Source organism: Desulfocicer vacuolatum DSM 3385, assembly GCF_900176365.1.
In the GTDB taxonomy this organism is placed as follows: Bacteria; Desulfobacterota; Desulfobacteria; order Desulfobacterales; family Desulfobacteraceae; genus Desulfocicer; species Desulfocicer vacuolatum.
Genome location: NZ_FWXY01000013.1, coordinates 115,343 through 165,687 on the forward strand (window position 1 = coordinate 115,343; position 50,345 = coordinate 165,687).

At 46.6% G+C, this 50,345-nt stretch carries 43 protein-coding genes (1 of these 43 cut by a window edge); 32 read left to right on the top strand and 11 right to left on the bottom strand.

What is annotated here, in order from left to right:
- Positions 1-132, bottom strand: the beginning of a protein-coding gene (locus B9A32_RS12775) for an MBL fold metallo-hydrolase (protein ID WP_084069830.1). The gene continues 708 nt to the left of window position 1, outside the view; the window shows 132 of its 840 coding nt (coding positions 1-132); the start codon lies at positions 130-132; its stop codon lies beyond the left edge, outside the window.
- Positions 133-313: 181 nt separating this feature from the next.
- On the opposite strand from B9A32_RS12775, the gene B9A32_RS12780 reads away from it, so the two are divergent.
- The 4 genes from B9A32_RS12780 to B9A32_RS12795 all read left to right on the top strand — a co-directional run bounded on the left by B9A32_RS12780 (position 314) and on the right by B9A32_RS12795 (position 5,186).
- On the top strand, positions 314-2,161 hold the full coding sequence (locus tag B9A32_RS12780; protein WP_084069831.1) for an acyl-CoA dehydrogenase: 1,848 nt from the start codon (positions 314-316) through the stop codon (positions 2,159-2,161).
- Positions 2,162-2,986: 825 nt separating this feature from the next.
- The gene (locus B9A32_RS12785) at positions 2,987-3,607 is read left to right on the top strand and encodes a hypothetical protein (protein WP_084069832.1); all 621 of its coding nucleotides are present in this window, start codon (positions 2,987-2,989) and stop codon (positions 3,605-3,607) included.
- Between the two features lie 129 nt (positions 3,608-3,736).
- A complete protein-coding gene (locus tag B9A32_RS12790) occupies positions 3,737-4,099 on the top strand; it encodes an Hpt domain-containing protein (protein ID WP_084069833.1) in 363 nt (120 codons plus the stop codon).
- Between the two features lie 91 nt (positions 4,100-4,190).
- Positions 4,191-5,186 (top strand): DUF814 domain-containing protein, encoded by a 996-nt coding sequence (locus B9A32_RS12795; protein WP_084069834.1) that lies wholly within the window; start codon positions 4,191-4,193, stop codon positions 5,184-5,186.
- On the opposite strand, the gene rlmN is transcribed toward B9A32_RS12795, so the two are convergent.
- Positions 5,177-6,226, bottom strand: coding sequence for a dual-specificity RNA methyltransferase RlmN (rlmN, locus tag B9A32_RS12800; protein WP_084069878.1), 1,050 nt, complete (start codon positions 6,224-6,226; stop codon positions 5,177-5,179). The genes B9A32_RS12795 and rlmN overlap by 10 nt on opposite strands.
- Positions 6,227-6,340: 114 nt before the next feature.
- Between rlmN and ffh the strand changes: the two genes are divergently transcribed.
- The 15 genes from ffh (at position 6,341) to B9A32_RS12880 (ending at position 20,519) form a co-directional block, all read left to right on the top strand.
- Complete coding sequence (gene ffh / locus B9A32_RS12805) at positions 6,341-7,666, top strand: signal recognition particle protein (protein ID WP_084069835.1); 1,326 nt, start codon at positions 6,341-6,343, stop codon at positions 7,664-7,666.
- Between the two features lie 15 nt (positions 7,667-7,681).
- On the top strand, positions 7,682-7,936 hold the full coding sequence (rpsP, locus tag B9A32_RS12810) for a 30S ribosomal protein S16 (RefSeq protein WP_084069836.1): 255 nt from the start codon (positions 7,682-7,684) through the stop codon (positions 7,934-7,936).
- 53 nt (positions 7,937-7,989) lie between these two features.
- Positions 7,990-8,220: a KH domain-containing protein gene (locus tag B9A32_RS12815; RefSeq protein ID WP_084069837.1), complete on the top strand. Its 231-nt coding sequence runs from the start codon at positions 7,990-7,992 to the stop codon at positions 8,218-8,220.
- A 3-nt stretch (positions 8,221-8,223) separates the two neighbouring features.
- Entirely contained in the window at positions 8,224-8,730 is a 507-nt protein-coding gene (rimM, locus tag B9A32_RS12820) for a ribosome maturation factor RimM (protein ID WP_084069838.1), read from the top strand.
- On the top strand, positions 8,730-9,539 hold the full coding sequence (gene trmD / locus B9A32_RS12825) for a tRNA (guanosine(37)-N1)-methyltransferase TrmD (protein WP_232367149.1): 810 nt from the start codon (positions 8,730-8,732) through the stop codon (positions 9,537-9,539). Before rimM ends, trmD begins: the two co-directional genes overlap by 1 nt.
- Positions 9,526-10,104 (top strand): RNA methyltransferase, encoded by a 579-nt coding sequence (locus tag B9A32_RS12830; RefSeq protein ID WP_232367150.1) that lies wholly within the window; start codon positions 9,526-9,528, stop codon positions 10,102-10,104. The genes trmD and B9A32_RS12830 overlap by 14 nt, the downstream gene beginning before the upstream one ends.
- Before the next feature lie 219 nt (positions 10,105-10,323).
- Complete coding sequence (gene rplS, locus B9A32_RS12835; RefSeq protein WP_084069839.1) at positions 10,324-10,671, top strand: 50S ribosomal protein L19; 348 nt, start codon at positions 10,324-10,326, stop codon at positions 10,669-10,671.
- Between the two features lie 11 nt (positions 10,672-10,682).
- Positions 10,683-11,282 carry a ribonuclease HII gene (locus B9A32_RS12840; RefSeq protein WP_084069881.1) on the top strand — a complete coding sequence of 200 codons (600 nt, stop codon included), beginning with the start codon at positions 10,683-10,685 and terminating at the stop codon, positions 11,280-11,282.
- 22 nt (positions 11,283-11,304) lie between these two features.
- Positions 11,305-11,676, top strand: coding sequence for a YraN family protein (locus B9A32_RS12845; protein ID WP_084069840.1), 372 nt, complete (start codon positions 11,305-11,307; stop codon positions 11,674-11,676).
- A complete protein-coding gene (rsmI, locus tag B9A32_RS12850) occupies positions 11,673-12,536 on the top strand; it encodes a 16S rRNA (cytidine(1402)-2'-O)-methyltransferase (protein WP_084069841.1) in 864 nt (287 codons plus the stop codon). The genes B9A32_RS12845 and rsmI overlap by 4 nt, the downstream gene beginning before the upstream one ends.
- Before the next feature lie 577 nt (positions 12,537-13,113).
- Positions 13,114-13,998 carry a methylenetetrahydrofolate reductase gene (locus tag B9A32_RS12855; RefSeq protein ID WP_084069842.1) on the top strand — a complete coding sequence of 295 codons (885 nt, stop codon included), beginning with the start codon at positions 13,114-13,116 and terminating at the stop codon, positions 13,996-13,998.
- Between the two features lie 11 nt (positions 13,999-14,009).
- Complete coding sequence (locus B9A32_RS12865; RefSeq protein WP_170923814.1) at positions 14,010-18,452, top strand: FAD-dependent oxidoreductase; 4,443 nt, start codon at positions 14,010-14,012, stop codon at positions 18,450-18,452.
- Entirely contained in the window at positions 18,449-18,889 is a 441-nt protein-coding gene (locus B9A32_RS12870; protein WP_269749025.1) for a hydrogenase iron-sulfur subunit, read from the top strand. Before B9A32_RS12865 ends, B9A32_RS12870 begins: the two co-directional genes overlap by 4 nt.
- 35 nt (positions 18,890-18,924) lie before the next feature.
- On the top strand, positions 18,925-19,593 hold the full coding sequence (locus B9A32_RS12875; protein WP_084069846.1) for a methylenetetrahydrofolate reductase C-terminal domain-containing protein: 669 nt from the start codon (positions 18,925-18,927) through the stop codon (positions 19,591-19,593).
- Complete coding sequence (locus B9A32_RS12880; RefSeq protein WP_084069847.1) at positions 19,590-20,519, top strand: methylenetetrahydrofolate reductase; 930 nt, start codon at positions 19,590-19,592, stop codon at positions 20,517-20,519. The genes B9A32_RS12875 and B9A32_RS12880 overlap by 4 nt, the downstream gene beginning before the upstream one ends.
- A gap of 206 nt (positions 20,520-20,725) precedes the next feature.
- Here the strand turns inward: B9A32_RS12880 and B9A32_RS12885 are convergent, their stop codons facing one another.
- Positions 20,726-21,946 carry an isocitrate/isopropylmalate family dehydrogenase gene (locus B9A32_RS12885; protein ID WP_084069848.1) on the bottom strand — a complete coding sequence of 407 codons (1,221 nt, stop codon included), beginning with the start codon at positions 21,944-21,946 and terminating at the stop codon, positions 20,726-20,728.
- A gap of 514 nt (positions 21,947-22,460) precedes the next feature.
- Here B9A32_RS12885 and B9A32_RS12890 point away from each other — a divergent pair.
- From B9A32_RS12890 to B9A32_RS12910, 5 genes are all read left to right on the top strand, one after another.
- A complete protein-coding gene (locus tag B9A32_RS12890; protein WP_170923815.1) occupies positions 22,461-23,642 on the top strand; it encodes a hypothetical protein in 1,182 nt (393 codons plus the stop codon).
- A gap of 246 nt (positions 23,643-23,888) precedes the next feature.
- Positions 23,889-25,499, top strand: coding sequence for a sigma-54 interaction domain-containing protein (locus tag B9A32_RS12895; protein ID WP_084069850.1), 1,611 nt, complete (start codon positions 23,889-23,891; stop codon positions 25,497-25,499).
- 341 nt (positions 25,500-25,840) lie between these two features.
- Complete coding sequence (locus tag B9A32_RS12900; RefSeq protein WP_232367151.1) at positions 25,841-27,343, top strand: BCCT family transporter; 1,503 nt, start codon at positions 25,841-25,843, stop codon at positions 27,341-27,343.
- Between the two features lie 230 nt (positions 27,344-27,573).
- Entirely contained in the window at positions 27,574-28,995 is a 1,422-nt protein-coding gene (locus B9A32_RS12905; protein ID WP_084069851.1) for a trimethylamine methyltransferase family protein, read from the top strand.
- Positions 28,996-29,096: 101 nt separating this feature from the next.
- Positions 29,097-29,816 carry a hypothetical protein gene (locus tag B9A32_RS12910; protein WP_139795819.1) on the top strand — a complete coding sequence of 240 codons (720 nt, stop codon included), beginning with the start codon at positions 29,097-29,099 and terminating at the stop codon, positions 29,814-29,816.
- A 125-nt stretch (positions 29,817-29,941) separates the two neighbouring features.
- Here the strand turns inward: B9A32_RS12910 and B9A32_RS12915 are convergent, their stop codons facing one another.
- Positions 29,942-30,268, bottom strand: coding sequence for a phage holin family protein (locus B9A32_RS12915; protein ID WP_084069853.1), 327 nt, complete (start codon positions 30,266-30,268; stop codon positions 29,942-29,944).
- A 381-nt stretch (positions 30,269-30,649) separates the two neighbouring features.
- Between B9A32_RS12915 and acnA the strand changes: the two genes are divergently transcribed.
- Positions 30,650-33,388 carry an aconitate hydratase AcnA gene (gene acnA / locus B9A32_RS12920; RefSeq protein WP_084069883.1) on the top strand — a complete coding sequence of 913 codons (2,739 nt, stop codon included), beginning with the start codon at positions 30,650-30,652 and terminating at the stop codon, positions 33,386-33,388.
- Positions 33,389-33,697: 309 nt separating this feature from the next.
- Here the strand turns inward: acnA and carB are convergent, their stop codons facing one another.
- Positions 33,698-36,904, bottom strand: coding sequence for a carbamoyl-phosphate synthase large subunit (gene carB / locus B9A32_RS12925; RefSeq protein ID WP_084069854.1), 3,207 nt, complete (start codon positions 36,902-36,904; stop codon positions 33,698-33,700).
- A 763-nt stretch (positions 36,905-37,667) separates the two neighbouring features.
- Here carB and B9A32_RS12930 point away from each other — a divergent pair.
- A complete protein-coding gene (locus tag B9A32_RS12930) occupies positions 37,668-38,597 on the top strand; it encodes a DMT family transporter (RefSeq protein ID WP_170923816.1) in 930 nt (309 codons plus the stop codon).
- On the opposite strand, the gene B9A32_RS12935 is transcribed toward B9A32_RS12930, so the two are convergent.
- Both B9A32_RS12935 and B9A32_RS12940 read right to left on the bottom strand, forming a co-directional pair.
- Entirely contained in the window at positions 38,523-39,557 is a 1,035-nt protein-coding gene (locus tag B9A32_RS12935; RefSeq protein WP_084069856.1) for a YheT family hydrolase, read from the bottom strand. The genes B9A32_RS12930 and B9A32_RS12935 overlap by 75 nt on opposite strands.
- Positions 39,558-39,696: 139 nt before the next feature.
- Positions 39,697-41,064: an MATE family efflux transporter gene (locus tag B9A32_RS12940; protein ID WP_084069857.1), complete on the bottom strand. Its 1,368-nt coding sequence runs from the start codon at positions 41,062-41,064 to the stop codon at positions 39,697-39,699.
- 432 nt (positions 41,065-41,496) lie between these two features.
- On the opposite strand from B9A32_RS12940, the gene B9A32_RS12945 reads away from it, so the two are divergent.
- The gene (locus B9A32_RS12945) at positions 41,497-42,336 is read left to right on the top strand and encodes a MerR family transcriptional regulator (protein ID WP_084069858.1); all 840 of its coding nucleotides are present in this window, start codon (positions 41,497-41,499) and stop codon (positions 42,334-42,336) included.
- An 82-nt stretch (positions 42,337-42,418) separates the two neighbouring features.
- Here the strand turns inward: B9A32_RS12945 and B9A32_RS12950 are convergent, their stop codons facing one another.
- From B9A32_RS12950 to B9A32_RS12960, 3 genes are read right to left on the bottom strand one after another with little or no spacing between them, the layout of a single operon-like run.
- Positions 42,419-42,712: a hypothetical protein gene (locus B9A32_RS12950; protein ID WP_084069859.1), complete on the bottom strand. Its 294-nt coding sequence runs from the start codon at positions 42,710-42,712 to the stop codon at positions 42,419-42,421.
- Positions 42,713-42,752: 40 nt separating this feature from the next.
- Entirely contained in the window at positions 42,753-44,036 is a 1,284-nt protein-coding gene (gene bioA / locus B9A32_RS12955; protein WP_084069860.1) for an adenosylmethionine--8-amino-7-oxononanoate transaminase, read from the bottom strand.
- A complete protein-coding gene (locus tag B9A32_RS12960) occupies positions 44,033-45,025 on the bottom strand; it encodes a biotin--[acetyl-CoA-carboxylase] ligase (protein ID WP_084069861.1) in 993 nt (330 codons plus the stop codon). Before B9A32_RS12960 ends, bioA begins: the two co-directional genes overlap by 4 nt.
- 316 nt (positions 45,026-45,341) lie before the next feature.
- On the opposite strand from B9A32_RS12960, the gene bioB reads away from it, so the two are divergent.
- The 3 genes from bioB (at position 45,342) to B9A32_RS12975 (ending at position 47,356) form a co-directional block, all read left to right on the top strand.
- Positions 45,342-46,322, top strand: coding sequence for a biotin synthase BioB (bioB, locus tag B9A32_RS12965; protein WP_084069862.1), 981 nt, complete (start codon positions 45,342-45,344; stop codon positions 46,320-46,322).
- An 84-nt stretch (positions 46,323-46,406) separates the two neighbouring features.
- The gene (locus tag B9A32_RS22540) at positions 46,407-46,619 is read left to right on the top strand and encodes a hypothetical protein (RefSeq protein ID WP_408607037.1); all 213 of its coding nucleotides are present in this window, start codon (positions 46,407-46,409) and stop codon (positions 46,617-46,619) included.
- Positions 46,616-47,356, top strand: a complete 741-nt coding sequence (locus tag B9A32_RS12975) for an SDR family NAD(P)-dependent oxidoreductase (protein ID WP_084069864.1) — start codon at positions 46,616-46,618, stop codon at positions 47,354-47,356. The genes B9A32_RS22540 and B9A32_RS12975 overlap by 4 nt, the downstream gene beginning before the upstream one ends.
- Positions 47,357-47,472: 116 nt before the next feature.
- On the opposite strand, the gene B9A32_RS12980 is transcribed toward B9A32_RS12975, so the two are convergent.
- Entirely contained in the window at positions 47,473-47,892 is a 420-nt protein-coding gene (locus B9A32_RS12980; RefSeq protein ID WP_232367152.1) for a helix-turn-helix domain-containing protein, read from the bottom strand.
- Between the two features lie 516 nt (positions 47,893-48,408).
- On the opposite strand from B9A32_RS12980, the gene B9A32_RS12985 reads away from it, so the two are divergent.
- A complete protein-coding gene (locus B9A32_RS12985; protein ID WP_084069865.1) occupies positions 48,409-49,068 on the top strand; it encodes a TetR/AcrR family transcriptional regulator in 660 nt (219 codons plus the stop codon).
- Complete coding sequence (locus tag B9A32_RS12990; RefSeq protein WP_170923817.1) at positions 49,058-50,224, top strand: sulfotransferase family protein; 1,167 nt, start codon at positions 49,058-49,060, stop codon at positions 50,222-50,224. The genes B9A32_RS12985 and B9A32_RS12990 overlap by 11 nt, the downstream gene beginning before the upstream one ends.
- Positions 50,225-50,345: the final 121 nt, after the last annotated feature.

Genomic DNA, 50,345 nt, shown 5'->3' on the forward strand with positions numbered 1-50,345 from the left:
ACCCGCATCTATGATTAAATTTTCCCCAGATCCGGCAATGACCTGAATACAGGTGGTTTCCCCTCCAAATTTACAGTATTCATTGCCGGCAACGGCGATGGATCCTCTGGATCCCCAGCATTTAATCTTCATGCTAATTTCCTATTCAAAAATTGACATTGGACCTTAATATTTGGCTATCACATCATACTCTTATAGTCCATAAAAAAATGAATCAACCATATGTTGACATTCCGCTTTTCTTGGCTTAGGACATTACTATCAGTAGTGAAAAAAATAAACGAGAAAAATGTAAAAAAAGGGAGATGAACTTATGGCGCAGTTGATTTCAGACCGTAGAGACATTGATTTTGTACTCCATGAACAACTTGGTTTGGTTGAAGATGAATTGTTTGCGGAATTTAATAAGAAAACCGTGGATCTCATTGTGTCTGAGGCAAGAAATCTTGCGATAAAGGAAATTCTTCCCACACAGAAACCGGGAGATGAAGAAGGGTGTGTCCTGGAAGACGGCAAAGTAACCGTACCGGAATGCTTTAAACGGCCCTGGAAGCTTTATTGTGAAGGGGAATGGCTGGCCATGTGCGATGATCCGGAAGTGGGTGGACAGGGAATGCCCAAGCTGGTGGGATTGGCTGCCAATGAATATCTGGTGGGTGCAAATCCTTCGTTCATGCTTTACAGCGGCATGACCCACGGTGCAGCCAAGCTGGTGGAAGAGTTTGGAACAGATGAGCAAAAAGCCCTTTACATGGAAAAAATGTTTTCCGGTGAATGGGGCGGTACCATGCTGCTCACCGAACCTGAAGCTGGCTCCGATGTGGGGGCCTTGACATCCACAGCCACCCTTAATGAAGATGGGACATACAGCATCAAGGGCACCAAAATATTTATATCCGCAGGGGAGCATGACCTGGTTGATAATATTATTCATCCGGTATTGGCCAGAATTGAAGGCTCTCCAGAGGGTACAAAGGGTATCTCTCTGTTTCTGGTTCCCAAATATTTTGTCAACAAGGACGGCAGCCTTGGGGATTTCAACAATGTGGTGTGCACCGGTATTGAAGAAAAAATGGGTATCCACGGCAATGCCACCTGTACCCTTACACTGGGTGAAAAGGGCGAAAGCATCGGCACTCTTTTGGGAGAAGTTAACAAAGGAATGCCGGAAATGTTCCGCATGATGAACGAAGCCAGGGCCTTTGTGGGACTCCAGGCCTTTGGTGTGGCCACAGCCTCCTATATGTACGCACTTGATTATGCCCGCACCAGGGTTCAGGGAAGAAATATGGTCTCCGGTCGGGAACCCGGGGCAAAAAATGTACCCATCATCCAGCACCCGGATGTCCGTCGTCAATTGCTGAACATGAAATCCCTGGTGGAGGGCATGAGAAGCCTGCTGTACCTCAATGCCAAGTGCGCTGATCTTAAAGCCACTGCCACTTCGGATGAAGACCGTGAGAAATACAGCGACCTCATTGAAGTATTAACCCCCATTGTAAAGGGGTATGTCACTGACAAGGCCCTGGAAGTATGCAGTCATGGGGTCCAGGTGTTTGGTGGATATGGTTATATCAAAGAGCTGCCCGTGGAACAGCTCATGCGAGATTCCAGAATTTTTATGATCTATGAAGGGACCAACGGTATTCAGGCCATGGATCTTCTGGGGCGGAAACTGGCCATGAAAAAGGGTAAATCCTTTGGATATTTCCTTGAGATGATGGCAGACACCGTAAAGGAAGCAAAGGCAACTGAAGGTGTTGAAGCGTTGGCCCTCAAGGTGGAAGCTGCCATGGAAAAGTATACATCCACAGCGGAAATTATTGGCAAAAGAGCCCGCTCCAGTGAGGTTTTGAACGCCTATTCCTTTGCCCATCCCTTCCTGGAAATCACCGGTGATCTCACCATGGCATGGATGCTTTTATGGCGGGCCTGTGTGGCTGCTCCCAAACTTGCAAAAAAAGCAGGGGGGCTTGATCCTGAAGTGGTTGCTGCCAAAGCCGGAAAGAATAAAGATGCTGCTTATTATGCCGGACAAATTCAGACAGCGGCTTTTTTCATTAACACGTTGCTGCCTTCAGCCCTGGCAAAAATGGATGCCATTGCCGAGGCTGACACCAGCGTTGAAGACATGCATGAAGCCTCTTTTGGTTCCAAATAACTGCCATGGGCAGACCGTCTTCTGATTCGGTTTTGCCCATAATGAAACATGAAAGAGTGTTGAACTTTTCTACTCTTTTTTAGTAAAAAACAATAATATCATTTTTAAATAAATTGCCCGATGCCTTCCTTGTCTCAGGAAGGCGTCGGGTTTTTTATGGTCTCAACTTTCGGTGTTCGCATTTCGTGATGGGGTCAGACTTTCGTTATTGACATTATCGAGGCTTTTTTCGTTGGCAAAGGCCTTGGTCGATAACATCAATAACAAAAGTCTGACCCCGTTGGCACACTGAGCCCATCGGTACATTTAAAAATGCCGGCTTTGAAATGAAGCTCGAAAGTTGAGTTATGGTATAATGCACTGGACAAAGGGTCACAAAAAATGTAGACATATTTAATCCTTGATGATTCAGATTGGCTAAGGATGGCTACAATAAAACTATATTCTTAAGCTTTTTGTCAGTCATAAGTTCTCTGTCTGTTTTGTCTATATATCTGTTTTGTCTATACATATAAGTTCTCAATGACCTGGGGTCATAAAACCAGTTAAAACTTTAAACGCTGAATGCTATTTAAAATAATTTCTGAATGCCCTGCATTATATGGATTTTAAAATTTTAATTTTGTAGGGATTAGTGGTGTCAATGGGGTATGATAGATTAGGAATTTTGAGTAAGCTTGGCTCGTTTGGTTGAAAAATGAAACATGTGCCTGTGGTTGTATGTTTTTATAAAAAATGGATTGTTGAGTATTTTGCAGATAATGTGTAAGAATTTTTTTCGTGGGATAAACTTGGGTTAATGTTGTGGATTAAAAGAGGTACTGCATGAAAATTACGGATACAAAGGTGATACAGTCCGGAGAAAAAGCATTTTTTGATGCTGTCAAGGACCACCTTGACTGGAATGCCATCAGGGAGGTGGTGACAAAGAAAATGAAACATTGCTCCATCGAGTCAAAGGACGGAGAGATTGTTTTCCATGAGAACAGTGTGGCCTTTAAAATAAATTTACACTGTGCCATGGATGTGAGCATTCTGGTTGATCGAAACGGAAATATGGTGTCTGGTGAAAAGGAGCCGATTGATTCTTCCACTATCGCCGCTTCGACCAAAACTATAATTGAAACAGAAAAAAAATACATGGCACAGCCCTCTTCCAGAGAGTCTAAAATGAAACAAGACATGAAGAAACCAGATTCGACGGTTTCTTCCATTGAGGAAGAGTTTGATGCTAATAATACTGGTGTTTTGGAGCTTAACGATCTTTTAGATGAGTTGCCTCCAGAACAAGATACCTCTTCTTCTGTCATCAAAAAGGAAGGTTGGGCCGATGACGATGGGGACGATGTGGATCTTGAAACCTTGTTTTTTAAGGATAAGGTGGATGATGAAGAATTTGATGAGCAGACAGATGAACGCGGCGCTTTTTGGGAAGATAAAAAATAAGTTCTCCGGTGGCTTTGGATATTGGCGGTCTCAAAACACAATCTTTTGTAATATGGTATGCCTAAGCTTACCTTTATGTTTTGTTGGGTGTAATCCGGTCTCAGAATAGGGGTGGCCCGTGGGGGATATATGGAAAAATGGCAGTGTGGTGCATCTGATGTGATTGATATAAAAGAGCTCATGGAAATTATGGACAACGACATGGCGCTTTTGGACGACTGCTTTGCTGTTTTTGTTGAGACTTGGTCTGAGTTTTTTAAGGAGATAGAGTCAGCTGTGCTGGCACGGGATGCAACTGCCCTTGACCGAGCAGCCCACAGCTTTAAGGGAACCTTGCAATATCTGGCTGCAATGCCCGCTGTGGATGTGGTAAAGCGTCTTGAGCTTGCCGGTAAATCAGGTGATTTTACCACAGTTGATGAAGACCTTGACTCCCTGAATATGGCGTGCCAGGCCCTGGTGCGGTTTATGATGTCACGAAAAAAGTGTTAACATTCAGTTGGGGATAACCCTGAATTCGATTTTCTAAAATAAATTTATTAATGAGTAATGCGCCAAAAAATAAATGGATGAGTTGTAAGTTATGACAAATAAGTGTGTGCGTGCATTGGGGCTGTCCAGCGGTGGGCTTGACAGCATCCTTGCGGCCCTGATTTTAAAAGATCAGGGAATTGATGTGACCTGGATAACGTTTAAAACCCCTTTCTTTTCCCCAAAATCAGCCATACAGGCATCAAAACAGAACAATATTCCCATTCAGGTTGAAGACATCACGGATATTTACATGGAAATGTTGAAAAATCCACCGGCAGGCTATGGTAAAAACATGAATCCCTGTATGGATTGCCATGCATTGATGTTCGCCCAGGCTGGCGCTGTCATGGAAAAAGAGGGCTTTGATTTTCTGTTCAGCGGTGAGGTGGCAGGGCAACGGCCCATGTCACAGACCAAAAATTCCATGAATTATGTGGCAAAAAATTCCGGATTTAAGGGCCATATCCTTCGTCCGTTAAGTGCCCGGCTTTTTCCGGAAACCCCCATGGAAAAAGAAGGGCTGGTGGACCGGGAAAGATTACTGGACATCTCCGGCCGTTCCAGAAAAACACAAATTGCCCTGGCAGAAAAAATGGGAGTCACCAGATATCCGGCCCCGGCCGGGGGGTGTCTGTTGACAGATAAAGGATTCTCCAAACGGCTCAGGGATTTGATGGATGTGCAAAAAAAGTATGACACCCGGGATCTTTATCTGCTAAGCCATGGCCGCCATCTGCGCCTGGCTCCGGATACCCGTATTGTTGTGGGCAGAACAAAGGCTGAAAATCATGAAATTTCCAAACTGTATGATTCCCAAAAGGATATCCGACTGCGCCATGCCCGTTTGCCGGGGCCTTTGACCATCATGCCCGGCGGAGGGAATGAGGAGATGGTACGTCTGGCTGCCTCCATCTGTGCTGGATACACCAAGGCTGATCCGGGGCTGCCCACCCAGGTGGTGGTGCAGTTCCGGAAAAAAGAGGAGATAATCACGGTTCCCGTGTTAAAGGCCGTAGATTTGAAAGATCGGATTTCTTATCTTTGACAGCACTCACCCATTTTGGCTTTTAATTGGCCACAGGCCGCAGAGATGTCATCACCTTTGCTTTTTCGCACAATGGCAGTGACCTGGCGGTCCAGAAGAATCTGCATGAATCGGCTGACATCCCCGGGGGAAGGGCGCTGAAATTCACTCTTTTCATGGGGATTGAAGGGAATTAAATTCACCTTGGCCTTGATGGGTGCCAGCAGTCGCACCAAGCGATGGGCATCGGCATCTGAATCGTTGATTCCTTTGATGAGAATATATTCAAATGTGATTTTATTGCGGGGTTTCATGTGGTAGCGGCCACAGGCATCCAGCAATTTTGCCATGGGATATCGACGGTTTACAGGCATGAGGGCTGTTCGGGTGCTGTCTTGGGTGGCATTGAGTGATATGGCCAGATTGGCCTCGGTGTCAAGGCCCAGACGAAGGATTTCCGGCACCAGACCACAGGTGGATACGGTCACCCGGCGGGGGGAAAATTTCAAGCCGTAATCACTGTCTGTGATGATTGAAAGGGCTTTGATCACAGCTTCATAGTTATCCAGGGGTTCCCCCATGCCCATGAAAACAATATTGGACAGCGGGGCTGTGCCATTTTTCAATGCCAGGTGTTGTCTGGCATCCCGCACCTGGGAGACAATCTCGGCACAGGTGAGATTTCGGTGAAATCCGCCTTTGGCCGTGAGGCAGAATTTGCATGCCTGGCGGCAGCCTGCCTGGGAGGAAATGCACAGGGTGTAATGATCCTTCTGGGGAATAAGCACCGATTCAATGTAATTTCCGTCTGTCAGACGGAACAACAGTTTTTCTGTGCCGTCCTTTGACACTTCGGATCGTTCAAGTTCCAGGCGGGGGATGGAGAAATGAGAGGCAAGGGTTTGTCTCAATACCTTGCCAAGGTCGGTCATCTCCTCAAACGAGTCTGCCTGGCGAAGATAAATCCATTTAAAAATCTGACCTGCCCGAAAAGATCGCATGCCCTGGTTTTCAAACCATTTTTCCAGGGCTTTGCGACTGTAATTTTTTATATCTTCCATAATGTATTGTTTTATCCCTTTCATTTATTGTGTACTGATTTTCCCTTGACTTATCACGGGATTCATACTAAATTCAAGAATTTTTAATCAATGCTTGAGGTGTGACTTTAATTCATGTTTGACAACTTAAGTGACAAGTTGAATTCGGCGTTCAAGAAGCTCAAAGGTCGCGGGACCCTGACCGAGAAGAATATTGAGGAGGGGTTAAAGCAGGTCCGCATGGCGCTTCTTGAGGCAGATGTTAATTACAGGGTTGCAAAAAAAGTTATATCCGATATAAAAGAGAGAGCTCTGGGGCAGGAGGTGATGGACAGCCTCACTCCCGGGCAGCAGGTTATCAAGATTGTGTTTGATGAGTTCACCCGGATGATGGGGGATTCACACAAGGGGCTTAATCTTGAAGGTCGTAAGCCTGCTGCTGTCATGCTTGTGGGACTACAGGGGTCGGGTAAAACCACCACTGCCGGTAAGCTTGGGCTTTATCTTAGAAAAAAGGGTAAAAAACCTTTTCTTGTGCCTGTGGATGTATACAGACCCGCTGCCATCGATCAATTGAAAAAAATTGGTAAACAGCTGGATCTTCCCGTGTTTCCCTCAACCACGGATATGGAGCCCCTTGCCATTTGCGAACAGGCCGTTGCCATGGGCAGGGAAAAAGGGTATGATACCCTTATTCTGGATACTGCCGGACGGCTTCATGTGGATGAGGCCCTCATGGCGGAACTTCAAGGGATAAGAAAAGGGGTTCATCCGTCGGAAATTCTGTTGGTGGCAGATGCCATGACTGGTCAGGATGCCGTTAATATTGCCGGTTCCTTTGATGAAACCGTGGGATTGGACGGTATTGTTTTAACCAAAATGGATGGGGATGCCAGGGGCGGTGCGGCACTTTCCATCAAGGCGGTGACAGGAAAACCGCTGAAATTCATCGGTATGGGTGAAAAATCAACAGACCTGGAACCCTTTCATCCCGAGCGAATGGCGTCACGGATTCTGGGCATGGGAGATACACTTTCTTTCATTGAAAAGGCCCAGGAAGCTGTGGATATCAAGGGTGCCGAGGCCCTTGAAAAAAAGTTGAGAAAAAATCAGTTTACCCTGGAAGATTTCCGGGATCAGATGGCTTCTGTTAAAAAAATGGGTTCCATCAAAGATCTCATTGGTATGCTTCCCGGTGTGAATACCAAGCAGCTCAAAGATATGAACATTGATGAGCGGGAGTTTGTGAGAATTGAAGCTATTATCAATTCCATGACCCCGGATGAACGAAGAAATCATGGCATTATCAAGAGTAGCAGAAAAAAACGAATTGCAAAGGGAAGCGGGGTCACGGTGCAGGATGTGAACAAGCTTCTCAAAAGTTATACCCAAACAATGAAAATGGTGAAGAAGTTTAATAAAGGCGGCATGCGCTCATTAAAGAACATGCTGCCGTTTTAAGGAGAAAAGAAAGATATGTCGGTAAAGATTAGATTGGCAAGGCGTGGTGCAAAAAAGAAGCCTTTTTACAGAATTGTGGCAGCAGATTCCGAGTTTCCCAGAGACGGTAGATTCCTTGAAATGCTTGGAACCTATGATCCCATGGTGGAGCCTGCTGCGGTTACTTTGAAGGAAGATAGAATCAAATACTGGATGGGAGAAGGCGCACAGCCCACAACCACCGTAAAAAGCCTGTTGAAAAAACAGGGTTTTGGTTCCAATCCTGCCTGATAAGTTGTGTGAATCGCCCAAATTCTCAACACCCCAATAAAGGAGATGGATTTATGAAGGATCTGATTGAATACATTGCAAAGGCGCTGGTTGATAATCCTGAGGCTGTGGAAGTTTCTGAGGTAGAGGGGACCAAAACATCTGTTCTGGAGTTGAAGGTGGCAAAAGAGGATTTGGGAAAGGTGATTGGAAAACAGGGCAGATCTGCCCGGGCCATGAGGACAATTTTAAGTGCGGCCTCGGCAAAACTCAAAAAACGTACCGTGCTGGAAATTGTGGAGTAAGTAATGGATAAGGCGGATCTGCTGATCATGGGACATGTTACCGGTGTCCACGGGTTAAAGGGGTATATCAAGGTAAAATCCCATGCAGCGTCCAGCAATACATTTGACAGCGGTGTCCGTATTTTTGTGGGCCCGTCGGTGTCCCGGGGAAAATGGCATACTATTGTTAAAACAGCTTCCCACAAAAAGGGACTTCGCATGTTGCTGGCGGATGTGGATATCAATGCGGCGCAAACCCTTGTGGGCATGGATATTTTCATTCCAAGGGCAGATCTGCCGGATCTGGACGATGATACCTATTACTGGAATGATCTCATTGGCATGACAGTCAACGATATTAACCAGGGTGTTCTTGGAACCATTGAACATGTCATGGCAACAGGAAGTAATGATGTGTTTGTGGTCACCGGAGGCACCCGGGAAGTGCTGGTGCCTTCCCTTGCCCATGTGGTGCTTTCTGTGGACCTTGAAAGCCGTACCATGACCGTTGATCTTCCCGAAGGTCTGTGATGGTTCTGGATAATAGTGCTGTGAAACAAGAAAAAAAAACCGGAATTCCCAATGGCATGGGGTTCACTGTATTGACCCTGTTTCCGGAGCTTATTACCTCTTTTTTCAATCACGGTATCATTGGCCGGGCCATGGAAAAAAAGCTAATTGTCGGAGATACCATTAATATTCGGGACTTTACCCTGGATCGTCACAAGAGTGTGGATGACAAACCCTATGGTGGTGGATGCGGTATGGTCATGACACCGGAACCGCTGTTCCGGGCCATTGATGAAGCCAGAAGCAGACGCGGTAATGCACGGGTATTGCTGATGTCTCCCCAGGGGAAGCCCTTTGATCAAAGTCGAGCCCGGGAGTTTGCCGCCGCCGGTGAAAATCTTATTTTTGTGTGTGGGAGATATGAAGGTATAGATGAGCGTGTCTACCACGGTGAGGTGGACGAGGAAATTTCCATCGGCGATTATGTGATGACAGGTGGGGAGCTTGCCGCCATGGTTATTGTGGATGCAGTGACAAGACTTCTCCCCGGTGTGCTTGGGGGGGAATCTTCAGCCGAGCTGGATTCCTTTGAGAACCATCGCCTGGAGCATGCCCATTACACCCGTCCTTTTGAGTTTGAGGGAATGACGGTGCCTGAGGTACTTTTGTCCGGAAATCATGGTGAGATAGAAAAATGGCGTCGCTCTTCTTCTTTGAAGCGAACGTTTATTAAAAGACCTGATCTTTTTCATAAAGAGACGTTATCAGCAGAGGAAAAAGCGTGTTTAAAAATATGGTGCAGGGAGCTTGAAGCACTTGTCAAAGAATAATCTATATCTGGCACTGATTCATTATCCGGTATCCAATAAAAAAGGTAATACCATTGCCTCGGCCCTGACCACCATTGATATGCATGACATTGCAAGGGCCGCCATTACCTTTGGGGTCAGGGGTTTTTATGTGGTGACGCCGCTGATGGACCAGCAGGTACTGGCCCACGAAGTCATTGCTCACTGGACCGAGGGGATGGGGGGTGTTTTAAATCCCTTTCGGAAACAGGCCCTGGAATTAATTCGGGTGGTTTCAACCTTTGAAGATGCTGTGGAAGAGATTAAAAATGAGCGTCGTGCCCAGGTGGTAACCATTGCCACCACGGCAGCTTCCCATGAAAATGCCGTAACTATCAAGCAAATGGCCCACCGGCTTGAAAGTGATGCATCCCATGTCATTGCCTTTGGTACTGCCTGGGGAATGTCATTGGAGTTCATAGAAAATTGTGATTTTGTCATGGAGCCGGTGCAGGGTATCAATGGCTATAATCATCTTTCGGTGCGATCTGCGGTTTCCATTATTCTGGATCGGATCTGCCATGATAGACAATGTCTGGGTTCATAAGAGCCTGGATGAATACCACGGGCAAACCTTATTTTGATCCGGTTCTGCCCACAACAAAGATAGAAACTTTCTCTGGATTTACAGAGAGTTTCATATAACCGCCACGGGCGGACCGTATTCTGACCTTGGTCAGCCCACAACAAAGCTTGAAATACGCTCCTGATTTGAGGAGTATTTCATATAAAAAAATAGAAATCGTGTTTGGAGGATAGTTTAAAAATGGATGTATTACAACGTTTGGAAATGGAACAGTTGCGTCTTGATATGCCTGATTTTAGAGCAGGGGACACCATCAAGGTTCATGCAAAAATAAAAGAGGGCGAGAAGGAACGTATTCAGATATTCCAGGGTGTTGTTATTAAAAAAACCAAAGGAATGGCCGGTGCCCGTTTCACTGTGAGAAAAATTTCAGGCGGGGTGGGTGTGGAGAGAATTTTCCCTCTGAATTCACCTGCCATTGATAAAATTGAAGTGGTAACCCGCGGTCGTGTTCGGCGCTCCAAGATTTACTATCTGAGAAATCTGCGGGGCAAGGCTGCCAGAATTAAAGAAAGACGTACTGTTTAATTTTGACTGCCATGTGGGCATTTGAAAAAAAAGCGCTGCAGGCCGGATACCGGTCTGTGGCAGGTATTGATGAGGCCGGCAGGGGACCCCTTGCCGGTCCCGTTGTTTCTGCAGCGGTGATCCTTCCCCCGGGGTTTACGGCTTCCGGTGTCAATGATTCCAAAAAACTGACTCCCCGCAAGCGGGATTTAATGTTTGACATCATCATGGATCAGGCCCTTGCCGTTTCCACCGGTATTGCCACTGTGGAAGAAATTGATGATGTCAATATTTTGAAGGCCTCACTTTTATCCATGCTTCGGGCTGCCAATGGGCTTTGCCTTAAACCGGACTTTCTTCTCATAGATGGAAAATTCACCATAGAGAGTTCTCTTCCCCAGCAGGCGGTGATCAAAGGGGATTCCAAAAGCATCTCCATTGCAGCGGCATCCATCATTGCCAAGGTGACCCGGGATCGAATCATGAAAAAACTCCATGTACAATACCCCCAATATGGGTTTGACCGTCACAAAGGATATCCAACAGCTCTGCACAAAAAGGCTGTCATGGAATTTGGGCCTTGTCCGGTTCATCGAAAGACATTTAAGGGGGTTAAAGAATTTTTGTTCTGAGCAGCAATATGGAGGCATCCCCATGGTAAACAACAAAAGACAATTATTTGGACAGCAGGCTGAGATTGAAGCGGCAGACTTTCTTTGTTCCAGGGGATACACCATACTGGAGCAAAATTATGCCACCCGTTTTGGTGAAATCGATATTATTGCCTCCCATGGAGATACCTTGGTTTTTATTGAAGTAAAAGCCAGGCGAAACACCCGGTATGGCCTTCCCCGGGAAGCTGTTAATATTGCCAAACAGCAAAAAATAATAGGCACTGCCACCCATTATCTCAAGCAGCACCGCCTCCATGACACACGCATTCGATTTGATGTGGTGGCCATGATGGAGAAAAATGGTCATGCGTCCTTTGAGCTTATCCCCAATGCCTTTCAGGTGAATGTATGAATACACCCATGCAATTAAAAACCGGCACTCTTTTTGTGGTGGCCACTCCTGTTGGCAATCTTGAAGATATCACCTTTCGGGCCGTCCGGGTACTAAAAGAAGTGGATCTCATTGCTGCTGAAGATACCCGTCACACCGCCAGACTTCTTTCCCATTACAATATTAAAAACAGTGTGATTTCATGCCATGAGCACAATGAATTGCAACGGCTTGATCTTTTTCTGGAAAAACTTTCCCAGGGACAAAGCATTGCTCTGGTTTCCGATGCCGGTACTCCCACCATTTCTGATCCCGGGTACCAATTGGTTAAAAAAGTGGCCCGCCAGGGGTTCCGGGTGGTTCCCGTTCCCGGCCCATCGGCGGCCATAGCCGGATTAAGCGTATCCGGTCTTCCATCTGATTCGTTTTTGTTCATGGGCTTTCTCCATCGAAAAAAAGGACGACGGCAAAGTGCTCTGGAAGGCATAAAGAATGAAAAAGCCACCTTGATTTTTTACGAGTCCCCCCGGCGAATTATTATTCTTCTGGAGGAATTGATGGCAATACTGGGGGATCGACCGGCCATGGTGGCAAGGGAAATCACCAAAATTCATGAGGAATTTCTCCGGGGGACATTGTCTCAAATAATTGAAATTCTTAAAAGCCGCCCCTCTGTTAAGGGAGAATGTGCCATCTTTGTGGCCTGGGAACCACCAGAGCCTGTGGCAGTACCCACCGGCCGGGACATGGATCATATTATTTCCCAGGCCCTTGCCGATAGTGATGAATCCCCGGCCCGCATTGCCAAACATCTGTCGCGAAAATTAAATTGTCCCCGCAAAGAAATTTATCAACGACTTATTACTTTAAAGCGCAATTAATCTCATTTTTATCCCATCGCAGGATCGGCATAATAGCATTTTATTTCATCTCACTCATGTTATGCCTCACCCGAAAGAGGCTGGTCTCATGGTTCACCTGGGTTTTCCTGTTAATGATTTGACGATAATTTTGACGTGTAGTGAGCAAAATTTAATTCATTCATTAAATAATTCTTGACAAATAGGGCTTTGTTCAACTAATAAATAGGCATAAAAATATCAATATAAGTAATTGATTGTCATTGTGCCAAAACCCCCTTAGGAAATGGGTGATTCGCGAATCTCCTGCCTTGATTTCAACGTTTTTTCCTCTGATGCATTGTACCTGCCGCGTTGATAGTCCCCGTTTCCCCTATAATCGTCATGGCAGACCTTATTCTTAGTTCAGTTTGCCACAACATAGCATGGAAAATTTCTCGATTTATCGGGGTTTTCTTATAAAAAAAACAATACCATAAAGATATATCCAGAATTTCATTTTCTCATCATGGCAGTGGATTCGTCATGGTCGTTATTTCGCAAAACATACAATTTAATTTTGTTTTCTTTAACTCGGTCCACTTTTTCGGAGGTGTGTATGCAGTTTAGAAGAAGGTTTGAAGCGGGTGAATTCACCTGTCTGGTTCAGATTGACCCTCCCAAAGGAACAGATGTTTCCACAATGGTTGATGGCGCCATGGGGGTGAAAGGAATCGCCGACGCATTTATTGTTCCGGAAATGGCCAATGCAGTGATGCGCATGAGCTCGCTTGGGGCCTCTGTTGTACTTAGAAACAATGGCGTTGACGCAGTGATGCAGGTCAGTTGCCGCGATCGAAATCGACTGGCCCTCCAGGGAGATCTTCTTGCAGCGGCAGCCTGTGGTATCAATGCAATGATGGTGGTCACCGGAGAAGATCCAAGCTTTGGCGATCATCACACGGCAAAGGCGGTGTATGATGTGGACCTTGGGACACTTCTCAAGGGCATCTCATCAATGGAAAAGGGACGTGACATGGCAGGTGTGGAACTCAGCGGTGCCCCTGATTTTTTAAAGGGTGCCACCCTTAATACCTGTTTGCGGGGAGCCGATCGGGAGGTTGAGCTGGACCGAATGAAAGAAATGGTGGATGCAGGTGTTAAGTTTTTCATCACCCAGCCTTTGTTTGAATTCAGTATGACCCAGCCCTTTTTTAAAACCGCAGATAATTATGGCGCGAAAATAATTCCCACGGTGCTGCTGTTAAAATCCCTTGGCATGGCCCGATATATGGCCAGAAATGTGAATTATGTGAATATGCCGGATGCCATTGTGCATCGGGTGTTAAAGGCATCGGACAAGGTAAGAGAGTGCACCCGCATGGCCCGGGAAACCATTGAAGCTGTTAAAAAAGAAGGTTTTGCCGGTGTGAATGTTTCCACATTGGGATGGGAGCACAAGCTTCCCGAGGTGCTGGGTGTCATGGACGGTTTGAAGGGTTAGGAGGAAATCTCATGTTGGATAAGGCAAATGGAAAAAGAAGTCCTGCAGGATCAGTCATGGTTGTGGGGGGCGGTATCGCTGGCATGCAGTCTGCCATTGATCTGGCAAATTCCGGTTATTATGTCTACCTTTTGGAAAAAACCTGGGCCATTGGCGGTATGATGGCCCAGCTGGACAAAACATTTCCCACCAATGACTGTACCATGTGAGTGATTTCCCCTAAACTGGTCGAGGTCGGCCGGCATCTGAACATAGAATTGTTAACCAACACGGAACTCATTGATCTTGAGGGCGAGCAGGGTAACTTCACCGCCCGTATCAAAGAAAATCCCAGATATATTGATATTTCAAAATGTACCAGTTGCGGTGAGTGTACCAAGGTATGCCCCGTGGATTTTCCCAGTGAGCACAACCAGGGACTTGCCACCAGAAAAGCCATATTTAAACAATATGAACAGGCCATCCCAGGCGCCTATGGCATTTCCAAACGATCCACAGCGCCTTGCAAGGCCACCTGTCCGGCCCATGTGAGTATCCAGGGGTTTGTGGCGTTGATCAACGAGGGCAAATACAGAGAAGCGTTAAAGCTGTTTAAAGATGAACACCCTTTTCCCGGCTCCTGTGGCCGGGTGTGTCATCACCCCTGCGAATCTGAATGTACAAGGGGGGATGTGGAATCGCCTGTGGCCATTCAATATCTCCATCGCTTTCTTGCTGATGAAGATTTTGCATCGGATGATCCTTATATCCCGGAAATAGAAGAAAAAAGGGATGAAAAAATTGCTGTGGTGGGTTCAGGCCCTGCGGGATTGACCACCGCCTATTATCTGGCCCAAAAAGGGTATGGGGTAACGGTGTTTGAAAAATTGCCGGTGAAGGGCGGTATGATGGCTGTGGGCATTCCCGAGTACCGGTTACCCAATGGGGAATTAAACCGGGAAATTGATGTCATAGAAAAAATGGGAGTTAAGATTAAAACCGGGGTGGAATTTGGAAAGGATATCACCCTGGAAAGCCTTAAAAACGATGGATATCAGGCCCTTTTTCTGGGCACGGGACTTCATGGCAGCCGGGGTCTTGGCATTGAGGGGGAATCTCTTAACGGTGTGCAGAAAGGGGTTACTTTTCTACAGGAATCTGCCCTGAAAACAGCCGCAGAACTGGATGGAAAAGTGGTTGTCATCGGTGGCGGTAACGTGGCCGTGGACGTGGCGTTGACGGCCCGGCGTCTGGGTTCCCGGGATGTCACCATGGTGTGCCTGGAGGCCCGGGATGAAATGCCAGCCTGGGATTATGAGGTGGAAGAGGCCCTGGAAGAAAAAGTTGAGATTGTCAACAGCCGGGGGCCGGTGCGGTTCATTGAAACGGACGGCCGGGTATCTGGGGCAGAGTTTAAACGCTGCACGGCTGTTTTTGACGAAAATCGTCGATTCAATCCCCAGTATGATGCCACAGATCTCATCTCCCTGGATGCTGACCATGTGATCATTGCCATTGGTCAGATGGCAGAGCTGCCCTTTGCTGAAAAAGAGTCCATTGCCTTGACACCTCCGGGGGGTATTGAGGCTGACCCTGTAACGCTTCAAACCCCCATCCCCTGGGTGTTTGCCGGGGGGGATGTGTTTTATGGTCCCAAATCTGTGGTGGATGCCGTGGCCTGTGGAAAAGAAGCAGCCAAAAGTATCCATCGCTATATCCAGGGGGAAGATCTGGCCCTGGACAGGGAGCAGACCTTTGAATTTGAAAAACCCGATGTGGCAAATGAACCAAAGATGCCCCGGGTCCAGGCCTCAAAACTCTCCGTTGAACAGCGCGAAGGGAATTTTAAAGAAGTGGCCATGGGACTTGACGAAGGCGATGTGCTCCAGGAGGTCACCCGGTGTCTTTCCTGCGGTATCTGTTCTGAATGTTATCAATGTGTAGATGCCTGCCTGGCAGGGGCCATTGACCATTGTCAGCAAGTGCATTTCCGGGAACTTGATGTGGGATCGGTGATCATGACCTCGGGCAGTAAACCCTTTGATCCCTCAGGGCTTGACGACATTTACATGTACAAACGTTCGCCCAATGTGATGACCAGCCTGGAGTTTGAACGGATTTTAAGTGCCGGTGGCCCCACCATGGGGCATCTGGTGCGTCCGTCCGACGAAAAAGAGCCGGAAAAAATTGCCTGGCTCCAGTGCATTGGTTCCAGGGATACCAACCGTTGCGGCAATGGTTATTGCTCGTCGGTGTGCTGCATGTACGCCATCAAAGATGCCATGATTGCCAAGGAACATTCGGAAAAACCCCTGGATTGCGCTATTTTTAATATGGACATGAGAACCTTTGGTAAAGATTATGAAAAATATTATCTCAGGGCAAAAGATGAGGAAAATGTAAGGTTTGTGAAATCCCGGGTCCATAGTGTGGACGAGGATCGCACCACAGGAAATCTTATTTTAAACTATGTGGATGAAGCAGGAACCATGCAAAAAGAGACCTTTGACATGGTTATCCTTTCAGTGGGCCTTGAAATACCCGAAGAAAACAGGGCGCTTGCCGCCCGCATGGGTGTTGAAACCGATGCTTACGGATTTGCCAGAACTTCTCCATTTCATCCCCTTGAGACCACCCGGCCGGGCGTATTTGTTTCCGGTGTTTTCCAGGGACCCAAGGATATTCCTTCTTCGGTGACCGAGGCAAGCGGGGCTGCCTGTGCCGCAGGCATGGCCCTGGTGGCGGCAAGGGATACCTGCACCCGCAGTGTGGAGGTGGTGGAAGAAAGGGACATCACAGGAGAAGAGCCCCGCATCGGTGTGTTTGTGTGTAAATGCGGGATTAACATCGCCGGGATTGTGGATGTGGATGCCGTGGCCCAGTATGCAGACCAATTACCCGGGGTGGTTTACACCGGTGAAAATCTATTCACCTGTTCCCAGGATGCCCAGGATATCATGAAGGAAATTATCCAGGAGCACCGTTTGAATCGGGTGGTGGTGGCGTCATGCACCCCAAAGACCCACGAGGGTATTTTCATGGATACCCTTGAAAAGAGCGGTTTGAACAAATATCTGTTTGAGATGGCTAACATTCGTAATCAAAATTCATGGATGCATTTCCATGAGCCGGAAAAGGCCACGGAAAAGGCCAAGGATCTGGTGAAAATGGCTGTGGCCAGGGCCGCCACCTTGACACCGTTGCATGAAAAGAGAATCACCGTAACGGTGAGAGCCCTTGTGATAGGCGGCGGCATTGCCGGCATGACATCGGCCCTGGGTCTTGCCGACCAGGGATTTGAAGTGGTGCTCCTTGAAAAAGAGGCTACCCTTGGGGGCCTTGGCAATAAATTGCATCACACCATTGAAGGGGCTGATATCCATAAATTTGTGGGTGAACTTGCCCAGAAAGTGGAACAGCACGATAAAATCCAGGTGCTCAAGCAGGCACTCATTGTGGATTTCACCGGATATAAAGGTAACTTCACCACAGAGGTGCTGGTGGGGCCGGGGATGTATGAACGTAAAATTGAGCATGGGGTCATGATTGTGGCCACCGGTGCCAATGAATATGTGCCAACTGAGTATGGGTATGCAGACAGTGATGACATTGTCACCCAGCTGGAACTTGGGGATTTATTGGAAGAAAAGGGGGCAGGTCACCTGGAACAGGTGGTGATGATCCAGTGTGTGGGATCAAGGAACGAGAAAAATCCCAATTGTTCCCGGGTGTGCTGCCAGGGAGCCATTAAAAACGCCCTGCACATCAAAGAACTTAACCCCGAGGCTGATGTGTTTATCCTTTACCGGGATATTCGTATGTATTCCATGCTGGAACAATATTACACCGACGCCCGGAACAAAGGGGTGCTCTTCTTCCGATTTGACCGGGAAGATCCACCGGTGGTGGAAAAAGGAGAAGACGGTATCACCGTTACCTTTACCGACCATGTGTTGGGGCGAAAACTTGCCGTGGATGCAGATCTTGTGGCCTTAAGTGCCGGGGTAACGGCGGCGGACACGGAAGAGCTATCCACCATCATTAAGACTGGTCGAAACTCAGAGGGTTTTTTTATTGAGGCCCATGTGAAATTAAGACCCGTGGATGCGGCCACAGAAGGCGTATTTATTTGCGGAACGGCCCACAGTCCCAAACTCATCACAGAAACCATTGCCCAGGCCATGGCCGCTGCTTCCCGGGCCACCACCTATCTGTCCCAGGATCATTTGACCCTGTCTGCGGTGACGGCATTGGTGGACCCGGACCATTGCGCTTCATGCCTTATCTGCGTTCGTTCCTGTCCATTTTCCGTTCCCCGCATCAATGAGGAGGGAAAAAGCTATATTGATCCGGCCCTGTGCCAGGGCTGTGGTGTGTGTGTGTCTGAATGCCCTGCCAAAACCATCAAGCTCAACTGGTACGAAGACAATCAATTGCTCAGCAAGGTGGAAGCTTTGCTGGAGGGGGGAATATGAGTACTGATTTTGAACCGGTCATCCTGGCATTTTGCTGTAACTACTGAGGGTACTCAGCTGCGGACCTGGCAGGTTCCATGAGATTAAAATGCCCCACCAATTTTAGAATTATCCGGCTTCCCTGCACAGGAAAGGTGGATGTGATTCATATGCTTAGAGCCTTTGAAAAAGGGGCTGATGGCGTGTTTGTGGTGGGGTGCATGGAGGGTGATTGTCATTTTAAGACCGGGAATTTCAGGGCAAGAAAACGGGTGGAGCAGGTGGCAGCCATTCTGGATACCGTGGGGGTCGGGGGAGAAAGGGTCAGGATGTACAATCTCTCCTCCGGTGAAGGGCCCTTGTTTGCCCAGTACGCCATTGAAATGGATGCTCATATAAGGGCCCTTGGCCCAAGTCCGGTGGGAACGGCCCTTAAAGCCCAAATGACTGCTGCATGAAATTTACATAACCCTGTTAAATGAGGTTCTATATTATGATAGTAGCTGATAAAAAGCCGATTGAAGAGATCATAGAAACGGTCAAACCCTATGACCGGATTCTGGTATTGGGGTGCAATGAATGTGTCACCGTGTGCGAGGCCGGAGGTAAAAAAGAGGTGGAGGTCCTGGCATCTGCCCTTAGAATGCATTTTATCCAGCAGGGCAGTAAAAAAAACTTTGATGAAAGAACCCTGGAACGGCAGTGTGATCATGAATATCTGGAAGAGATTCGTGATATCATGGATAATTACGATGCTGTGCTCTCCCTTGCCTGTGGCGTGGGGGTACAGTTCATGGCAGAAAAATATCATACAACCCCGTTGATTCCCGGGGTTAATACCTGCTTTTTGGGGGCCACGGAAAAAAGAGGATTGTGGACGGAACGATGCCAGGCCTGTGGTTCCTGTGTCTTGGCCCACACCGCCGGTATATGCCCCATATCCCGGTGCGCCAAAAGGGTGATGAACGGCCCCTGTGGTGGATCCACCGGCGGTAAGTGTGAGATCAACAAGGATGTGGACTGTGCCTGGCAGTTGATCATTGATCGGTTAAGGGATCTTGATCGCATGGATGAGTATGAGATTGTCACCCCCATCAAAGACTGGTCAACGGAGCGGGCCGGTGGGCCCAGAACAGTGGCAAGGGAGGATGTACAGGTATGAGCATGAACACACCAAGTAAGCTGGAAAAGGTTTTTAAATCGGGGCACATCGCTGTTACCTCAGAATGCGGTCCCCCCCGGGGAAGTGACCCTGAAGCAGTTACCTCCAAAGGCGCTATGATCAAAGATCACGTGGACGCGGTGAACATCACGGATAACCAGACCGCCATGACCCGCATGAGTTCACTTGCCGCTTGTATTCATTTAAAACAGATGGGGCTTGAGCCCATTCTTCAGATGGTAACAAGGGACCGCAATCGGGTGGCCCTTCAGAGTGATATCTTGGGGGCCGCCTCATTTGATATTAACAATGTGCTGTGTCTTTCCGGCGATCACCAGAGTTTTGGTGATTGCGCCCAGGGCCAGAATGTCCATGATCTGGATTCCATGCAACTGGTTCAGACCGTCAGGCACATGAGGGATGAAGGAAAATTTCTGGGGGGAGATGACATCAAACGACCACCCAATATGTTTGTGGGGGCCGCAGCCAACCCCTTTGCCGATCCCTTTGAAATAAGGGTGCCCCGTCTTGCCAAAAAAATTGCCTGCGGCGCGGAATTTATCCAAACCCAATGTATTTATAATATTGCTAAGTTTGAGGAGTGGATGCGACGGGTGAGAGAGCGCGGGCTCCATGAAAAGGTTTTTATCATGGCCGGCATGACCCCCATGAAGTCAGCTCCCATGGCAAAATTCATGAAAAACAGGGTGCCTGGCATGGATGTGCCCGATGAAATCATTGACCGCCTTGCCGGGGTGGAAAAGAAAAAACAGGCCCAGGAAGGCATTGATATCTGCGTTGAGCATATTCAACGGTTAAAAGAGGTGGAGGGCATCGCAGGTTTCCATGTCATGGCCATTGAGTGGGAGGAGAAAGTGCCTGAAATTGTGGAGCGCAGCGGGCTTTATCCCCGTCCTGAGGTGTAGCAGGGAAGGGTATTATCGAAAACCCCCGGGTGGATTGGATTTTACCCGGGGGTGCTATATCAACACCTTCGCCAAATTTGAAATCGGTTTAAAGCCATCCTGATTTATTGGCATATATTGTGATTGCAACATCATATGTTCCCAAGATATAGAACGCAATGAGCTCTAAAACAAAACCTGCCAAGGTATTATATATGGGTTACTTCTTAGTTTTTCAATTGTTTCAGTAAAAACGCCGTGGCCTCCTGACAGGTAATGCCGTTTTTACCGCCATTGGGAACCAGATCGGCCGCAGTCAAGGCATCCACTGCCTTAAATACTGCGGTCATCAGATCAGGATACCCAATGAACTCAAGCAATTCACCTGTGGCTTTCACCACGGCCACAGGGGAAGAAAAATGCCCTCTATTCTCCTGCATCATGCGGGTACCGGTGCCGCCGCCTGCCTCAAACATTCCCTGGGTAAAGGACAAATTGGCAGATCCAACGCCGCCGATCCCCCCCACATACATTCCGGCCTCATCCCCTGCCATGTCCCCCACGATATTGTTGCACACCAAGGTTGTCAGGGGAAATTCCTTTCCTGTTTTTTCGCCCTTCATGGCATTGAGTTTTTCCGTCTGGGTCAAGGTGTAGGAAAAATCATCGGGTTTTACGCTTAAATAGTCAAGATCCGGGAAATTGGCATCAATGTAGGCCTTGGCCCAGTTAAGAGCGGCGGCATCCGGCTTAATCACATTGTCTTTAAAATTCAGCACCACCCCCCCTGATTTTCTTTCCACGGCATGAAGGCAGGCCATGTGGGTGAGACGCTCAATATCAATTCTTGCCTGGGGCCAGAAGCACATGGCATACTCTTCCCGGCCGTTGATACTTGAAACTCCGGCGGATTTTGCATCCTGGTAGGGAGTGCCCAGGTTACACCGGAACACGGTGAAATTAATTCCCATGTCATCATTTTTGATATTTCGCTGGCAGGCAAACAGATCCATGTACTGGCGCATCCACACATTGGCACTGGGCACATTGGGATATTTGGAACTGTCCGGGGTTTCCAGGGGCATTTTTAAAATCACGTCGCACTGATCAATGACATCAATGGAAGTCTCAGGGGCCACCACGTCCAGCTCCAGCCTTTTTTCTATGGTAAGATCCGGAATCTCCACCACAGAAATATCTCCAGATGCAATCTCTTTGGAAAGAAGCGATTCAAGGATGGTGCGGGCCGCCTCTGCCACAATGGGGCCAATGCCGTCCCCCGGGGCGAATCCGATTTTAAGCGGTCGTTTGGAACTCAAAGCAACGGGGTTAAATTGTCCCCGGGTCTGGATGGCCTTTTCAACCCGTGTTTTTTCCTGGGTGAGCAGGTTGAACAGGGCATCAAAGGGATTGTAGTCACCTTCAAACATATTTATATACTTACTCATTTTTTCTCCCTTAGAAGCCGCATGGAAATAAATGACTTTTCTTTTTATTTGGAACCCACTGAATTTTAGAGGAATATAAATAAAAAATCATGCCTTTTATTGTCACGGGACTCCTTTGTTAAATGTGGGTGAAGTATGCTCAATTCGGCATCTTTCATACACTCTTAGAAGCGGTTTACACTTTTTGATCAATTTCCCCTGAAAAACGAGAATGTTTTCCAGAGAAATGTAAACTGGAAATGAAGCATACCCTCAATTCGTTATTTTTGTTTGTAATATCAGGTTTTGGAGCGACCTGCAAGGAGCGGAAAAGTGAAGAGCCATTTAAACGCTGTGACGTACATAAAAATCAAGCCCAAATCTCAAAAAATCCTATTGCAATATTTGTCATGACATGGCATTAGTATGGGCAATATTAACTTTAAGCAAACAAAGTTTAGCCTTACTAAATATAGTTCAAAAAATTTAGGTTATATATTAATTGAATTAAATTTTGATTTGGGGGATGTGCACCATGCTTGATGCCGTATACGATGAGCCATCGATGAGCACCACAAAGCGTTATAACCTCCACGCCGTTAAAACCATTGTTCAGCATAGTGTTGCACCGTGCAGTGCCGCCTGTCCCGCCGGGATTGATATTCCAAAAGTGCAGCATCATGTATGCCAGGGGGAATTTTTAAGCGCCTTTGAAACCCTTACGCTGGAAAATCCTTTCCCATCCACCTGCGGTCGCATCTGTTTTCACTCCTGTGAAACCGCCTGCCATCGTACAGTCCAGGACGATGCCATCGCCATTCACTGCATGGAGCGGTTTGTGGGGGATCTTGCGCTGAACCGCGAGTTTCTTCCGTCAATTAAGAAACTTCCATTAAATGGGAAACGTGTTGCAATTCTGGGGACAGGGCCTTCCGGGTTGTCTGCAGCTTATTTTCTTACGATTTTTGGATTCTCATGTGATGTGTATGATTCCGCGCCGTCACCTGCCCATTCGTCCCAATGGTGCATCCCGGAGTCACGCCTGCCGAAAACAATTCTTAACATGGAAATTAACAGAATTCGTGAGATGGGGGTGAAGATTAAATGTGGACATTCATTGTCTCCGGATTTTGCCAATGCCCTGGTGTCCCAATATCACGCTGTGGTGGTGGGCTCGGGTATTTCCCAGTCCATGACCTTTTCCCAATGTCTTGGCAATGGAAACACCACTCTCCATGGAGCGCTCCAGACCCGGAAGCATCCCCGGCGCATTGAACTGGGAAATGTGACCGTGGAATTGGGGAAAATTCCTGTGTTATACGGGGGAGGGTGGTACAACGGTATCCAGAGCATTTCCCATGCAGTGGCTTCCGGTAAAACAGCGGCCATTAGCTTATATGCCTATTTTGATACAGGCAGCAGTGCCATCCGCGAATCTGTGGAAATTTCCCGGGTGGGTAATGGAACGGCCCAGTCCATGGATATTTATTTGTTGGGAGAACGGAGCCGGGCAAGTTCCTGTGTGGTGGCGGAAAGTGATATCGACTGCACAGGGTTTCCCTCTGCTGTGAGGGTGGATCCCCTTTATGTAGAAAGTGGTTTTGTTGATGATGGTAAAAAAATGATGGAGCAAACTTTTGATACCCCGTCTGCCCTTGCCGAGGCGGCTCGATGCTATGGGTGCGGGTACACAACCCATGGAAAAAAACAGTGCTGATTCTATAGTGCCTTGAAGTTTAAAGTCCACTGCTAATTCATGGCTGAACAGTCATTGAATAAAATATTGAGCATTGACTTTTATGACGAACATTCTTACAATTCGGTTCATTTAAAATGGATTTTGCTTTCAAAGTTGACAGCTTTTAGGGGGATGTGATGGTGAGGGTTGTTCCATTGAATCATCGCATGATTGATATTGCCATGTCTTCAGGAAAGTTGATTCAATGCTGACAAGGATTAAAGAATGACCAGTCAACATCATGATCGAGGATTTCGTTTTCCATTGGAAATGGGAGAAATTGATTTTTTATCTGTATTGGATCGTCTGGATGACGGGGTCCTTATTACAGATACCAAGGGAACCATCGCTTTTTACAATTATGCCCAGTCCAAAATAGACGGTCTAAATCCCCGGGATGTTGTGGGGCTGAAAGTCACGGATATCTATGAGCTGAACAATCACACCAGTATGGTCATGCAATGTGTTCATCGCCGGGCCTCCATTAAAAACAGAACTTTTTTTTATCGTACCTGTTCCGGTAAGGTGGCCAACACCATCACCAGTGTATACCCCCTTTTAAAAGGTGATGACGTAAACGGCGTCATCTGCTTTGTGAAAGATTATGAATTGCTTCAGGCATCCACCCCCATGGCTTCCATTACACAAAGCCGCACAGATCTGGGAAACGGTACCCACTATACCTTTGCCGACCTCATTGGCAACAGTCCCGATTTCCAGAGAATGGTGTGTGCCGCCAGAAAGGCGTCGTCATCGTCTTCTCCCATTATGATCCAGGGAGAAACCGGTACCGGTAAAGAACTGTTTGCCCAATCCATCCATAACCACAGCTGGCGAAATAAAAAAAAGTTTGTGGCGGTGAATTGTGCTGCCATTCCACAGGATTTGCTGGAGGGGTTGCTGTTTGGAACAACCAAAGGGGCATTCACCGGTGCCCTTGATAAGGCCGGATTGTTTGAAATGGCCAATGGAGGAACTCTTTTTCTGGATGAATTACTCTCCATGCCCATTGCCCTCCAGACCAAATTGCTGCGGGTGATCCAGGAAAAGTCTGTACGTCGTGTGGGATCCACAAAGGAAAGCCCGGTGGATATCAAAATAATCAGTTCTGTCAGCAATGATCCCCGTCAAGCTGTCAATAATAATTTGTTAAGAATGGATCTTTTTTATCGCCTGGGGGTTGTGCTGCTTAAATTGCCTCCCTTGAGGGATCGGAGAAAGGATATGACAGAACTTGTATTCCATTTTATTGAGAAAATAAATACCCTTTTGGGTACCCGTGTGGAAGAAGTTTCCCCTGAAGTGATGGATCTTTTCATGACCTATGGCTGGCCCGGGAATATCCGCGAACTGGAGCATCTCATTGAGGGAGCCATGAACATGACAGGGCATGAGAACGTTTTAAAAATTAACCATTTTTCAACCGGTATGGAAAGCTGGGAGGGCCTTGGGGATTCCCCCCGTACACCCGGTGAAAATATTAGATTCAATGCAACACCGTCTGCCTCATCTTCCAGGCCGGAAATGGGAAGGGTGCTGCCTGAATTTCAGAATTATTCTTCTGACGGCCCTTTTTCTGGAAAAGGCAATGCTCCCTGTGATGGATTTTCCCGGACACTGCCATCGGAGCCTGGGTTATCATCGGAATCCGGTGATGTGAAAATTCCCCTGGCCCGGAATCAGGCCGAGCAGGAGAAGTTATCCATAAAGGAGGCCCTCACCGCTTCCCGGGGAAATGTGACCCGGGCATCTTCTATTCTGGGCATTTCACGCCAATTGCTGCATTATAAAATTAAAAAACATGGTTTGAGCCGGGTTGATTTCATGGATCGTTGAGTTCAAGGAGTGACAAATATTTTTCTTCTGAAAATATTTACTCCATTTAAATTTTCTCCTGAAAAAGTTTTCTTTCTCGCCTATCATAAATTTTATTATTTCCATTAATTTGTTAAGTTGATATTTTCGATTTTGTAAATTATATCAATTTTTTAGATGTTTTGTTGTTTTTTTAAGCTCTTTTTGTCGGTGTGGCACGTAACCTGCTTTAGTAAAGATATCATGGATACCGGTTTTAAATTTCGCCGTTTTTCAGACGGTTGAACATATCACCGGATTCTGAAATTTTTTAATCCCCCTGGGCCAAGAGCCCGGGAGCACACTTTTATAAGGAGCGTCACGTGTCACAACCCAAGATTCCAACCAAACCCTTTGACCCCATGGTTTTCTGGGTGTCTGCCTCATTAACGATTTTATTTGTTCTCTGGTCCATTGTTTTTCCCGAAAACATGGGTAAAACCATCAACGCTGTATTTAGCTGGACCACCACCAACTGGGCATGGCTTTATCTTTTAACAGCATTTCTCCTGGTCATGGGATGTTTTGTACTCATGGGGCCGGGGTATGGCAGTCTAAAGTTGGGGCTTGCCCATGATAAACCGGAGTTTTCCAATTTTTCCTGGTTTGCCATGTTGTTTGGATCGGCCATTGCCGCCGGTATTGTCTTCTGGGGACCTGCGGAACCTGCATATCACTACATGACCCCGCCGCCTTATTTTGGTGGAGAGGCCCTTAGTCCGGCAGCCGGAGCCAATGCCATGACCTACTCCTTTTTTCATTGGGGGCTCAGTGCGTGGTCCATCTATGCCATGCTCACCGTTGCCATTGCCCATGCCTGCTTTACCAAAAATCTTCCACTGAAATTCTCCAGTGCCTTTTACTATGTTATTGGCGAAAAAATCCATGGTACCTGGGGAAAAGTTCTGGATATTTTTGCTGTTTTTGCCACTTTGGGAGGGCTTGCCACCACAACGGGTCTTGTGGCGCTTCAACTTTCCAGTGGACTGAAATTTCAGTATGGCCTGACCCTTGGCCCCGGCAGCACCTATATCATCATCGGTGTGCTCACCGCCATTTTCACTTTTTCCGTTTATACAGGGCTTGAAAAAGGAGTGAAAATCATTGGCGATGTCAACATGTGGGTGTTTGTGGCTGTGTGGTTTTTTATCCTGATTTTTGGACCCACCATTTTTCTTATCAATCTCACCACCAATGCCATTGGTCAGTATCTGCTTCATTTTATCCCCATGAGTCTTTTTACAGCACCGGGCTATGAAGGCAACTGGATCGGCAGTTGGACTGTTTTTTACTGGGCCTGGTGGATGAGCTGGGCACCCTTTGTGGCTGTGTTCATTGCCAGAATTTCCAAGGGCAGGAGCATCCGGGAGACCGTTGCAGCCACCCTTATTCTGCCCACTTTGGGAAATTTCCTGTGGTATGGTGTTATTGGGGGGGCCGGTATCCGTTTTGATGTTACTGCCACCTTAAAAGAGCATGGGGTGGAAAGTGCTATTTTTGCCATTGCTCAGAATCTTCCCATGACCGGTATTTTATCCATTGCCCTGATTTTTCTCATTGGTACCTTTTTCCTGACCAGTGCCAATTCTGCCGCCATTTCCCTTGCCATGTTTGTATCAGGCCATGAAAATCCCGGAAAAAATCTTCGGGCTTTCTGGGGTATTGCCCTGGGTGCTGTGGCTGCTGTTCTGGCCGGAACCGGTAGTTTAAAGGCCATTCAGACGGCCTCCATTGCAACGGCATTTCCTTTGATGTTTCTTCTTTTGTTTGTCCTTTTTGGTACATTCAGAGGCCTTGCCAGATATAAGAAAGAGAACAATCAATAAATCAATTTGGCATCCTTACATATACCTTTAAAAGTAATTTATACTTTTTAAAGAAGATCACCGAAAGCCGGGTGTTCTCCCTGTGAAAGTGTAAAATAAAAATAAGAGATGCCATCAATTTTTAAATTTTTATCATATGGCGGTTAAAAAATATTTTAAATAATATTATGCCGCCGCCATGAACCTTAAACGCGGGGTTATGCTTCAATTCCCCGGGGGAGACATGTCACATGTACGATAGAATGCAGGAACTCAATACAGAAAATCTGGAAAAAATCCATGCCGCATCCATGAACCTTTTAAAAAATACCGGTGTTGCCTTTAATGATGATGAGGCCCTGGAGATTTTTAAACAAAACGGCCACAGGGTGGAGGGAACCACGGTATTTTTTGAAGAGTCTGATATCAAAAAAGCCCTTGAATCGGCTCCCAAGCGCTTCACTGTCCATGCCCGAAATCCGGAAAAAAATGTTGAAATAGGTGAGGATGATTTTGTTTTTGTGCCCGGTTATGGCGCTCCCTTTGTCATTGATGCCCAGGGTGATCAGCGCCAGGCCACCATGGAAGATTATGATAAGTTCTGCAAACTGGTTCAGACATCCAAATACATAAACATGAATGGGTGGATGATGGTGGAACCGGCGGACATGCCCCACGACACTGTTCATCTGGATCTGAATTTGTCCAACATGCTCCTTTGTGACAAACCCTTTATGGGAAGCCCTGTCTCCCGCCAAGGTGCCCTGGACGGCATTGAAATGGCCGGTATCCTCTGGGGGGGCAAGGAAAATATCATGAATAAGACGGTGTCTGTGTCTTTGATTAACTCCCTGTCTCCGTTACAATTCTCCGATGAAATGGTGGGGGCTCTCATTGAACTGGTTCGCCATGGTCAAGCCTGTGTGGTGGCATCTCTTATCATGGCCGGTGGCTCCGGTCCTGTGACCCTGGATGGCGTACTGGCGCTTCAAAATGCCGAAATTCTGGCCGGCATTACCCTGGCTCAGCTGGTGAAACCCGGTGCACCTGTGGTGTACGGTTCCACCTCTTCGGCCATGGACATGAAAACCGGTGCCCTTTCCATTGGCGCGCCTGAGCTTTCCAAGAATATCCATTATGTGGGGCAGATTGCCCGGTATTACGGCCTTCCCAGCCGGGCCGGGGGTGGTTTGACCGATGCCCTTTTCACCGATGCCCAGGCTGGTGCAGAGTCTGCCCTTGCACTTTCCACAGCCGTGCGCAGCGGTATTAATTTCATGCTTCATTCCTGTGGTATTCTTGGGTCTTACATTGCCATGAATTTTGAAAAATTTATTGTGGATGAAGAGATCTGCGGCATGGTGCAAAACATGATTAAACCCCTGGCACTGACCGATGATTCCATTGATCTTGATATCATCAAAGAGGTGGGTATCGGCGGTCAATACCTGACACATCCCAAAACCTTTAAGCTGTGTCGTACGGAATTTTACACCCCGGGCCTCATGAGCCGCATGAATTCAGACAGCTGGGTTAAAGCCGGTAAACAGCGCATTGACCAGGTGGCAGAAGATAAGGTCACCCAGCGTCTGGCCTCCTATGCAAAACCTGACATTGATCCTGAAATTGAAAAAAAGTTGATTCAGTACGTGGAAGATAGAAAAAAAGGCTAATTGTAGAAAATAGATCACAACATCGGTGCCTTGGGGTGCCGATGTTGTGATTCTCATTTCCCTTCTTGCATAAAAAAAATCAGTGGTGTAAAAAATAAGCTATGAAACGTTTATCTCACACACCAATCTGTTTTTATGGCTTCTTGTTCGTCGTTGTACTCATGCTATGCTCTGCCTGTGGTAACGATGATCAAAATATTCCTGCACCCTCCCGGCTGGCTCCCAGTTTCAGTTTTTTTGATGTGGGGGTGAACACACCTTTTTCACACAAACTTAGAAAATCATTGCAGGATATCCTGGGCGACGATGCTGTTTCCTCCCGTAACACCATTGATCTGCACATCAATACCGATGGGTTTTTGTCAAGGTATTATCCCAGTCTCCATGCCCTGAATGATGCGTTGAACTTTCCCCCGGGAGAACGGGTGGAACATGACACCACAACCCTTACTTACCGTTATGCCGTTAAAAAGGCCCTTCCTTTTGAATATGTTGAGCTGCTTTTTTCCAAGCATTCCCGCATGCCCATGGTGATACGGGTTTTCTTTGAGGAAGATCATCTTAATATCCTGGATTCACTGAAAAATAAGTATGGTGCTCCCAGGGAATTACCCTGGAAACAGAAGAATGGAAAATCCTTGTGCTGGGAGAAAAACGGCGATATTTTGTTCTATTCCTGTGTTCCCAATCAGTTTGGAAATCCCGAATACCGGGTCACTATTTATTTTGTCCGCCACCTTAAGGCCATGCTGGAAAGAGAGCAGGGGAAAACACAGGATCCGAAAAAATCCCCCGCCTCCTCCACCAAAACTGTTTTTTGATCCTCGGTTTTTCAAGCTTTGTTGTGGCGGATCGAAATGATAATACGGTCCACCCGTGGCGGTTATTTGAAATCAAACTCCAGAACGTATCCTCAATTGCCAATGAATTGATTGCACCTCTTTGCTTATAAAAGAAGATGGAGCCCCGAATCCACCAGGGTGATCAGCAAGGCTGCTATCATTGTGGTTAAGGCGTCTTTGATTTTAAAATCATCAATAAGTTTATCTGTGATAAATAATAAAAATGCATTGATAACCAATTTAAAGAGTCCAAAGGTGATGATCATAAAAGGAAGGGCCAGGAAAACCAGAAGCCATCCCAGGAAAAAGCTCACAAGAGAATAGACCACTGCCACCACAAGGGCTGTGAAAAAACTTTTCATGTAAATGCCGGGGAGAATATTGGCAACAATAAAAACTGCTACAGTGAGGATGAGAATATTCCAGATCATAATTAACTTGTTTCCTTATCTATTATGGGTTTAAACAGGTAATTCCCCTGATGTGTCGGATATGAAAATCAGGGGGGCAATGTGTTGACGGGAATGACCCGGCGTTAAGCCTGGTTTCATTTGAAGAACGTTTACATCACGCTCGCTTGTCCAAAGGGCCAGGGTATTTAATCTGATATTTTTTGATTTTGGTCAAGTTAATCTGAAAAAATTTGCCTTCAATTGGTTATTCTATTGTGATACTTAACAGCCAGGATTGTATATTTTCGTTAATTTTTTTGTAGTATTTCATATAAAAAACTTAAACAATATTAAAATCACCCGACCACTCGGGGGGCGCTTACGTTGACCGTGGTGACCTTTTCCATTGAAAGGTGCAAAATGAAACGATCAGAGTTTTTAAAAACAATTGATATCCAGGGAAAAACATTCCAGTATTACGATATTACTCAACTTGAATCCCAGGGAATTGCCAATATTTCCAGGCTTCCTTTTTCCATCCGTGTGCTTGTGGAAAATTTATTGCGCAAGATGGATGACGATGTGGTGAAGGAATTAGATTTATTAAATATCTGTAACTGGCAACCCACCTATGAAGACCCTGTGGAGATTCCCCACCATCCGGCCCGGGTGCTGATGCAGGATTTTACAGGTGTACCTGCGGTGGTGGATCTCGCTGCCATGCGGGATGCGGTAAAAGTCGCCGGTGGCGACCCGTCTGCCATCAACCCGTTGATTCCTGTGGAGCTCATTGTTGACCATTCAGTGCAGCTGGATTATCACGGTACCCAAAATGCATTGACCCAAAATGTTGCCAAAGAATACCAGCGAAATATTGAGCGATATGAACTCTTAAAATGGGCCCAGAAAAGTTTTGATAATTTTAAAGTGGTGCCCCCCAACTCCGGTATTTGTCATCAGGTCAATCTGGAGTACCTTGCCCGGGTAATGGTCCAGGCCAAAGAAAAAGAGAGCACCCTTTTATACCCGGATTCCCTTGTGGGCACGGATTCCCACACCACCATGATCAACGGCATTGGTGTCATGGGGTGGGGGGTTGGCGGCATTGAGGCTGAAGCGGTGATGTTGGGGCAGCCCTATGTGATGTCCATTCCCGAGGTGATCGGTGTAAAACTTGTCAATGCCCTGAAACCCGGTGTCTCAGCCACAGATCTGGTTCTCACCATCACCCAGAAGCTAAGGGAACTCAATGTGGTGGAAAAATTTGTGGAATTTTTTGGACCGGGGATGAAGGCATTGGGTGCCACGGATCGCGCCACCATTGCCAATATGGGACCGGAATATGGGGCCACCATGGGATTTTTCCCGGTGGATGAAAAAACCATTGAATATTTAAGGATGACCAACAGGGAAGAACAGGCAGATATCACAGAAGCCTGCGCCCGGGCCAATGGATTGTTTTACACCGGCGATGAGAATATTGAATACTCCAATGTGGTGGAGGTGGATCTGTCAACTGTGGTTCCCTGCCTTGCGGGCCCGGCCCGGCCCCAGGATCGCATTGTCCTTGATGAAATTGAAGATGCCTTTAATGCTTTGTTAAACTGTGACCATGAGCGGGATACCCACATGGATCATATTTCCCAGTTTCTGGATGAGTCCGGTTGCGTTTCCAGCCGGGAAACCAGCTGTGAACCCACGGGAAAACGTCTGGTAACCGTGAACATGAACGGCCGGGAGGTAAAACTGGGTGATGGCAGTATCGTCATTGCAGCCATCACCTCCTGCACCAATACTTCCAACCCGGCAGGTCTTATAGGTGCAGGGTTGCTGGCCAGAAATGCCGTGAAAATGGGTTTGACCACACCGGCCCATGTGAAAACCTCCCTGGCACCGGGATCAAAGGTGGTGCTGGATTATCTTGAGTCCGCCGGATTGATGCCCTATTTTGAGGCACTGGGATTCCATGTGGCAGGGTTTGGGTGCACCACCTGTATCGGTAACAGTGGCCCTCTGGCACCGGCCATTGAGCATGCCATCCAGGATAATGACCTCACCGTGGCTTCCGTCCTTTCTGGAAATCGTAATTTTGAGGCAAGAATTCACCAGAGCATCAAGGGTAATTTTCTGGCCTCCCCCATGCTGGTGGTGGCCTTTGCCATGGCCGGTCGCATTGATGTCAATTTGGTGAACCGCCCCATTGCCATGGATCCCAATGGCAATCCTGTTTATCTTGAGGATATCTGGCCCAAACAGAATGAGATTGATGCACTTGTTGAAAAACATGTGAAATCCGAACAGTTTGCAGCCCGGTATGCCACCATTTTTGAGGGAGACACCTTTTGGCAGGAGTTGAAAATTGCTGATTCCCTTACTTTTGACTGGAAACCAGACTCCACCTATATTAAAAATCCTCCCTATTTTGAAGGTTTTTCCCCTGAACTTTCTCCGTCCCGGGACATTGAAGGTGCAAAGGCTCTGCTTGTCGTGGGCGATTCTGTAACCACTGATCACATTTCTCCGGCCGGTGCCATTCCTGAAAAATATCCCGCCGGTAAATATCTCATTGAACGGAATGTGGCAAAGGAGGATTTTAATTCCTATGGGTCCCGCCGGGGCAACCATGAGGTGATGATGCGGGGAACCTTTGGTAATATCCGCATTAAAAATAATCTGGTAACACCGGAAGAGGGTAGTTTTACCCGCAAGTTTCCCGAAGATGAGAAGATGTTTGTGTTTGATGCAGCGGCCCGGTATGGGCAGGAAAAAACACCGCTTGTGGTATTGGGCGGTAAGGAATACGGCACGGGATCTTCCAGGGACTGGGCTGCCAAGGGCAGTAATCTTCTGGGGGTCAAGGCGGTGATTGCACGCTCCTACGAGCGAATACACAGAAGTAATCTTGTGGGTATGGGGGTACTTCCCCTGCAGTTCAAGGCATCCGATTCCTGGGAAACTCTTGGGCTGGATGGATCTGAGACTTTCTCCATCCAGGGAATTAAAGATATTGCCCCCCAGAAAATGCTTGCAGTGACAGCAGTGAAGGGTGAGAAAAAGATCACATTTGAAGTGTTGGCCCGGTTAAATACAGACATTGACGTGAAATATTTTCACAATGGCGGTATTTTACCCTATGTTTTAAGAAAATTGATAAAATAATCCGGCTTTTTCATATAACCGCCACGGGCGGACCGTATTTTGATCCGGTTCTGCCCACAACACAGCTTGAAATACGCTCCTGGTTTGCGGAGTATTTTTTATAAACGGTCATCAAATATAGGAAATGGTATTATACCGCCGCCCCCCCCGACGGGCAATGGGCCCGGACCGGAACTGTAGACAGCTCAATTGTCCGGTTCCTATTGCCCGTCGGGGGGGCGGCTCTGCTGAGGTTGCCTTGGAGGTTGCATTGTATATAAACCGTCACGGGCGGACCTTATTTTGACCCTGGTCCGCCCATAACGAAGATTAACGAATAAGCGCGTGCCGTTCCTGAACAGATTTAATATCCGAACCTTCTTTCAGGAATAGTTTAATACCCACGGCAGCGGCGGTGGCAGCTGCCGTTGTTGTGATGTAAGTAACATTGTGGCGAATGGCGGCTTTACGGATTTCAGAATCATCATATTCAGATTTTGATCCGTGGGGGGTGTTGACCAGAAGGTCAATGGAGCCGTTTTTAATTTCATCAAGAATATTGGGCCGTCCTTCATGAATTTTCAGGACGGTTTCACATGGGATGTTATTTTCCTTTAAAAATTTTGCCGTACCTTCGGTGGCGCGGATGGCAAAATCAATGCCCATGAATTCCCGTGCTGCCTCAAGTATTTCTTCCTTATCCCTTTGTGCAACAGTGATCAATACGGTGCCGGAAGTCGGCAGCGTCTGTTGCACGGCTTCCTGGGCTTTGAAAAAAGCCTGGGGAAATGAATCAGCCATGGCAAGAACTTCACCCGTGGATCGCATCTCAGGACCCAGCAGCGGATCAACTTCCGGAAACATATTAAATGGGAAAACAGCTTCTTTGACGCCAAAATGGGAATATTCTCTTTTTTTCAAGTTCATATCTTTTAAGTTTTTCCCAAGGGCCAACTCTGCAGCAGTGCGGGCCATGGAAAATCCACATACCTTTGAAACCAGTGGAACGGTTCTGGATGCCCTTGGGTTGGCTTCCAAAATATAAACCTTGTCATCGTTGCCAATGGCATATTGAATATTCAACAAGCCCACAACACCAAACTTAATGGCGATTTTTCGTGTATATTCATTAATGGTATCCATATGTTTTTCTGAGATCATCACCGGTGGAATAACACAGGCGGAATCACCTGAATGGATACCGGCAAATTCCACATGCTGCATAATGGAAGGCACATATGCCGTTACACCGTCTGACAGCGCATCTGCCTCAGCCTCCACGGCATTTTCAAGAAAACGGTCCACCAAAATGGGCATCTTAGGGCTGATCTCTTCGGCCTGTGTTACATAGTGGCGAAGTGATTTTTCATCAAAAACGATCTCCATACCCCGTCCACCCAGAACATAGGAGGGGCGAACAATGATGGGGTAACCGATTTCAGTGGCAATTTGAATGGCTTCTTCTGCGCTCCTTGCAATACCCGATGCCGGCATTGGGATGTCAAGTTCTGTCATTATGTCACGGAAACGTTCTCGATCTTCTGCTAAATCAATTGTTTCAGGGCTGGTCCCGATAATATTAACACCGGCTTCTTTAAGCTCTTTGGCAATATTTAACGGTGTCTGGCCGCCAAATTGAATCAGAATGCCCTCTGGTTTTTCTTTTTCATAAATACTGAGCACATCTTCCAATGTGAGGGGTTCAAAATAGAGCTTGTCTGAAGTGTCATAATCGGTGGAAACGGTTTCAGGATTGCAATTGATCATGATTGTTTCATAACCGGCATCTTTTAAAGTAAGGGCCGCATGGACGCAGCAATAGTCAAATTCGATACCCTGGCCGATTCTGTATGGCCCCCCACCCAGAACAATGATTTTTTTATTGTCTGTTACGGAAATTTTATTTTCAGCATTATATGTTGAATAGTAATATGCAGCATCTTCAACACCACTTACAGGCACTGCATCCCAGGCCTGGGCAAGTCCGATATCAAGCCTCATGTCACGGATTTCTTTTTCGGAAATATCCAGGATCTGACTTAAATAACGATCTGGAAATCCATCTTTCTTCGCCTGGGTGAGCACATCGGAAGGTATGTCTTTGCCTTTAAAAGCAAGAACTTTTTCTTCTGTTTCAACAAGTTCCTTCATCTGTTCTAAAAACCACATTTTAATATGGGTACGCTGGTGGAGTTCATCAAGGTCAGCTCCTTTGCGCATTGCTTCATAAAGGATGTATTGACGTTCGCTGCTGGCTTCACAGGCCAGAAGCCGCATGAGCTCATCCAATGTCTTTTCATTGAAATCCTTTGCAAAACCCAGTCCGTGACGGCCGTTTTCCAGGCTTCGGATGGCTTTGTGAAATGCTTCTTTGTAGGTTTTACCGATACTCATTACTTCACCCACAGCACGCATTTGAGTACCAAGCTTATCTTCAACACCTTTGAATTTTTCAAAGGCCCACCTGGGAAATTTCACCACAACATAATCACCGCCGGGTGTGTATTTTTCCAGGGTGCCATCCCGCCAGTATGGAATTTCATCCATGGTTAATCCGCAGGCCAGTAAAGAGGAAATCAGGGCAATGGGGAAGCCTGTGGCTTTGGATGCCAGTGCTGATGATCGGGATGTTCTCGGGTTGATTTCAATGACCACCACACGGTCGGTTTTTGGATCGTGGGCAAATTGAACATTGGTTCCGCCGATAACACCGATGGCGTCCACAATATCATAGGAGTATTTTTGGAGTCGGTCCTGCAGCTCCTGGCTGATGGTCAGCATGGGGGCAACACAAAAGGAGTCGCCGGTGTGAACGCCCATGGCATCCACATTTTCAATAAAGCAGACAGTGATTTTCTGTCCCTTTGAGTCCCGCACCACTTCAAGTTCAAGCTCTTCCCATCCTATCACCGACTCTTCCACCAGAACCTGATGCACACGGCTGGCCTGGAGACCCCGCTGGGCAATGGTTCTTAATTCTTCCATATTATAGACATGGCCCCCGCCGGTTCCCCCCATGGTGTATGCCGGTCTGATTACCAGAGGAAATCCCATATCTTCGGCAATTTCAACGGCTTCTTTTAACGTATGGGCCGGTTGACTTCTGGGCATTTCAACACCCACCTGATCCATGGTCTGTTTAAAAGAAATGCGATCTTCACCCCGTTTTATCACATCCACCTGAACACCGATGACTTTTACATTGAATTTGTCAAGGACTCCTTCTTCATGGAGTGAGGAGGTGAGGTTAAGGCCGGTTTGGCCCCCCAGATTGGGTAAAATTGCATCTGGGCGTTCCTTTTCAATAATCTGTGTAATGGTCTCCACATTCAAGGGCTCAATATATGTGGCATCTGCATAAATTGGATCGGTCATGATGGTGGCAGGATTTGAATTGACCAGTACAATCTGGTAGCCCAGGCTCCTCAGTGCCTTACACGCCTGGGACCCGGAATAATCAAATTCTCCAGCCTGACCAATAACAATTGGGCCTGAGCCGATGATCAGTACTTTTTTAAAATCGCTTCGTTTCGGCATGCGCCAGTTCTCCTTTATTTTTTAAAATTTTTTCACGGGTTGCTATTCTTTATGTCCATGTCCGTTGAACGTGACCTGAAATCTGGATCATCGCTTATTTTTTGCTCTTTTTTACCATGGCCAAGGAAGCATTACCGGCAGGGTGGGTCCATTGTTCTCGTGCAGATAAACAACTCCACAAAGGAGAATTTCAATGAACAAGAGCAAAAAATTAAACCATACAAGCTTTATGATTGCAAGTACCATCTGCCATGCAGCCTTGATATCCACCGAATTTGAGTTTTTTTGTTGAGTTTTGACGGTGGTATTAGTATGCTGAGCAGCTTTAATTATAACACCACTTTGAAACCGTAAATTTTTGATTTCACAGCGTTAAGGGTTTGTGTCGGTGCCAACCCATGTGCCCAAAACTATATTCAAATGTGGGGGCTGGCCAAGCATGTACATTACCAAATTGAATATTTATTTTTTTGTATGAAAAGGCAGCCTCCATGGCAAGCTAAGGCAGAGCCGCCCCCCGACGGGTAATAGAAACCGGACAATTGAGCTGTCTACAGTTCCGGGCCGGGCCCATTGCCCGTCGGGGGGCGGCGGTGTAATACCATTTGGCTCCGCGCCTACGACCCTATATTTGTTGTGTCCGAAAGGGCATGCCCGTTTATATGAAATACTCCGTTAACCAGGGGAGTATTTCTAACTTTGTTGTGGGCGGAGCGAGGTCAGAATGCGATCCGCCCGTGGCGGTTATAATGAAATGAGAGCCATGACAAATCAGCAAGATACGCCCATAAAAGGTATATTTTATTTAATCGGTGGGGTTTTTGTATTTTCAACACAGGATGTATTGATAAAATATTTAAGCAGTGGGTATCCGTTGTTTGAAATTATGTTTATCAGAAGTCTTGCGGCCGTTGTTCCATGTTTGGTCATCGTCCATTTTGATTCAGGTCTTGGTAGCTTGAAAACAAAACGGATGGGCGCTCATATTGTTCGGTCTGCCTTGATGTTTTTATCCTACTCGTTTTATTACCTTGGCATTGCAGTGATACCCCTTGCAGATGCGGTGGCCTTGTTCTATACGTCACCTTTTTTTGTTGTTATTTTATCCATTCTTTTTTTTAAAGAACAAATCACCGTCAAACGCTGGATTTCTCTTATCACTTGTTTCACCGGTGTATTGATCATACTGCATCCGGGTAGCGGCACGATGGTTACAGCGGCTATTTTCCCCATTTTATCTGCATTAACTTATGCCCTGAGTGTTTTGATGATTCGTCGTGTTGCCGGCAGTGAAAGTGCTTCAACATTGGGATTCAGCCTGGTGATCTTTTCTATTTTCATATCAGGAGGGCTGGGGTTGTTTATGGGAAAAGGGCTTGCCATTTCAAATTCAAGTTTAAATCTTGATTTTTTAACGCGGGCCTGGATCTATCCAAGCACTAAGGACATGGGGATCATGATCGGAATTGGCATCTTTGTCTCCATTGGATTTTATTCATTGACCCAGGCTTACTGTGTTGCAAAATCGTCCACCATAGCCCCGTTTGAATATACAGGGATGCTGCCAGCGGTTATGTGGGGATTTTTTCTATGGAATGAAACGCCATCCTTTGGGAGTCTAACCGGCATCCTGATTATTCTCACCAGCGGTATCTACTTGATTCGATTGGAAACTCGAAATCGGGGTACATGACATATTTCTGATTTCATTGAATTCTTTGAAAAATGCCATGGCTCTTTTTTCGGACCAGTATTCACCGGCTTTATTAAAAGCCACAAACCCCACATGTCCCCCGGAACGAGGCGTCTCCATTGTGACATGGGGATTTTCAAGGACCGCTGTCACAGGATAACATTCCGGTGATAAAAACGGGTCATTCAAAGCGCTGATAATTAATGTGGGCACCTTGATATGGGGGATAAACTGACGGCTGCTGCATTTCTCCCAATAGTCTTTTGCATCCTGGAATCCATGCAAAGGGGCTGTGTACCGATCATCAAACCCTTTGAAATCTTTTATTTGTTCATATCCTTTATCATCAATTTTACCCGGCATCATGGCCATCTTGACTTTTATTTTTTTTCTCAGTTTACGCAAAAAACGTTCCATATAGAGACGGTTGCCAGGGCGGGCCAGAACTTTTGCACTGCTGGCCAGATGGCATGGTACGGAGAAAACCACGGCCTTTTTTACAGCCGGATGAACACAATCACGTCCCAGATGCACCAGGGTGAGATTGCCCCCCAGGCTGAATCCCACCAGATAAATTTTCCGGTAACGCCCCCGGTTCAGGGCGTGATTAATAACACAGGAAAGATCCTCTGTTGCCCCGTTATGATAAAAACGCAGGTAGCGGTTAGGTGTTTCGCTACAGGCTCGGTAGTTCCATGCCAGGGCATCCCAGCCCATCTGCTTAATGGCCTTTACCATGCCGGTGACATAGGGCCTGTTGGTATTTCCTTCAAGGCCGTGGGAAATGATAACAAGGGTGCCGCTTTTGTTAACGGCCCAGTCCAGATCCAGGAAATCTCCGTCCGGCGTATCTATGCGTTCTCGTTGGTAAAGGTCCTTACAATTGTTTTTTCTGCACATGGAAGCAAACATTGTCTGTATATGGCCGTTTTTCATGCCCCATGGCGGTGTGTAGTCCATTGGCTGTCTTCTCCTGATTGTGATAAAATGTTGTAAATTACAAAATGCCCTCATAACTTTCAGATGTCACGCTATTTTTAAAATTTTCAAAAAGCGTAGGATTCATGAAGATTGAACAGATTTGCAAAATAGACATTTTTTAGATTAAAGAGTTCACAGTGGACGGGGTAATTTTTTTTATACCCAGATACACTCCTTTATATTTCATCATGAAATAAAATGTCACCAAGAGAGTTACAGCTTCTGCAGCCGGAATGGAAAGCCACACTCCATCCATCCCCATAAAAAGGGGCAGAACAGCCACAAACCCAAGGGTAAAGACAAAGGTTCGCAATGCCGACATCAACGCGGATATTTTTCCATTGTTTACGGATGTGAAAAAAGCCGACCCCAAAATATTGATTCCGTTGATGAGAAATGAGGCGGCAACAATCATCACTCCGTTTTCCGCAAGGGGAATTACTTGATCTTGCCCCCTGGCAAAGAGCTGCACCAGAACGTCTCCATAAAGCACCCCGATGCTAAACGAAAGGACGGCGATGAAAAGCGTCAATTGCATGGACATGGAGAGAAGTTCCCTGATTTTTTCAAAATTTTTACTGCCGAAATTAAAACTGATTACCGGGGCAACACCCATGCTCAGGCCGATATACAAGGAAGATAACAGGAAAAACATGTACATCACGATGGACATGGCAGCAACACCGGCCTCTCCGGCATATCGGATGATAATATAGTTGAATACCAGGGTTTTCACTCCGGATGAAATTTCAGAAATCATTTCCGAAGATCCATTGATCATGGCGTTGAAAAGAAACCTGAAATCCATAAGGGGTCTAACAGGCCTTAAAGTAGAGCGGGTGAATAGAAAATAGCTCGCTCCAAACAGACAAGATGCAAGAATACCGGAAACTGAGGCAATGGCCGCACCTTGAATGCCCATATTAAATTTTACGATTAACAGATAATCCAAAATTACATTGATGCCACCGCCCACCAGAGACGTATAAAATGCCCAGGATGGTTTTCCATCAAGTCGGATGGTGAATTCAAAGAACATCTGAAGGGTCAGCGCAGCAATTCCCAGCAGGAAAATATTCAAATAATCCACGCAATAAGGCAATAGCTTCTCCGTTGCTCCAAGCCAGAGAGACAACCTTTCCACCCCAATCAAGTAACCGGATATAATGATGCCTGAAAAAACGGCAAAGAGAAAAGAGAAGATAAAGGAAAAGTGACCGTTGGCAATGTCATGTTTTTCTTCTCCCAGTTCGATGCCGATAATGGCACTTGATCCCGAGGCGACCATGATTCCAATTCCCAGTGAGAAACAATAAAGCGGCATGATGATGTTCACCGATGCCATGGCAAGGGTGCCTAAAAACCGGGAGATGAATATGGCATCCACCGCCATGTAAAGGGAGATGGAAAGAATGCTTAGTGCAGATGGGGTGATGAACTTTATAAATTCTTTTCTGGACCAAGGTCTGGCAAATAATGCTTTCATAGTGACATCCGGTAATATTGATTACTCAACTTTCGGTGTTCGCATTTCGTGGTGGGGTCAGGCTTTCGTTATTGACATTATCGAGGCTTTTTTCGTTGGCAAAGGCCTTGGTCGATAACATCAATAACAAAAGCCTGACCCCGTCGGCACACTGAGCCCATCGGTACATTTTAAAATGCTGGCTTTGAAATGAAGCCCGAAAGTTGAGATTGATTATTTAAAAGGTTTGGGACAACACCCATTAATATCTGAAATTATGTCCAAAAATACTGATATTATCAGAGTTTCAATCTTCATTGTGGTTAGGCCCATCTGGCATGCAGCTTATCAAAGATTAAATGAAAATTCATTTGACCGGGCACTCCTCACATTGTTAAAAATGGAGTCTAAAGTATATAGCAACTATACAGTCAATACTGATTGGGGGAAAAAATGAAAATAAATTTTTTAACGGGTGAAATGGCAAAACTGCACGGTATTTCAAGGCAAACTTTACTTTATTATGACAAAATCGGCCTGTTGAAACCCAAAGAGGTTGATGAAATTAACAATTATCGTTACTACACCCTGGATCAATTTGAGACTTTGGATGTTATTCTCAGTTTGAAAAGTTTGGGAATGACGCTCAAAGAGATCAAACATTATCTGAGTAAAGCCTCACTCAGTGATCGCATGGAGCAGCTGAAACTCCAGGACTTGCTCATTCGGGAAAAAATTGAACAGCTTGAAAGAACCGGACGGCGCTTAACGTCTTTTCTAACTGCCCTGAAACAAGGCATGGAGATTACACCATTTGAGATTGGGATTAAATTTCTAAAAAAACGCTATATCTTGATTGAACCGGTGCAGCCTCCCTTTGAATGGTATGATTTGGAAATGGCCATTAAAAAATTGATTGCCTGCTCCAGACAAGAGGAAATTGTGATGAGTGGTTATATGGTTTATGTCGATAACGATGAAGATGGACAGGAAATATATAGGAAAGTGGCTCTGGAGATTGATCATGACGCCCCGGACTGTATTGCGGCAGGGGAATATGGTTATTTATATCACCAGGGGCCATATGAAGATCTGGGACGGTCTCGATCACTTTTGCAGGAATATATTGAAAAGTCAAAGTATCAGGTTTCCGGTGAAATTATTGAAAAGGTGCTTTTGGATACCTTTGCCGTGTCCGATGAAACGCAATATCTGGTTGAAATTCAGATTCCTGTTCAAAAGTTGAATAACTCGATGACTGACGGGGCAGACTTGTCTTATGGACGTTATTAATTCAGCTCTAAGTAAGCCAGTAAAGCAGAAACCCTGTCATAATCCAAGCCTGCCCCCCCTTGGCCATATTTGACATCAACGCTTAGCTATTTTTTCGTTCGCTCGGCACGGCAATGTTCTCGACAAAGTGCCACTCAAAATCTGATGCGCCTGCTGCGGTTTCCGCCTTTTCCACATTTTTCGGTTCAAGAAACGCCCTTGCGCGATGGACATCCTCGACTTCAAGAACAAAGAAAGCCATGTTGGGATCTTCCACCCCCCGCCACAAATGCTTGAGATGTAAACCGGCCTCAGATTGGGCTTGAGCATCAGCATCCATGCTGGCTTTCCATCTGGAATAGTCGGTGAATCGAACTTTGCAATGCATGAAGATCATGATTTTCTCCTTATGTCGTTATCGGTTTTAATACTATAGATCAACCTTCCTCCCTGACCACTTCAAACAGGGCACGGGTCAGAATTCTCAAATCTTCAGGTGAGATCACATAGGGCGGCATGATGTATACAAGCTTTCCAAATGGTCTTACCCACACCCCTTTTTTGACAAATCGTTTCTGGATTTCTCCCATATTTACCGGGTTTTTCATCTCCACCACACCAATGGCACCCAGAACGCGCACCTCCTGCACCTGGGGAAGATCCCTGCATGGGGCAAGCTCTTTTTTCAGCTGTGTTTCAATTTTGGCAATGGTTTTCTTCCATGGGCTATCCAGCAGAAGACCAATGCTTGCACAGGCCACGGCACAGGCAAGGGGATTGCCCATAAAGGTTGGTCCGTGCATGAACACAGATTTTTTGTTCCTGGAAATGGCGTGACTGATCCTGCGGGTGGTTATGGTGGCAGCCAGGGTCATGTATCCCCCGGTGATTCCCTTGCCAAGACAGATGATATCAGGGGAAATCCCTGCATGATTACAGGCAAACAGCTCCCCGGTTCTGCCAAATCCAGTGGCAATTTCATCACAGATCAAAAGCACCTCGTACTGATGGCAAAGCTCACGCACCCGTTTCAAGTAACCAACGGAATAAAACCTCATTCCGCCGGCCCCCTGGACAATGGGTTCCAGGATTACGGCAGCTATCTCTTGATGGTGGTTTTCCAAAAGCGTTTTCATACTCTGGATATCCTCCTCCTGGAAGGCTTCTCCAAAGGGAATGGCCGGAGCATTTGCAAACAACTGCTTTGGCAGGATACCGGTGAACATTTCATGCATGCCGTTAACAGGGTCGCACACAGACATGGCCCCTGAAGTGTCTCCGTGATATCCTTTGCAAATGGTTAAAAGCCGGTTTTTTTCAGGCCGTCCCAGTGCATACCAGTACTGGATTGCCATTTTGATGGCCACCTCCACGGATACTGATCCTGAATCAGCCAGAAAAACCTGTTCAAGGCCCTTTGGGGTAATTTCAACAAGAAGTTTTCCAAGTTCTGCTGCCGGTTTGTGGGTGATTCCCCCAAACATAACATGGGAAAAATCGTCAATCTGCCCATGGGCCGCCTTATTTAAAACAGGATGGTTGTAACCGTGGATTGCCGCCCACCAGGAGGACATGCCGTCAATGAGTCGGGTACCGTTGGCAAGCTCGATCCTGACTCCAGAGGCCCCCACCACAGGATAAACTTCCAGGGGATTTACCATGGATGTGTAAGGGTGCCAAAGAAGATCCCGGTCTGTTTCTAATATTTCGTTTACATTCATGATTTTTTACCTGTAAATGGAATAACATCTCCGGAAAGAATGCTGTGGCGCACGCCGTTTTTGTCTTCAAGAATCAGGAAGCCATTGGAATCCACATCCTGGATGGTACCGGTAAGGGTTTTGTCGATCATCTCCACACGCACCTTCTGGCCGATGCTGTCGGACATGGTTTTCCACCGGGAAAGGAGTTTGGGGAAACCGTGATCCACCAGGGTATTATAATGGTTTTCAAATCGTTCCAGGAAGAGTTGGGTTATTTTGCAACGGGAATGGGGCTGCTCCGATTCCACCAAAAGGGAGGAGGCTTTTTTCCTAAGATCCATAGGAAAAGATTTCCGGGGAGTATTGACATTGAGCCCCAGCCCGATGATCACATGATTGACCGCATCCATATCAGTGCTGAGTTCGGTGAGGATTCCAGCCACCTTGCGCCCATTGCATAAAAGATCGTTGGGCCATTTTATTTTGATTTCCAATCCGGTTGAATCCATAATGGCCTCGGCAAGGGCCACCGCTGCCAGCAATGTTAGCCTTGATGAGTCCATGGGGGACATCAAGGGTCTTAAAATCATTGAGATAAAAAGCCCTTCACCCTTGGGAGAGAACCAGGTCCGACCCTTTCTTCCCCGCCCCAGGGTCTGGCTTTCCGCCAGGACAAGGCTGCCTTCCCCGGCCCCACCATCTGCAAGGGCTCTGGCCTGGCTGTTGGTGGAATCCGTTTCCTTGAAACAGATGATTTCCTGCCTGCCAAAAACCTTTGTATTAAGTCCATCCAAAATTTCTTCGGGAATAATAAGATCCTGGGGTGATTCAAGGCGATAGCCTTTTTTTGTGGAGGATTCAATTTCATACCCCTTGTCCCGAAGGACGCGGATATGTTTGGATACGGCATTGCGGCTGATGCCCAGGGTCTGGCGCATGATCTCCCCGGATATCCAGCAGTTTTTTTCAGATTTAAGAAGCTCAAGCAGTGTTTCTCTATTTCCCATGTTTTCTCCCAGCTTGTATTGCCACCTCTATTTTTTAAATCAGGTTGACAATATAGAGCATATTTGTTCCTCCGCATCAAGTAAAAAAAAGAAAATCAGCGCTTGTTTCTAACATTTGAAACATCAGACAATTCTACATCAGGCCTGTCATAACTGGTAAATATCCCTGTTGTTTATAGCTCCAGGAAAGCCGAGCTGTGAAAAGAATATCTTGCTTTATTTATAATTGTCAACCCATATAAAAAATAGAGTTGACAATAAGGGCCGTTTTTGATTCACTGCACACCAAACAAAAAACGAAATTTTAAGAGGGACTATGTTTAATACAACCATTGCAGGTTTTGCAAAAAAGATACTGGCCGACGGTGAGATCACCCGGGAAGAGGCTTTAATGCTTACCTCCATCTCCGGGGCAGACCTGTTTGATATGATAGCCTTTGCAGGAAAGATTCGGGAAAAACAGATGGATAACCGGGTCTTTTCATGTGCCATCATCAATGCCAAATCCGGGCGCTGTTCCCAAGACTGCGCCTATTGCGCCCAGTCTTCCTTTTACAACACCGGTATCACCACCTATCCCATGCTGGGGGTGGAGGAGATGACCCAAAGTGCCCTTCGCATGGAAGATGCCGGTGCAACCCATTTTTCCATGGTGGCAAGCGGATTTATGCCAAAAAGCCGTGACCTGGATACCATTTGCCGGGCTGCGGAGTCCATCAGAAACACCACCCGACTCAAGGTTTGCGCCTCCCTTGGGGAGTTGACCCTGTCCATGGCAAAGCGTTTAAAATCTGCGGGCATCAGTAACTACCACCACAACCTGGAAACAGCGGAAAGCCATTTTTATAAAATTTGCACCACCCATGAGTACAGCTGCGATATCACCACCGTAAAAATTGCCAAAGAAGCCGGGTTATCCCCGTGCAGCGGCGGAATTCTTGGACTTGGGGAGACCTGGGAACAGAGGGTGGAACTTGCTTTTACCCTGCGTGATCTGGATGTTGATACAGTTCCTTTGAATTTTTTAAACCCCATTCCCGGTACTCCCATGGAAGCAAGACCCTTGGTTACGCCCATGGATGCCTTGAAAAGCATTGCCCTTTTCAGGTTTATAAATCCCAGCAAAAATATCACCATTTGCGGCGGCCGGGAAAAGACCCTGAAGGAGTTTCAGTCCTGGATCTTTGCGGCAGGGGCCAACGCCCTTATGAGTGGAGATTATCTCACCACCAGGGGCAGGAGTATCAAAACGGATATGGAGATGATCAAAGATCTTGGTCTCAGGGTATCGGCTTAGATGAAAAATGCTTTCCACCATAGCGGGACTCTTTTTTTTGACCCTGATGACAGGATATATCTGGACCATTTCCCGGGAAATCCAGTGGTTCCTGGAAGCTTGATTATTCACGCTTTTCTCCAGATCTATGGGGAGTTAATGCTTCCAGAAAATCCGGTTCAGGTTGAGAATTTCAGGTTCAGACATTTTGTCTCCCCCGGGGAGTACCAATATGAAATGGCGAAAAACGATAACGTGATCAGGTGCAGACTTTTTGATAAAAGTTTGACACTGGTCACCGGGAATCTTCTCTTATGAATTTGAATTTTGCCGGAAAAAATGTGTTGATAACCGGCGGCAGCTGCGGCATTGCCCTTTCCCTTGCCTCCCTTTTGATCAGTGAAGATCTTTTCCCCATCCTGACATTCAGAGACAGCAAGGGAAAAAATAAAATTAAAGAGAGCCTGTCTGGATGGGAGGGCCGATATGACACCACCTTTTTTGATCTTGCCCTCCCTGGAAAGATTGGGGAAATTTTTTCAAAAAGAACAGAAATCAACTATATGGTGGATTTGGCCCAGGGGGATTATGAAACCCTGGTGGCCTCGGCAAATCCAGATACGCTCTCCCGGTACATGGCCGACAATATTACAGCCCGGGCACAACTGGTTCGCCTTGTCTCACGGTCCATGGTTACAAAGCGTTTCGGTCGGATGATTTTTGTCTCCTCTGTTGCGGCAGGCATGCCGGGAAAGGGGCAGGGTTTGTATGCATCTTCCAAGCTTGCGGCCGAGGGCATTTATCGGAATGTCGGGCTTGAACTTGCAGCAAGGGGTATCACCACCATGAGTCTGAGGCCAGGATATGTGACGTCGGGGCGGGGTGAGACGTTTATTGAAAAAAGTGGGCAAGCGCTTTTGAAAAAAATTCCCGGAGGCTGTTTTATTTCAGAGGCAAATGTTGCCAAAACCTTGCTTTTCTTTTTGTCGGACACGGGCATTGCCTTTAACGGGGTGAATCTTACCATGGATGGCGGTATGAGCTGCGGAAAATAGGTGTGAGCCCATTATACTTTTTTAAGGTCTAATTTTAATGGTCAAAAGCAGTCATTTTAAAGGTGTCCAGCATAATTCCTTTAGATTACAAATTTTCCTGGGGGATTTTGTTTAAATTAGGATCGTGTTACGGCAAGAGCAGATTCTAAAGTTTCAATAAAAAATTGATTTATTTTACCACGAACTGGTACTTTTAAAATTTTGTAAAGTTCATTTGCCGCATAACTTGTAATCGATTTGTCATTTTTAGTCTCTATCAAATCTGGTGTCACATATAATTTTAGACCTAAAGCGCGGAGCAGCACAAACGTTTTATCCATCTGAATTGTCTCTTTCCCTCTTTCTACATCACTAATGAATTTCACACTTGTCCCTGTAATATCTGCTAAGTCTGATTGCCTCATGTTTTGCTTTTTTCTGGTATCTTGAATAGCTTTTCCAAGATATTTAACTAAGCGGACATGATACGGGTATTGAATGGAAGCCCAGGATTCAGGAGACAGGGTAAATGCTGCGGTTGTGTGGTGACAGTTCACGTTCTTTCACCCCTCAAGGGGGTACTGAAAAGAGTCCGGGGAGATCTGTCTTGCATGCATTGATTTTCCTTTGCAATAACTGCCCGGGCAGGACCATACCGGGATACCAAGGTCCAGGCATCACCGGCTGTTGCTGACGGTGATGAGATACAAACAACGGGCAGCATCTGCAAAAGAAACTTCTTTGCGCCTTTCAAGGTAACTTGTCTGGTGACAGGGCAGGGTCGAGGAACGAGACGACTGTCCGGAGGACAGCCCGCAGGGTTGATCCGATATTTTAATTTTTTCTTAACTTTTGAAACTTATGTATAGGATAGTTGTTGGCAAGTCCGGCAATCCCCCCTAACATGATCTCTTATAGTCCTGCCTTTTTCGAAATCAACATGAACGAGAGATTATACTATTTTTGGTTTTTACATATTCATAAAATTGATTTACGGCTTGACAAGTTAATACAAGTGTATTAATTAAATTGATTAATACGCTTGTATTGAAATTTATTTAAAAGGATCATCTATGCCGGAAATTAAATCAAAAAACACTCAAAAAGAATTATTTGAAGCAGGCATCAAGGTATTCGCGGAAAAGGGATATCGGGACGCAACTATTAGGGAAATCTGCAAAAAAGCAGGGACCGCCAACATTAATGCGGTTAATTATTATTTCGGATCCAAGGAAAAACTGTACCGTGAGATTCTGGATGCCATTTTTTCCGCTTATGATCGGTTTGACCGGGAGGACTGGGACCGAAAAACACCCCAGGAGCAGCTCAGGTCAATGATTTCAAACTTCTGCGCCATGCTTTATAAAAACAATGCTTTTGCCTCGGACATTACATCCATTTTTATCTCCGAGATGATCCAGCCCTCCCCGTTCATAGAGGAGCTGGTGGATACCTATAACCGGCCCCGGATCAAGCGGCATTTAAAAATGTTCCGGGACCTTTTGGGAGAGGATGCGACAGATGACATGGCCCGGGACTGCCTGGTGTCTGTGGCCGGGCAACTGCTTTACTACAGTTTTGCATGGCCGGTTTTTTCCCGGCTGTTTCCAGATTATTCTGCGGATGAGAGATATGAACAATGGGCTGCCCATGTATATGAATTTTCTTTGGGAGGCATTGAGGCGGTACGAAATAACATTTTTAAAAAAGAGGAGAACACCCATGGGGATTAAGCTTGTATCACAGCCGTTTATAGAGAATGCTGTTAAGACATCCGGCCTGGAGGATTTCGGGGGGGATACCTTTGAACAGGGCCTGGAAGTGCTGATCAATTCCCTGAACAATGACCTGGACCTGGCTGAAGGCACTGCCGGGTATTTTCAGCAGATGATCACCCAGATCCTTGTCAACCGGCTGCAGGTTACCCAGTTGATAAAAGATCATCCTGAAATTCAGGATGAAGAAATTAAGGCCCCCATTATTATCGTGGGACTGCCCAGGACCGGCACCACCATTACCCAGACCCTGATGGCTTTGGATCCATTGTCCCGGTTCCTGAGAAATTTTGAATCAGCAGGTGCTATCTGTCCGCCGCCCCCCTTGTTGCCCCACGTGCCTGATCCAAGGATCCAATCAAGTTACGATGCCATGGAAGGGTTGTTCTCAATGGGACCTGAGCTGCGGGGCATCAACGGCATTAATTTCATGGCCCTGGGCACCGCAGAATGCCAGAACCTCATGGCCCATGAATTTGTCCATGCGGGCTGGAGTGCCGGGTCCAGCCTGTTCGGTCATGGCACTTGGGTGGGGGAATGCGACATGACCCAGGCCTATGACTGGCACAAACGCCTGCTCCAGGTGTTCCAGTGGAAACTACCCAATGAGCACTGGGTGCTCAAGGCACCCATTCACCTGTTCGGCCTGGAGCCCCTTTTGAAGACCTATCCCGACGCCAGAATCATATTTACACACCGGGATCCATTTGAAGCCATGGTGTCCGGTGTCAGCTTGGTTTCCCGTTGGACGCAACTCACCACTGGTCAGGTGAATATTCCGGCCATAGCGGACTGGTATCCTGCCCTTTGGGCCAAGGGGCTTGAGCGGGCCGTAGAGGTTCGGGAAAAATTGAGGGAGGAACAGGTTTTTGATGTGTTTCACACAGATCTGAGCCAGGATCCGATAGGATCCATGAAAAAGATATACAAACACTTTAATATCCCCTTCAGCCGAACGGTCCAAAAACGGATGCAGGTCTGGCTGCGGGACAATCCCCGTTCAAAATTCGGCAGCCACTTCTGTAATGCATCTGAACTGGGAATGGAACCGGACCTGGAAAAAGAACGGTTCGATTTTTATCTTAACCGCTTTAACCTTACAGGAGGTAAATAATGATAAGAATACAAAATTGTTTTAGTCCTAAAACAAGCGTGTTCATTAAAGTTCGATCGCGGACAGCTTCGATATTCTTAAAAGGATACCTTTGTAGCATAATTGAAAAAAACAAGAAAAA

Coding starts and splice junctions, on each gene's coding strand:
- rsmI (WP_084069841.1), top strand. CDS start 11,673: ATGAATACACCCATGCAATTAAAAACCGGCACTCTTTTTGTGGTGGCC.
- B9A32_RS12915 (WP_084069853.1), bottom strand. CDS start 30,268: ATGATCTGGAATATTCTCATCCTCACTGTAGCAGTTTTTATTGTTGCC.
- B9A32_RS12780 (WP_084069831.1), top strand. CDS start 314: ATGGCGCAGTTGATTTCAGACCGTAGAGACATTGATTTTGTACTCCAT.
- B9A32_RS12910 (WP_139795819.1), top strand. CDS start 29,097: ATGAAACGTTTATCTCACACACCAATCTGTTTTTATGGCTTCTTGTTC.
- B9A32_RS12985 (WP_084069865.1), top strand. CDS start 48,409: ATGCCGGAAATTAAATCAAAAAACACTCAAAAAGAATTATTTGAAGCA.
- B9A32_RS12890 (WP_170923815.1), top strand. CDS start 22,461: ATGCTTGATGCCGTATACGATGAGCCATCGATGAGCACCACAAAGCGT.
- B9A32_RS12845 (WP_084069840.1), top strand. CDS start 11,305: ATGGTAAACAACAAAAGACAATTATTTGGACAGCAGGCTGAGATTGAA.
- B9A32_RS12975 (WP_084069864.1), top strand. CDS start 46,616: ATGAATTTGAATTTTGCCGGAAAAAATGTGTTGATAACCGGCGGCAGC.
- B9A32_RS12875 (WP_084069846.1), top strand. CDS start 18,925: ATGATAGTAGCTGATAAAAAGCCGATTGAAGAGATCATAGAAACGGTC.
- bioA (WP_084069860.1), bottom strand. CDS start 44,036: ATGAATGTAAACGAAATATTAGAAACAGACCGGGATCTTCTTTGGCAC.
- B9A32_RS12855 (WP_084069842.1), top strand. CDS start 13,114: ATGCAGTTTAGAAGAAGGTTTGAAGCGGGTGAATTCACCTGTCTGGTT.
- B9A32_RS12905 (WP_084069851.1), top strand. CDS start 27,574: ATGTACGATAGAATGCAGGAACTCAATACAGAAAATCTGGAAAAAATC.
- rlmN (WP_084069878.1), bottom strand. CDS start 6,226: ATGGAAGATATAAAAAATTACAGTCGCAAAGCCCTGGAAAAATGGTTT.
- carB (WP_084069854.1), bottom strand. CDS start 36,904: ATGCCGAAACGAAGCGATTTTAAAAAAGTACTGATCATCGGCTCAGGC.
- rplS (WP_084069839.1), top strand. CDS start 10,324: ATGGATGTATTACAACGTTTGGAAATGGAACAGTTGCGTCTTGATATG.
- bioB (WP_084069862.1), top strand. CDS start 45,342: ATGTTTAATACAACCATTGCAGGTTTTGCAAAAAAGATACTGGCCGAC.
- B9A32_RS12990 (WP_170923817.1), top strand. CDS start 49,058: ATGGGGATTAAGCTTGTATCACAGCCGTTTATAGAGAATGCTGTTAAG.
- B9A32_RS12945 (WP_084069858.1), top strand. CDS start 41,497: ATGAAAATAAATTTTTTAACGGGTGAAATGGCAAAACTGCACGGTATT.
- B9A32_RS12950 (WP_084069859.1), bottom strand. CDS start 42,712: ATGATCTTCATGCATTGCAAAGTTCGATTCACCGACTATTCCAGATGG.
- rpsP (WP_084069836.1), top strand. CDS start 7,682: ATGTCGGTAAAGATTAGATTGGCAAGGCGTGGTGCAAAAAAGAAGCCT.
- B9A32_RS12885 (WP_084069848.1), bottom strand. CDS start 21,946: ATGAGTAAGTATATAAATATGTTTGAAGGTGACTACAATCCCTTTGAT.
- B9A32_RS12895 (WP_084069850.1), top strand. CDS start 23,889: ATGACCAGTCAACATCATGATCGAGGATTTCGTTTTCCATTGGAAATG.
- B9A32_RS12790 (WP_084069833.1), top strand. CDS start 3,737: ATGGAAAAATGGCAGTGTGGTGCATCTGATGTGATTGATATAAAAGAG.
- B9A32_RS12815 (WP_084069837.1), top strand. CDS start 7,990: ATGAAGGATCTGATTGAATACATTGCAAAGGCGCTGGTTGATAATCCT.
- B9A32_RS12880 (WP_084069847.1), top strand. CDS start 19,590: ATGAGCATGAACACACCAAGTAAGCTGGAAAAGGTTTTTAAATCGGGG.
- B9A32_RS12935 (WP_084069856.1), bottom strand. CDS start 39,557: ATGGACTACACACCGCCATGGGGCATGAAAAACGGCCATATACAGACA.
- B9A32_RS12785 (WP_084069832.1), top strand. CDS start 2,987: ATGAAAATTACGGATACAAAGGTGATACAGTCCGGAGAAAAAGCATTT.
- acnA (WP_084069883.1), top strand. CDS start 30,650: ATGAAACGATCAGAGTTTTTAAAAACAATTGATATCCAGGGAAAAACA.
- B9A32_RS12960 (WP_084069861.1), bottom strand. CDS start 45,025: ATGGGAAATAGAGAAACACTGCTTGAGCTTCTTAAATCTGAAAAAAAC.
- rimM (WP_084069838.1), top strand. CDS start 8,224: ATGGATAAGGCGGATCTGCTGATCATGGGACATGTTACCGGTGTCCAC.
- B9A32_RS12840 (WP_084069881.1), top strand. CDS start 10,683: ATGTGGGCATTTGAAAAAAAAGCGCTGCAGGCCGGATACCGGTCTGTG.
- B9A32_RS12795 (WP_084069834.1), top strand. CDS start 4,191: ATGACAAATAAGTGTGTGCGTGCATTGGGGCTGTCCAGCGGTGGGCTT.
- B9A32_RS12940 (WP_084069857.1), bottom strand. CDS start 41,064: ATGAAAGCATTATTTGCCAGACCTTGGTCCAGAAAAGAATTTATAAAG.
- B9A32_RS12930 (WP_170923816.1), top strand. CDS start 37,668: ATGACAAATCAGCAAGATACGCCCATAAAAGGTATATTTTATTTAATC.
- ffh (WP_084069835.1), top strand. CDS start 6,341: ATGTTTGACAACTTAAGTGACAAGTTGAATTCGGCGTTCAAGAAGCTC.
- trmD (WP_232367149.1), top strand. CDS start 8,730: ATGGTTCTGGATAATAGTGCTGTGAAACAAGAAAAAAAAACCGGAATT.